Source organism: Bacillus sp. DJP31, from assembly GCF_049310945.1.
Lineage (GTDB): Bacteria > Bacillota > Bacilli > Bacillales > SA4 > Bacillus_BS.
The window spans coordinates 1-57,061 of record NZ_JBMERO010000012.1 but is presented as its reverse complement, the minus strand read 5'-3'; the positions used below and the strand labels follow the sequence as shown (position 1 = coordinate 57,061).

Below are 57,061 nucleotides of genomic sequence, written 5' to 3'. Positions count from 1 at the left end.
GGGGAGTTACAGGAGTACAATCCAGCTTGATTTACCAAAGCATTAAAGAAAGGAAACAGATTAAGCCCCAAACCAATAAAGGGTTTATAGGAAACTAGAATATATGTACTAAAATTAGATTAAATAAAAATGAGAGTGGAGGAATGATGATGAATTGGGGTCTAGTACGTCAACAATATCCCGATAGGCTAGTAGTAGTGGAAGCATTAGCCACTTCATCAAAAGATAGAATCCGTATTGTGGAAGATATGTCTATCATTTCAACTTTTGACAATAGTATAGAAGCCTGGGAGACATATAAGAGACTACATAAAGAAAATCCTGATAAAGAACTTTACGTATTTCATACATCAAAAATTAAACCAGAAGTTATCGAAAAATTCTTTATTGGTGTAAGAGGCCGAAAATGGAATTAAGAGTAGAAGAAGGGCTTTTGTTAGCCAAGGTGATTTAGTGTGAAGAAGTGATGATTGCAATTATTTCTTTTGTTGAGCCAAGTCTTTTAAAGTCTCTGCTTTATAAAAATAGAAAAAATCTATGGGTAAGTGGGCAATAGATGAGGTAGGTTCTGAGGAGAAACTATGCGGCATTTTCCCAGCGGGTCAGGGAAATCATGTACATTGGCTGTAACGAGAATGTCAGCATTGTCCTGAATAGCAGTTACCATGATGTGAAAATCATATAGATTGTTACAATTATCAATTATAATACCCTTGTTCCTTAAATATTCTTTAGATTGGTCAATTCCCATACCTAAGTGGTACTTCACTTCAATGAACAAATTATCTTTATAAGTGTCTTCGTCAGATAAATCAACATTTCTTAAGGTTTTCATGAAATTTACATCAAACAAATCACTATATATGTGTACAAAGTTCATAATAACATGATGTGGAATTTTCTTTTTTACTCTCTTCCCCTCTGACCGACTTCTAATTTTAAATCTTCCAGCTTTAAGGATTGCATAAATTTCGGCTTGTGTGGTTCTATGTAATAATACTTTAATTAACCCTTTTGATTGTAAAAAAAGCATTCTGTCTAATATATTCAATTCGTGGTTTCTAGTTTTACCATGAAAAACGTGTGGAACCACAAAATTTGTATCTAAAGCAATGACAATCATTTATATCCTCCCCAACTTTATTCATCTATCTCAATCTCCCAATCTTCGGTATAATCCTCGTTCAAGAAATCTTTCATGATAGCCTTCGTTTCTTCTTTTTGGTTCATTTTCTCTTTAAGAAACTCAAATTCTTTTTGAGGAATCATGAATTTCCCACGCGGCCCCATTTGGTGTCCAGAAATAATTTTGTCCCTAATCCAATTCCTAACTGTTTCTGAAGTTACGCCATAGTATTCTGCTACCGTTTTAGTGTCTACATACTTTTCCTTGTTATCTTGAACATCTTCAGGTAAATCTGAGATAGGTACAATTGTCTCATTAGATAGAAATGTAATTTTGTTATCACCTACTTGAATAGTTATAGCTGAATTTAAGAGTTGGATCGCCTTCTTCAACCGGATACTGTGTGAGATATCTTTTATGTCATTTAGCACGTATTCTAAATCAAGCACAATCTGTTGTATTTCAAACTCTTGTTTAATCATTGTATTACACCTCCTTTCCTGCATTATACACAAGATAAGCAAAGTAAACAAAGAAAACAAAGAAAACAAAGAAAACAAAGAAAACAAAGAAAACAAAAGTCCCTGGCACCGAAGATCTAAAATGCACAGTTGTGGTCATACGACTTTGTATAAAATTATACCCATGAAGCATAAGGAAGTGATAGGAAGTGGCCGAGCTAGTGACGAAGACGATCGAACTAAAGAAAATAGAATTCTGTAAGATTCCTGAAATTCGAAGTGAGTTAAAGGACTTTTTGGGGATTATGAGTATACAGCACTTAAGAACTAAGATTCTAAACTCTTTTATCAAAGCTGCATTACTAAAGCTAACTATTCCCGGTAAATTGACTACCCCAACTCATAGTACATTTAAAGGGAATATCTTATTGTCTCCAGCATGTACATCAATGTATAAAGGGATTTCAATTCTCAGTTTTTGTTTTTAAGGAGGTTTACATCATTTTTTGTGGAAGTAATTAACTAATGGACCTTCCTACTTAATTGAGAATCCCAGTAGTAAAGCAAGTCAATATTGAGGAGCTACCTGGGGAAGGTATATCTTATAAAATATTGAATGAGGTGATTCCTATGATAGCAGTTTTTCTTGATCGTGATGGGACAATTGGTGGAACAGGTGGGGGGATTCATCCATTTGAATTCACAATGTACGATTTTGCACCATCTTCAATTAGAAGACTTAATGGTCTGGGCGTAAAGGTATTCCTTTTTACGAACCAAACAAGAGTTGGAAGAGGTTACTTTACAGAAGAGGAACTGTTAGAAGGATTTAAAATCATGCAGGACGAACTCGAAAGGAACGGAGCTTACTTAGACGGTATATATTACTGTCCTCATAGTCCTGATGATGGCTGCACATGTCAAAAACCTAAAAATGGCTTATTGATAGCTGCTAAAGAAGAGCATGAATTGCAACTAGAAAGCTGTTATGTGGTAGGTGATACAGGTAGTTCTGATATGATTGCGGCACATAGTGTTGGAGCAAGAAAAGTACTAGTTAAAACAGGCTGGGGAGAAAGCTCCTTAAGTAAACATCGAGACAAATGGGTAGGAATTGATCCAGAATACATCGCCAACAACTTAGTTGATGCGGTTCGTTGGATTGACGTTGATGTAAAGAAGAAGGGCTTAGTTCCTTTTCTGTTGAGCCCAGAAATTAGGCTGAACATATGAAATAAGCGAATAGTCCATTTCATAGCCATCCTGAGTAGCCAACTGCACTAATATCGTGTCATCACCGTTATTGTGGTTAATATCTTTTGTGGTAATCGTAATCACCTGAACACCTTTCCTATTTGGGTTCCCTACCACTACAACTTGATTTCCCTTTGTATACACATTTGTAACCTGGGTTTGGAAAGTAACGATGTACATATCAAGTGCTTTCTCATTTTGAAACATGGGAACCGAAATCCCTAAATTATGCTCGAAGTCATACCAACCAGATATCCCGATATCATAGTTAGTAAACAATCGATGCTTTGCATAGTGAACTCTAATAGGTAGATAGCTCCAACGACCAACAGAACTGTGCCAATGCTCTTCATAAGCAGGTCTTTCGTACTTAGGTTTATTGACAATTATTTTGAAAGGTATTTTGGTTCCTGTTTTAATCACTTCGGAAATCGGAGCTTCATTGGCTGGGAGTTTTCTTTCTTCCCAAGGTGGATCTTTGATATTTATTGGATTGCTAGGTTCAAGATGTTTAAGTCGGTTCTCTAGTTTTTCTATAACTTCTTTTAATGACTTCACTTCATTTTCTAATGTCGCTTCTTCCGCTAAAGACAATGAGGGAAGTCCAATATTAGTAAAAGTTGAACAAAGTAAGATCGATATAATTATTCGAGCAATATACATACTATCACCTCAAAGATAGTATTTGATCTTCGGGTGAATATATACTAATGCTAGAAATGGCTAAGTGATGTTGGTGCGGAAATAAAGAGAAGAAACAATAAAATTTTCTATTTACGAATTCCAGAAAGAAGGTTTTTTCACTTTCTAACACTATTTAGAATCGGAGGAATAGCTTCATGTTACGCAGCTATCAAGATAAAGACTTTGAACAAGTTACTCAAATGATAAATAATGCAAGACCACTTTATAGCATGTTAGATACAGATGCAATACTAGAGAAATCAATAGAGTTCATTGTTTATGTAGAAAAGGACGAGATTCACGGTATTGCCTATGCAACAAGCGTGATTAATGATGCCAGTGAATATGAGGCGCAAATTAAGGTGTATGTAGAACCTCCTTATAGACTCCGTGATATTGGAAGATTATTAGTATCGTATATTGAAAGGGAATTGAATAAAAGAAATCTAGATCTTATTACTTCCTACATGAGAATTGACATTGATAATCCTGCTGGCTTCTGTAATAAATTAGGTTTCGAGAAGTGGTGGGGATCTCCTGAATTGTCGTATGTGGGTGTTGGATTTCCTGAAGTCGGAGAAGAATTTGTTCCTTATGAGGATAAATATTTTGACCGTTATCTAAAAGTAGTACAGGAATCATTTTATGATATTCATGTAAAGAATGATATAAAGCCTTACCTTGCTACTGAAGAAATAGTAAGGAAATACAAGTTACATGACAAAGAAAATGTGTACCTTTTAATTGAAGAAGATAGGATCCTAGGATCTGTAACAGTAGGAAAAGGTACAGTAGAAAACTTAATGGTTTCTAAAGCTGCACAAGGTAGAAGTATTGGTAAAAAAGCTCTTCAGTTTGCAATCAATAAGATGTTAAATCAAGGATATGAGGAAATTAGAATTTGTTATATGGAAGGAAATGCTTCCGCTGAGAAATTATATTTTTCATTAGGATTTACACCATTACACAGGACACATGTTTATCGAAAAGTTATAAATGGAAGTCTATAAATTATGAAGGAGAGAAACTATGAAACTTGTTTTTGTATTTGGGCCTCAAGCAGTTGGTAAGATGACAGTTGGACAAGAACTTGCTAAAAAAACTGATTTAAAGCTTTTTCATAACCATATGACAATTGATTTGGTTGGTCATTTTTTTAACTATGGTACAAAAGAAGGTAAAAGGTTAGTTAGTTTGTTTCGTCAGGAAATCTTTGAAGAGGTGTCAAAGAGTAATTTGTATGGAATGATTTTTACGTATGTCTGGGCGTTTAATCAGCAAGGTGATTGGGATTATGTTAACCAAGTTTCTCAGCTCTTTGAGTCCAGAGGGGCTACTGTTTACTATGTTGAGCTTGAGGCTGATATGGAAGAGCGACTTCATCGAAATAAGAGTTCGAATAGATTGGAACATAAGCCATCAAAAAGGGATATTGAATGGTCCGAAGGTGATTTGAGAAGATCAATGGAGAAATATAGATTGAATTCCTTGGAAGGTGAAATTCCATTTTCAAATTATATCAAAATAAACAATACCAATCTAGGTGCGGAAGAAGTGGCAAAGATAATTAAGGGAAGATTCTCCCTATAATGTAGGGGTACTTGAAAAGGAGATTGTATGAGATTATACGGGGTGTAAAAAAACGCCGGTGACCGGCGTTTCTATATTAGTGTTTCGGCATTTTGCTCTCGTCCATGTACAGTAGATTCCAGCGGTGACCGTCGAGATCGGCAAATCCTGCGCCGTACATCCAGACGTCAATTTCACTGGGCTTGCCAAAGACGCTTCCTCCGGCAAACTCTACTTTTTGAATAAAGGCATCTACTTTTTCTCTGCTGTCAGCGCCAATGGAAAATATTACTTCTGCGCTATGGGAAGTATCTGCGATTTTTGAACCTGTAAATTTCTCAAACGCTGCATCCGGGAACAGCAGAATCGTTGTTTGACCTATGGCAAGCTTGGCTCTCTCGTTACCAACGCTCACCGCATGGAATCCAATTTCATTGAAAAAGGCAGTTGACCTCTCAACATCTTTGACCGGCAAGTTTATCCAAATCTCCTGTGACATGGCTGTAGCCTCCCTAGAATATATTTTCAACTACTCCTACTATACTCAACTTCTGGCAGCAGAAGCGAATTTTTATAACAGAGGCAGATTGTATTTCTATATTGAAGCTGAATTTAAATAACATGCTAATTAAAAGCATTGATCATTTTGAAATAGGGAATATAATAATCGGATTTGAAGGGAAGTTTTTTTGAATTAACAGAGGAAATGTTAGATTGGAATACTCTCAAACTAGAATAAAAGAGATGCTCAAAAATGAAGGTTGGAAAACAGTAAAGCAATAAGGCAAGGAACCAGGTTACACCAGAACTGTTTAGAAATAAGATAATCATATATAATATAGTAAGAGGGAGGTTTGAATAATTTGGAAATGATGATAAACGAAGATTTTGTTTTACATCGCTATATGAATTCGGAATTGATAAAGGGAAGAACAAAAAATTCTAAAGACATTGAGGTGTTTCTAACTGAGATATTTGCGCTGACAATCATCAACTTACAAAAACAATATTCAAGTTTTCTGTTAAGAATTATCCCTTCCAAAGACACCGTATATAAACCTGCCAATGAAATAGATAACCATACAATCGTTAAATTGAAATCACTTATTGAGGTTCTTACAAATAAAAAATATGGAACATCTAAAGAGCTAGGGGTTATTAAATTCTACCTGGATGCTTTTTTCCTCTCAATTACAACAAAAGGGAAATTAGAATACTTATATGATGGATCCTATTTGTTGACAGTTGATGAAGTTGCCGAAAGAATTGGTATCAATCATCAAACTATTCACAGATACGGAAAGAATGGTCAGTTAGAAATTGTAGAAACAACAAATCATCGACAAATACCGTTACATGTAATAGAGATATTGAAAGATGCAGATCTCATGACAAGAATTCAACTGTTATCTAATGCCTATCTAGAAAGAGAAAATTCACTTAGTAGAAGATGCGAAAAAATTATGATTAAAATAAAGAAGTTTGAAGAAAATTACAACAATCAACCTTTTGAAAAAGTCTACAAAGATGTTATTAAGGGTAATAAGCACTGGGATGAAGTAGAAAGCGTTAGTGACTACTTTGAATGGGAAGCATTGGTGGAAGAGTTACAAGAAATAAACACTGAGCTAGGTAGTAAGTGATGGAAAAAGAATATAGTAGACGTAGAAGAATAGCTGATTTGTCGCAAGATTTCTCCAAGGTAACTAATGGATTTTTTGAAATCATCAACTATAAAGAAAAGCGAGCAAAAGACAACATGGATTTATTACTTGCCACCATACCATTTAAAGGTCATCCAACATACGGAGATACCATAATCTATGTCAGAGAGTTATACGACGAAATTCCCCAATTTAAAATCTTCTCTTACCTACATACAAATACCCATAGATAGACTACAAACAATAACGGTTTAATGATAAGTAATATTATTTTATTGCAAAACAATAAAATCCGTGTTACATTCAAATGAATAATAAATAAATGAGGTGCTTTTTATGAAACGAAGTTCAACACTCTTTTTAAAGGTGGCTGTTGTTTTTATTGGTATTCCAGTTCTTGCTTTGTGTCTATTTTTGTTGCCTCAGATAGCCAATGAAGCAAATGAAGCAGCAGAACGAGGTTCAGATGTGGCTTTTGTGGTTTATGGCCTTTTAATGGTTATGTATGTTTCTGCGATCCCGTTTTACTTTGCTTTGTATCAATCTTTTAACCTTTTAAGCTATATTGACAAGAACCAAGCTTTCTCGGAATTATCTGTAAGAGCTCTAAAGAAAATCAAAATCTGTGCAATCATAATCAGTGGCTTGTATGTGGTAGCCTTACCATTCGTCTATATCTTAGCGGAGATTGATGACGCACCGGGTCTAATACTAATCGGTATGGTCATGATTTTTGCTCCCTTGGTGATTGCTGTCTTTGCGGCTGTTCTTCAAAGACTTTTACAAGAAGCCATCGATATAAAATCAGAGAACGACTTAATAGTCTGAGGTGAAAACAATGGCAATTATAATCAATATTGATGTGATGCTGGCTAAGAGGAAAATGAGTGTAACAGAACTCTCAGAGAGGGTTGGAATAACAATGGCTAACCTTTCTATATTGAAAAATGCAAAGGCAAAAGCAATTCGACTATCCACGTTAGAAGCAATCTGTAAGGCTTTAGACTGTCAGCCGGGAGATCTTTTAGAATACAAAAGTGAAGAGTATACTCAAAAATAATAAATTGAAACTATTTCACATTTTTACCGACTAATTAATTGTACAGCAAAATTAGGAGGTAGATATTGTGATGAATTTTAGGAAAGTGACTTTAATGTTTGTTAGCATTTTGGTTATCTCCATTTTAAGTGCATGTGGAGCTAGCGTAGAACAAGATAATACAAGTGGGGAAGGGACATCAGGCAATGCAAGTGGAATAATGCTTGCAGGGCAAGACGCTCCTGAAATAGTTGGCACTTTAAAGAGTATTGAGGCGAATGTTGAGGTTATTATTACAGTAGATGGTCAAGATGTAAATTACCGTATATCGGAGGATGCAACTGCTCAAATTGAAGGAGAAGAAGTGGGAATAGGAAGTGAAGTTACTTTTACAACCTTCTCAATCGGGAATGGCAAGGATACAGTTGCTGAGTTTATTATCAAATAAGGAAGGGTGAACGTGGGGTTTTGGCATCCCTACGTTTTTTTGTTTTTACTTTTTTTTATAGGATCATGTGTCTAAATTGTTAGTAAAAGGCTTACTGTTATACTTTAATTACAAATGTTAGAAAAGATCACCTTATAATTTGAAAGATAGCCTTCAAAGTAAAAAGTCGTTATAATGGAATAGGTAACAATGATTATCTTATTCATTCATTTTTACTTTATATAAAACTCGAGGTGAAGACTATGCAAACGACAATGACAAATCCAGATTCTACAGAGGATAACAAGATCGTTGGAACACCATATTCAAGGACCAACCCATATAAAGCGAAGGTTCTCAAAAATAGTAATCTAAATAAAACAGGTTCAAGTAAAGAAACGAGGCATATTGAGTTATCCTTAAAAGGGTCAGGGCTTACTTATGATCCAGGTGATTGCCTTGGTATTATTCCTGAAAATGATCCAGAATTAGTTGCTTCTCTTATAAAAGAGATGGCGTGGGATGAGAGGGAAGCTGTTGTTATTAATAAAAATGGCGAAACACTTCCACTGAAGGAAGCCCTAATAACTTATTTTGAATTAACGTTATTAACGAAAAAAATACTACAACAAGCAGTTGCTTTTACTCAGAACGAGGAGTTACACAATCTCGTTACTGTTGAAAATGCAAGCCAGTTGAAAGAATATATCATTGGTCGTGACGTACTGGATTTGTTGCGTGACTTTGGTCCTTGGAGTGCTTCTGCTCAGGAAATTGTGTCCCTTTTAAGAAAGATGCCACCACGTCTATACTCAATTGCGAGCAGCATCACGGCAAATCCTAATGAAGTCCATCTTACAATTGGTGCGGTACGTTACATGGCTCACGGACGTGAACGAAAAGGAGTTTGTTCTGTCTTATGTTCGGAACGTATTTCAGATGGAGATGAGCTTCAAGTATTTATTCAGCAAAATAAACATTTTAACCTGCCGGAATCCCTTGATATAGATATTATCATGGTCGGACCAGGGACAGGTATAGCACCATTCCGTTCATTTATACAGGAGCGTTCTATAAATAAAGTAACGGGTAGATCTTGGCTGTTTTATGGGGATCAGCGTTCTGCGACGGACTTCCTTTATCAGAACGAGTTAGAGCAATATCAAAAAGATGGTGTATTGACTAATTTAGATGTCGCATTCTCACGTGACTCTGAGCAAAAGGTTTATGTACAGCATTTAATGCTTGAAAAGAGCAAAGAATTGTTTGAATGGTTAGAAAAGGGAGCTTTCTTCTATGTTTGTGGTGACAAGCAATATATGGCAAAAGATGTACATGAAACATTAATAAACATAATTGCAAAAGAAGGTAGTATGAACCGAGAAGAAGCCGAAGCATACCTTAATGATTTACAAAAGCAAAAACGTTACCAACGTGATGTTTATTAAGATTAATTCGATTTGATTTGGGTTTACGAGATCGATGGGGAATACTATGTTGATTATGATGTACTAAAGTCCTAAGTCAAACGTAAGAGAGCCATACTTCAATGAAGTATGGCTCTATCTAATCATTATGCAGTACCTACTTTAGTATTTGTTAAAACAGATCCTCTAAAAAAGTAACCCGGTATACACAAGGAAGATTCCAATATAAACTGACATCATGGTAGGAATTAGAAAAAGAATATGTTTGAATATAAGAGGATGTTCAAAAAGTCCGGCAAAAATAGCTTCGAATTTCTTCGTCAGCTCGTCTTTTCCGCTCCTCACGTATACAAAACATACGTGCAGGAAGCTCAAGACTTCGCTTCCTTGAACTTCTTTGCTCTTTTTGTCCTCCTTTTTGAACAGGCTCTATAAGTAAGTACACAATTAAAAACTCCCTGCATGTAATAAAGTAATCGTTACAAACTAAGCTAAAAAAGGGCGATGTACAAAATGATACAAGTGAAGCTCGATTCAAAAGTTCTTGGGGTATTAGAAGAAAAAATTCAATTGATTAAGACAGAAAAAGGGGCCATTTATCTTGTTGGACCAATTCGACTTCCTGTTAATCTATTTGGTGAAACAGTCGTCTTTAAATGGTATTGTTGGCTAAATTGCAATGAGGTGACAGAGGATTTCGAACGAATTATCGAGAAATTAGCTTCCGTTAATTTAGCTGAATTACAGCAATCCAGTGTGTTAGTATACGGTGATTTTGAATATGCGGATGAGGCAATCATCAGAATGCATTCTATTTGTCATACAGGTGATATATTTGGAAGTAAACGCTGTGATTGTGGTTTCCAGCTTAAGCAATCCATGAAGATGATTATCGATCATGGGACAGGCGCATTGTTCTATTTAGCAAACCATGAAGGTAGAGGAATTGGACTTTTTAGTAAAGCGATGGCTTATGTACTCCAAGAAAATGGATATGATACTGTTGAAGCAAATGAAAGTCTCGGTTTTGTTGACGATTCTAGAAATTATAGTGATGCGATCCAGGTATTGAAGGCTCTTCGTTCTAAGCCAGTCACACTCATGACAAACAATCCTAAGAAATTGGACGCCTTAAAAAAATCAGGTTTACAAGTTTCTGGAAGAGAATCCTTATGGGGCGATAGCTCTGAGTTCAACCAAAAGTACATCCAAACAAAAATTAAGAAGTCAGGTCACCTTGAAGAGGAAGGGACTTCTTCAAATGAGGAGTCATGAATTTTCACATGGTTTCTTGAAGAACACGGGTCCATAAAAAGACAACTCAGAATTAACAACCAACTAGAGTACCGAATGATCGGAAATTCTAAAAAAATAGTAATCTAATTCAAACGGACAAGTGGACTTTTTTAATCGTTCTATCCTTCTTTGTTATTTAAGAATACTGTGATTGTAAATAACCTTGTGAAACCGCTGAGTAAACATCTCGGCGGTTCTTTGTACATTTGTTAACAACATTCAAACAATTGTTTGAACATATTATTGATATTCTGTATACTATATTCAAATGAAACTTTGAATGTAGTAGGAGTGTTGAAATTGAAGGAACAAGACATTTGTGAAATTACATGCTTTGATGAAAATAAAGTAAACCGAGTTAAACAAGGCCTAGGAACACAGAATACACTAGAGGTCTCTAGAATTTTTAAAGCCTTATCTGATGAAACCAGAGTTAAAATAACCTATTCACTTGCTTTGGAAAAAGAGCTTTGTGTTTGTGATGTAGCCAATATTGTGGGAAGCTCAGTTGCAACAGCCTCCCATCATTTACGCCAATTAAAAAAACTGGGTCTGGCAAAGTATAGAAAAGAAGGGAAGTTAGTTTTCTATTCCCTTGATGATGATCACGTTCAGCAGCTCATGCTAATTGCACTCGCCCATCAAAAGGAGGTGGCTTTACGTGGATAATAGTTTCGAAAAGGCTGTCGATAAGAATGTTTATCGTGTTCAAGGTTTTTCCTGAGCTGGCTGTGCGGCAACGTTCGAAAAGAACGTTAAACACCTGGATGGTGTAACAGACGCAATGGTTAATTTTGGTGCGGCTAAGATAACAGTATATGGTCAAACAACTATTAAAAACTTAGAAAAAGCAGGGGCATTTGAAAATTTAAAAATTGTACCTGAAAAGGAAAGATTTGAAGTTAAGAGAAAATCTTTCTATAAACAATACTCGACAGTGATTGCTTCTATTGCTTTTCTCCTATTGGGCTGGGTTGCTGGTCAAATGAATGGCGAGGAGAGCTTAGGCTCAGCATTAGCTTATGTAACTTCCATTCTAGTCGGTGGTACACGCTTATTTAAAGCAGGATTACAAAACTTAATTAGGCTTCAATTTGATATGAAAACCTTAATGACCATTGCTATTATTGGAGCTGCCTTTATAGGAGAATGGGGTGAAGGGGCCACAGTCGTTATTCTTTTTGCCATTAGTGAGCTACTTGAAACCTATTCGATGGATAAAGCCAGAAAATCCATTCAGTCTTTGATGAATATCTCTCCAAGAGAAGCATTAATTAGGAGAAATGGCAAGGAGGAAATGGTCTCAGTCGACGATATTGAAATTGGCGATATCATGGTTGTTAAACCTGGTCAAAAAATTGCAATGGATGGAAAAGTTCTTAAAGGAGAATCCTCCGTCAATCAGTCTGCTATTACCGGAGAGTCCATTCCTGTACTAAAAATGGTGAACAATGACGTTTTTGCAGGAACCTTAAACGCGGAAGGTTTAATAGAAGTTGAAGTAACGAAGCGTGTGGAGGATACGACGATTGCAAAAATTATCCACCTTGTAGAAGAGGCACAGGCAGAAAGAGCCCCTTCACAGGCCTTCGTCGAGAAATTTGCCAAGTACTATACTCCTGCAATTATGTTGGTGGCTTTAGGGGTAGGGATCATGCCTCCGTTATTTCTAAATGGTGATTGGAGCGAGTGGATTTATCAAGGATTGGCGGTCCTTGTAGTGGGTTGTCCCTGTGCTTTAGTGATTTCGACGCCTATTTCGATTGTAACCGCCATTGGAAACGCCGCTCGAAATGGAGTTCTTATCAAAGGTGGAATTTATTTAGAAGAAGCGGGGGCATTAGAGGCTATTGCTTTTGATAAAACAGGTACGTTAACAAAAGGTATTCCTGCTGTTACTGACACTGTTTTAATGAATTCTCATACTGAAGAAGAGTTATTGCTATCCACAGCCGCACTAGAAAACTTATCACAGCATCCATTAGCATCAGCCATTATGAAAAAAGCTGAGGAAAAAGGCTTGAATTACAAGTCCGTACAGGTAACAGAGTTTTCTTCTATTACAGGCAAAGGTGTAAAAGGAATAGTTGAAGGAATTCAATACTTTGTGGGTAGTCCAGGTTTTTTCAAAGAGTTACTAGGAAATCAATTAAGTAAGGACCTTACAAACCGAATTAAGAACCTTCAATCACAAGGTAAAACCGTCATGGTAATCGGCACTAGCGATCAAGTGATTGGACTTATTGCTGTCGCTGATGAAGTCCGAGAAAACAGTCAAGAGATGATTAGAAGCCTCCATGAGTTAGGTATTAAAGAAACAATCATGTTGACAGGTGATAACCAATTAACAGCTGCTTCAATTGGCGAGTATACAGGAGTAAGTCGTGTTAAAGCAGAATTAATGCCAGAGGATAAGCTGAACTACATCAAGGAATTACGAATGAAATACAAAAAGGTTGCAATGGTGGGTGATGGTGTAAATGATGCCCCAGCCTTAGCAGCGTCGTCAGTTGGAATTGCAATGGGTGGAGCAGGCACGGATACCGCTTTGGAGACAGCTGACATTGCTTTAATGGGGGATGACCTCAGCAAGTTACCTTTTACAATCGATTTAAGTAGACGAACACTAGCCATCATTAAACAAAACATTACATTCTCGATCGGCATTAAGCTCCTTGCCTTATTGCTTGTTATTCCAGGCTGGTTAACATTATGGATTGCAATCTTTGCAGACATGGGAGCAACCCTGCTTGTTACCTTAAATAGTCTTCGTTTACTTCGAGTCAAGCCAAAGAGTGTGAGGCGGTTAGACAATGGATCAACCTAATCAAAATGAAGAATGCTGCTCTCCTGAAGAGCATGGTCGTAAAAGTCATCACTCAGACACAACCAAGAAAAACTTAATCAGTCGCTTGAACCGTATAGAAGGTCAGATTAGAGGAGTCAAGGGCTTAATTGAAAAGGACACCTATTGTGACGATGTGATCACACAAATTTCTGCTATTCAATCTGCCTTAAATGGTGTTGGAAAGCTTCTTTTGGAAGGGCATTTAAAGAGCTGTGTTGTAGAAAGAATTCAAGAAGGCGATCAAGAGGTTTTAGATGAGTTTTTAATCACAGTTCAAAAATTAATGAAAAAATAAGGAGTGCTTATAATGGAAAAAGTAACATTAACTGTAGATGGTATGTCTTGTGGTCACTGTGTTAATGCAATTGAAGGTAGTGTAGGTAAATTATCGGGTGTAAATGAAGTAAAGGTAAACTTAGAAAATGGAACGGTTGATGTTCAGTTTAACTCTACTGAAGTAACTCTAGACCAAATCAAAGAAACAATAGATGAACAAGGTTACGATCTTGCATAATAGTGCTTAATTAGCACTTTTCTTTTGATATAAAACATACCCCCTATCGGTATATTTAGAGGAAGAAGAATGATGAGTCATGCACAAAAAGAAACAACGTTACAAATTACGAGACTGCTGAAAAAGTCCCTTTTTTAAAAAAATGTGCTAAAATACCTGTTGATTTCCACTCCATGATGCAAAATTCCCCGGGGTGAAACTATTTAGTCGGACTAAAGGCTAATCGATGAGCTTTCCTTCCTCTTCAAAAATTCTCACGCTTTGAACCTTACAGTGTAAGCCTGTATACTATATTCACAAGAAGTTGAAAGGTTAGGTAGCTATGAAAAAAACATTAGTGATTTTAACAGCCTTGATTGTATTTATACTAACCGCACTAGGTACAAACCTAATTCTATTTAAGGAAGATGAAAAGACAATCAATCAGGACAAAGCCAATGCATATCTAAAGGATCCCAAATCCTATCTGGAAAAACTAAACGAAGAAGAACAACCTAAAGAGGAACATGATTCGCATGGCTTGTCACCAGAATATTATGAGAGTCTGAAAAATGAGTACCTACTATTAGATAAGCTTGTATTTACAGACGAGAACTTTACTTCGTTAATGTACGTTATTGATAGATACTATGAAAGTTTTGTGGGTGAAAAAATAGAACTTATTGGTTTTATTTATCGTGAAGAAGGCTTTTTAGAAAATCAATTTGTGGTGGGTAGACGAGGAGTAGAGGAGAGAGAGGCTATACATGGCTTACTTTCAACAGCATCTAACGCGATTGACCTGGATGAAGACCAGTGGGTAAAAGTATCGGGAACACTCAGTAAAACGGACTATCTTGGCAAAGAAGTAGCCTACTTACAAATTGACGAAGTGGTGGAAATTGAAGAACCAGCAAATCCTGATGTACATGAACCAGAGTAGAAGGAAAACGAATGAATAATTATGTAAAACAACCTACCGCATCATCCTTTGTGGTAGGTTATAAAAAGTTCATTAGAAAAAATTTTTCACTTAGAAAAGAACCTTAATCAATTCACTGTTCCCCAATAATATTGACCAATTACAAACCCTAATACATCCGCCGTTCGATAGAGCTCTTCAATCGTATTATCTACTCCCCCCACTTCAATAATCACACTACTCGGAGATAAGTCCTGGTTATAGACACCGTTTCCTTGACTTGAATCTTTTATAATGACTCCCCTAGATAATCCAGGGTATGTTTGATTAATCCTATCATTAAGCTCATTTGTAAAAGCAAGATTTTCTTTATAGTTTGGATGACCACTTCCTATAACAAATGAAATTTTAGCATAAGGTTCTCCATTAAAGTTCATGGTTGTATATTTTTTTGGTAAAGAATCTCGGTGTAGATCAAAAAAGAGCTCGAGATTTCGGTTATTTCTCTTCGCATCCACCACTAATTCCCTGGACATTTGATAGGAACTATTGAAGTTTAACTTTCTCTCATCTAGCATAGTAATGATATCAACTTCACTTACTGAACTCCAGACACCATTATGTTTTAAAGCTTTTCCTAAACGCTCACCAATTAATGAAACATTGAAGTCTGAATGGTAAGCATTTTCCGGAAGGGTCCCTTTATTAAAATACGGCAAGAATGATTCACGGTTATGAGAAAAATAAATAAATACAACCTCTCTACCAAACGTACTATGAAATTTATTTCTATCAATCGTAGGAGTCTTTATCTCGATTTCAGAGGTTGTGTCAATTTTATTTTGATCAATAATTGCATCTCTTTGAAGTGCTTCATTTTCGGGTGTTTCTTCTTCAGAGACTCTTCCCTCTACATCTAGTAAATGATCAAGTTGCTCTTCATTGTCTCCCTCGCCATCATTGCTAACTATACTAGTATTATTCTCATCTATAGCACGAGCATCTTCAATAAAATACGAACTAATTTCTTTAGCTAAAGGAAGATGGTCAACTTTAACCTTTAAGTAACTAACATAGATTAATAGAATGACAAGCAAAAATATAGACAGTGCCAATAACCTTTTTAATTTCTTTATGCTTAAACTTTTCATTCCTTCATCCCCACACATTCGTTAAAAACTAGCTAAGGTGTTTATCGGTAGATTAATCTACTTCTTAAGGTGGATGTAGTTGGAAGAATACTGTACTTAGAAAACAAGTGAAAAAAGCAAGATATAGGAAGAAAAGTATAATTCATTGCTTGTACTCATATAGTTAAGAAAAAATAAAGGAGGAGACATAGTTGAGCAATAGTTTACTGATGGTCATATTTTTTCTAACGGTTTTAGCCATAGGTATTGTATTTCTTTCCCTATTAAATCGAAGGAAGCTCACTTTAATGTCCGGGATGATGGTTGCCATGGCTTTGGGTATGGTAATGGGATTGGCTACTGGAGTCATTGCAGGTATCCTCTTTAAGGGTGACTTATTCATATCCACTGCAATAGGTGCAAGTGTTGGCATAATTGTTGGCGCACTTTCAGGTGTTTCTGTCGGGATTATGGGACTTCTTGATGGAATACTATCTGGACTTATGGGTGGAATGATGGGGGCCATGTTAGGCGAAATGATACATCCTACTTATCATGAGTTGACCACACGAATCCTATTTATATTCTGTTTGATCATTTCGTTCTTACTTATTTCAATCCTAAACAAGAATGAACATGCAGTTCGAACTCGATTTATAAAGATTACCCAAAATCCTATTGCACTCCTACTGATAATAGGCATTATAATATTTTCATCTAATCTACAAGGTCCAATTTGGGATGGACAAATGAATGATTCCACACATGAAGGACATTCTACTAATAAAGAAATGAGTGCAACCAATTCAGGGAATACCATAGCACTTGATGCCAATGAGTTTAGCTATTCACCTAATTCTTTAACAATCAATAAGGGCGAGAAGGTGACCATCCACTTTAACAATGTAGGTGAAGTCGAACATGACCTAGAAATTGAGACCGACAATGTAGAAATTTTCTCATCTTCTAACCAACATAACCATGGGAGTAAAAATATAGTTCATATACATCTAACACCAAAAACTGAAGGGAAAGTTGTTTTCACTGTTCTAGAGGCGGGAACTTTTGTATTTAGATGCACAATTCCTGGACATGATGAAGCAGGGATGAGAGGAACTATAAAAGTGGTGTAAGGATAAGGCAACTCTATTAGAGTTGCTTTTTGTTTAGTGTGGTAAGCTGGTAAAAATAAAGTGCTCTTTTGGAACTATGTTTTGCTTACTCCATATTTTCTGCACATTTACATTGTAAGATGGTATCAAATGACAAGGAGGCTATTTAAATGGTGAAAAAACGAGTGACCACGATATTGATTGCAGCTACTATTCTAGTTCTGGGTGCATGCTCCAATGACACGGATTCAAAGAGCGACAGCAAGGGTGGCATGGACCATGGAAATATGAACCATTCTAGCACGGGAGAAGTACCAGAAGGGTTGAAAATCGCTGAAAGCCCAACCTATGAAGTGGGGGAGAAAGCTACTTTAGAAGCAGATCATATGGAAGGTATGAAAGGGGCTGAAGCGACAATTGTAGGTGCTTATGATACCACCGTTTATGCGGTTTCGTATGATCCAACAACTGGTGGGAAAAGAGTAGAGAATCATGAATGGGTGATTCACGAAGAGCTTAAAGAAGCTGGAGAAGAACCATTTGCAGTTGGAGCTGAAGTGACACTAGAGACTGAACATATGAAAGGTATGAAAGGTGCAACTGCTGTTGTTGATTCAGCCGAACAGACAACAGTGTATATGATCGATTACACTCCAACTAATGATGGAGAAGAAGTGAAAAATCATAAATGGGTAACAGGAAATGAGCTATCAGCTCAGAAATAAGCAGTCTCCAACTCATCTTCTATTAAAGTGATTCGAAAACAATCAGGGAGATATCTGAATGATAAAAAGAGTATCAGGACTGATGCAAGATGAGGACCTAAGTAAGTCTGACGATAAATTAACCACCGGCATACCTAGATGGGTGAAGGTTTTTGGGGTCATTGCTGTCATCTTGGCCCTACTGGTTGTCACCATGATGTTCACAGGAGAACACGGACCTGGCCGCCATTTACCATCTGATGATCCGACAACAACCGAAGGTGGCAACTGATGGCTATGACACCCCGCCTCCGCAAGTTCGCACTCACCATCCATGTCACTTCGTCGGTCGGATGGCTAGGTGTAGTTGTTTCTTACCTTGCTCTCGTCGTCGCAGCTATGACCAGCCAAAATACACAGATGGGGCGTTCCGTCTGGATTGCGATGGAGTTGATCGGCTGGTATGTTATTGTTCCGTTGGCCATCGCATCACTCGTGACCGGACTTGTCATGTCACTTGGCACCCAATGGGGATTGTTCAGGCACTATTGGGTCCTTTTTAAACTACTACTAACGATAATTGCAACCAGCGTTTTACTACAAACTATGCCGACTGTAAGTTTCCTAGCAGGTGTAGTTGCAGAGTCGGACAGCATCAATCTAGTTGGACTGCAGAGCCAACTTCTTCATGCCGGTGGAGGTCTGTTCGTGTTGCTCGTGACCACGATACTTTCCGTGTACAAGCCTCGGGGCATGACTCTTTACGGGCAGCGTAAACATCAAATGAAGAGTACTAATAATTCAGGCTAATTTAATCGATTAATTGTACCGGTTTACACATGTAAATCGGCTTTTTGGTTGTTATATATAATTTTTAGGATAATAATAGGGGTAGATAAAGACCTCCATACAAACTCCACATCTTATTGTTATCTTTTATACATACGTATTTGTGATAAAACATATAGGAGGAAATCTATTGAGTAAATATTTATTGTTTATAGTAATAATAGTTATTTTAATGATAACAACAGCCTGTGGTAATAACGAAGGAACAACTCCTGAAGAGGATAAAGTGGATTCGGAAAATGTGGATAAATCTGCCCTTATGTCTACCGATGATTTTTATGAGCCTTTCACGGGGAAACTTGAACATGTCCATGGTTTGGGCTATGCCGGAAATAAGGATGCTATTTATTTTGCTTCTCATGACGGCTTAAAGGTTTATCAAGATGGAAAATGGTATCGTACAAAAGAAAATAATAATGACTATATGGGTTTCAATGCCGTGGATAAAGGGTTTTATACTAGTGGTCATCCCGGTGACGGAGTGAATCTCACTAACCCATTAGGAGTAAGCAGGAGCTATGATAATGGTCAAAGTATTGAAAACTTGGACTTCGAGGGAGAAAGCGATTTTCATGCAATGGGTGTTGGATATGAAAGTCATACTGTTTATATTTTAAATGAACAAAAGAACTCAAAAATGGATATTGGTTTGTACTCCTCGCAGGATGATGGGGAAACGTGGGAGAAAAAAGAAGCATCCAATTTAGGAGAACAAATCTTTAGCTTGGCTGTCCATCCAACAGACAGCAATATGGTCGCAGCTGCTAGTCAGGAAGGTATTTACCAATCAAAAGATGGAGGTCAAAGCTTTTCTTTGCTAACTAATGGTAAACAAGGGACCTCTGTGTTTTTGTCCGAGGATTCCTTGTGGTATGGAGCCTTTGGAGAAGAATCTGTTCTTGTCAAACACTCCATTTCAGACGGCAAAGAACAACAAATGGATTTACCAGAAATGAAAGAAGATGCTGTTATGTACGTAGCACAAAATCCTCTAAATGCTGAAGAATTTGTTTTCATTACGTTTAAAGGAAATGTCTATCTATCAAGTGACGGAGCTACAACATGGAATGAACTAGTAAAAGAAGGCATTCTGCAATAGTCAAAAGTAGGCTGTAAGGACATTCTTACAGTCTTTTGCTATCATTTTTAGCCTCCATAACTCCTCCATATTTTTTATCTATACTACTAAGGTAAAGGGTTGTTTTTATGAATCGAATTTCAATCAAGCTCGGAATATTATTCTTTATTGTGGTCATTACACTTGAGTCTATTTTTTCGATTTATTTATTTTTCAGTTTGCAGGATTCAAGAATTCAAGAGGAGATGGAAGAATTAAGAGCTAGAGGCAATAGTCACCGGAATGTGTTGGAAAAACATAACAATGAAGAAACTCTATTCCACGTTGCCTTAATGGAGTCTGAGGCTGAGACTGATGTAGTGATTACAGACATGTTCGGGAAAATTCTTGCTGCATCTGAGAAGGAAGGAAAGTACGATGAATATATTGAAGATGCAATACGTTTAGGAAATATACCGAGAAATGGATTGATTGTAGAGGGAGATTGGCGGAAAAGGAAATACATCGCGACTGTATCTCCTTTAATTCAAGCAAAAGAGCAGGTTAGTTTAGTTTTTATGTTTAAAGGGACCGAGTCTATTCATGAAATGACAAAAAGCTTACGAAATCATTTTCAGACAATAGGTGCAGTGACAATCCTACTCACTATTGTTTCAATCTTTATTTTTACAAGGTCAATCACCTATCCGCTCATTCGAATGAAACAAGCAACAGAAAGGCTAAGTCAGGGTGATTTTACCGTATCATTGAATGTTTCAACAAACGATGAATTAAGTGAATTAGCTCATTCAATTGAAAAGCTAGCCACTGATTTAAACCGTTTACAAAAAGAAAGAAATGAATTCTTAGCAAGTATTGCTCACGAATTAAGAACGCCACTTACTTATATAAATGGGTATGCAGATGTGGCGAGTAGATCCTCAATTAGTGATAAGGATAGAGACCAATATTTAGCGATCATAAAAGAAGAAATAACCAATTTAGCAAAATTAATACATACTTTATTTGAACTAGCAAAGGTTGATCAGCACTCTTTTCAAGTATGTAAACAAAAAGTTAACTTGCATACATTCTTAGAAAAGATTGTTCGAAAAGTTACGCCTACATACCTTCAGAAACAAATCGTGATAAAACTTGATGGAGATTCGGCTATACAAGTGGAACTAGATGCAGAAAGGTTTGAGCAAGTATTTACGAATCTTCTAGACAATTCATTGAAATATTCGGATGAACAAACACAAGTTACTATTTCATTTGAAAATGATAAGCACCATGTGATTATTAAGATTATGGACGAAGGAATCGGAATACCAGAAAGTGATGTACCGTATATATTCGAGCGGTTATATAGAGTAGATAAGTCCAGGTCCAGGTCCTCTGGGGGAACGGGCTTAGGATTGTCGATAGCCAAGGAGATTGTTGAAGCACATGGTGGAATGATTTGGGTTGAAAGTACTCTTAATGCTGGAACGATCATAACGATTAGATTGGATAGGTGCATATAAGATGAAAAGGGTATTAATTGTTGATGATGAGCAAAGAATGTTAGATTTAATTGCCCTACAATTATCAGAGTATCATTTCGAATGCCAAAGAGCCCATTCAGGTGAAGAAGCCCTAATTCTTTTGGAAAAAGAAATGGTTGACATCGTCCTTTTAGATGTGATGATGCCAGGAATGGATGGTTGGACCACTTGTAGGGCAATAAGGGAATTTTCATCGGTTCCAATCATCATGCTTACAGCTCGTGACCAAAAAAATGATATAGTAAGAGGCCTTCAATTAGGTGCTGATGATTATATGACAAAACCATTTGATGAAAAAGAGTTACTAGCAAGGATCGAGGCTGTATTAAGAAGAGTAAAAAGTCAGAGTAAGGTAGTATTCAAGGAACTTGTCTGGAACGAAGACTCCATGCAAGTTAGTTATAAAGGAAAAGGGATTTTACTGACCCCAAAGGAGTTTATCTTACTTGGCACCCTGCTTCAGAATATAAACAAAGTGTATACCAGGGAAGATCTCATTGAAACCGTTTGGGGTTTTGATGCTGAAACAGAAGGCAGAACGATAGATTCACATGTGAAAAATATCCGTGAAAAACTCCGTAAGGTTGGGTTCCCGATTGAACATCATTTACAAACGGTCTGGGGAGTAGGTTATAAATGGGTATCGGAGGAATAGAGAATGAGTGAATTTCTCATTGAATTACTCATGAATAACAAAGAAATCTCCTATCTCATCAGTATTTTACTCAATGTGTTGATTAGTATCTTTGCTTTTATTCCTAGTTTCTTTCTAACTGCGGCAAATATTTATGTTTATGGATTTTGGGAAGGGACGCTCCTATCACTAATTGGCGAAGTTATAGGCTGTTTAGTATCCTTCTGGTTATATAGAAAGGGGATAAAGATAGTTTCTCAGAAGAAGGAATTTCAATCTCCTTATATACGAAGACTTTTAGGAGTAAAGGGTAGTGAAGCTTTTCTATTACTATTATCGTTAAGACTACTTCCCTTTATGCCTTCGGGTTTAATTAATATTGGGGCAGCCTTTAGTAAAGTGTCAATCATTTTATTCGGACTGTCTACACTATTCGGCAAGATTCCAGCCTTATTTTTAGAGGGGTATACCGTAAGTTCCTACTTAGAATGGGATGGAAGAGGGAAGCTATTCATTACAATAACAGGTATCATCCTATTTGGAATATATATATGCATTCTGGTATTGAAAAGAAGGAAGAATTCGTAATGAAGTACGGTCAGAAATCAGTTTATTGCTTATTAAAGGAGTTTGGATTATGAGAAACATATATGTATTACTTGGTAATAGAAAATTCGTGTGGCTTTTATTCATTGTTAATCTGCTTGGAACGTTATATGGATATTATTGGTATAAAGAACAGCTTTTTAGTACTCCAGCAAAATTTCTGATCTTTGTTCCGGACAGTCCGACAGCTAGTTTATTCTTCTTATTCGCTATATTTGGTTTAATGATAAAGAAAAATTTTCGCTTTATTGAAGCTTTAGCAGTTGTTACTCTTTTTAAATATGGAATTTGGGCAGTAGTGATGAATTTCCTAGTTCTAATAGAGCTAGGAACGCTTCATTGGACAGGTTATATGCTGATTCTTTCTCATGGAGCAATGGCGATACAGGGACTTTTGTACACACCATATTTTAAGTATAAGATGATCCATCTTGTACTTGCTGCCGTTTGGACATTCCATAACGATGTCATTGATTATGTGTTTTTTATGGTGCCTACCTACAGTGTTCTAGATTCTTATATTCCCCAGATAGGATATTTCACTTTTTGGTTAAGTATTATTTCTATCATATTGGCATACTACTTGAAATTAAGTGGAAAGCGGCATGAACAAGTTGTTTATTAAATCGACTCTTTTTGCGGCTTACTGAAAATACAATCTTTACTATTCAGACATATTTTCAGCTTAACGCTTTAGTCTTAGTAAATGAATCATAGAGTGGTGATGAAAGGATAGAGATATGTATGAATTCTTCAGTCAAATAAGCAATATACTAAGTCAACCCTTTCTCAATGTATTTTATAAAGTTAGTGGTATTCCCATCATTGCAGCCTTTGTATTAGGGTTAGTCGGTGCATTGTCACCTTGTCAGTTTTCTGGGAATCTAGGAGCTATCACTCTATTCGGGAACCAGTCTATTCAAAAAGCAATACCATGGAAGAAAGTCTTCTTTTTTATCCTTGGAAAAATAGTGGTGTTTTCCGGATTAGGATTTTTAGTTTGGATGCTAGGGAGTGAGTTTCAACAATCCCTTACAATGTATTTTCCATGGATTAGAAGACTCACAGGGCCGCTTCTACTTCTAATAGGGATATTTATGATCGGCTTGTTTTCTACGAGATGGACTGTGACAGTAGCGAGTATACCTAAAAAGTTCCTTAGTGATGGAAAGATGGGCTCTTTTTTAATGGGAGTTAGTTTCTCGTTAGGATTCTGTCCAACCATGTTCATATTGTTCTTTGTAACCCTGATGCCTATGGTGGTTTCATCTCCAGTTGGTGTCGTATTACCTAGTTTATTCGCCATAGGAACATCCTTACCATTGTTGCTAGCTGTTGTATGTATTTGGTATTTTAATCTTGCTGAAAAAGTGATTAAACAAAAGGGTAGAAAACTGGGAAAGTATGTTCAAATATGTGCGGGTTGGGTTATGGTAGTCATCGGCATCCTTGATACTGTCACCTATTGGTAGATTATTAATTTTATAGATTAGTATACTCATCTTCGAATTTGGCTATGCTGATTTTGGAGGTGTTTTTACTATGAAAACCATTGGAATCATAATGAGTATCGTTATTTTAACCTTACATTATTTTCCGAATAGCTCAAAGAACAATCAACTAGTACAAATGGTTGAAGTCACCAAGCAACATGACATTCCAGGATGCACCATTCCCCGGGGTGGGCGGTGAGCCTCCGTGGCGAGAACGCCCCTTGCCTGAGTCTCACCTGTCCCACTGCTCTAAGCAGGTTTCCGTTCCCTTTTGGGAAGGAGAGATAGCCGTTAGTCACTATCTCGCTTGGGAAGGTAAAGGCAAAGTAAAAATTACGATGATGGTTTTTTTGATTATTCTCTTAAAGAGTCTGTTCAAAAAGGAGGACAAAAAGAGCTGACGAAGAAATTTGAAGCTATTTTTGCCGGACTTTTTGAACACCCTCTTAAAGGGAAATGGAAAAAGAGGGAGATAAACCGTGAGTAGAGGGGCTTACTCATGATTACGGTTATATCATAAGACTTTCATTTTTAATGGAAGTCTTTTTTAGTGAATGGGTTATATTTTTGTAAAATATCCAAAATTATAATAATTTAGGTATATACTGTAGGTGGTTATAGATATAATGATAATAATCTCTTGTCCTGAGATTACTATGAATAAAGAGGTGAGGATGTTGAAGAAATACATACTTGTCACATTGTGTTTATTAGGGTTTGCGGTCTTTGGATCAACGGCTTTAGCAGAAATTAATCCTGAACATCAAGAGAAATTTAGTAATTATGTTGAGAATAGAACAAAAGGTCTTGAGAATTATTATGATGAGAACTCTGTAAAAATACTCAAATCGCTACAAATGGATGGTACGGTATATAAACTCGTAACACAGGATGATCCGGCGACACCAGAAGATGAAACGGTAACTGAAGAATATCAATCTGGAATTGTAGCTGCAGTTATTGACTATCAATTAAAGCGTGATACATTGTTCAAATTTGATAAGCAAGAAATTGTGTTTTACGGAGTTGATAAAGACGAACAGCTCTCACTTTCCAACGTAGAACAAAACGAGGAATTGTCGAATTTCTACAATGAATACTCAGGAACCTTGCATACAAAAATGCAGCCATTTTCAACGGCTCTTATTTTTTTCCTTATCTTCACTTTTATCGTCGCACTTCCGGTGGGAGTTATGTTCCTTAAAGAAAAACAGTATTCTACTGGAATTCCGGAGAGATTCCTAAAGGATCGAAAGACAGCCCACTATTAAGATTGAATTTCACTTCATATTTTTAAGAAAACACTGAATAAGGTACCTTATTCAGTGTTTTTACCTGTCCACATGCGAACATCAATTTGAACATATACTCTTCTCGTGCATACTATATTTATTAAAATGAATTTTTAAATGGTAAAGTGTAAGCCATCCATCATCTTGTTGACCTTTTAAAATCCTTTCAAGACGTTTATCGAGTCCTAGGAAAGGGTAGGATTGTTATATTCACATCTTCTCCAAATCAGATGAATACGTACTGGCTAAAAGAGTATTTTCCTATAGCAATGGAGAAATCTAGCAGGCCAATGCCAGCATTGTCAACCGCAACCGATGCTTTAAAAGAAACGAGTTTTAGCATAATTGGTCATGAAACCTTTTTAATTCAACCAAGCTTACAGGATTTTTTTCTTTATAGCGGAAAATATGAACCTGCCTTATATCTGGAGGAAAAGGTTCGATCCGGAATTTCTACATTTGCTAATTTAGCCTCGGATAGAGAAGGTGAAGAAGGCTGTTGAGAAACTCAAGACAGACATTGAAACGAAGAGAATAGATGAAATACTGTCTTCATATAGTAGTGATTTAGGGGATTATGTTTTTGTAATAGCAGAGAAAAAATAATGAGCTCCAAATGGGTCATGTACCTCCGAGCATATCAAAACCATTCCGATGTAATCTGTAGTCATTTTTATGGTACTATTTATAAAAAGGAATGATTGTATTAGAGGTGCATATAGATGAAAAAAATTATGTCAAGAAGGTCAATTTTAAAGGTCCAGTTGCCTAATGATAAGGGGGGGAAAAGTTGGCTATGGATATGGACTTGCGTGAGCAAATATTAAATGATCTAAAGTCAATGATAAACGAAACCCTTACTACTGAAAAAGTAAAAGTCTATTTATTTGGTTCATGGGCAAGAAATGATGAAAAGCAAAGTTCGGATATAGATATTGCTGTAGAAGCCTACAGTGAAATTCCCTCTTTAAAATGGTTAGAACTTCAAGATAGGGTGGAGGAATCTTTGATTCCATATCGAGTAGATATAGTTAATATAGAGAATGCTAGTTTTGCTCTTATTCAGAACATAAAAAAGGAGGGAATCGTATGGAGAGACTTCAAGAACGACTGACATCTGCTTACAAAGCATTGAACTTATTACAACAGCTTGTTTCAATCCAACAACCGAATGATGTGGAAAGGGATGCTTGTATACAACGATTTGAGTTTACATATGAAGCTTGCTGGAAAGCAGCAAAACAGTACTTGTACGACATCGAAGGAATTGATGTAGGATCGCCAAAAAGTGTTATCCGAAGCTGTAGAGAAATGAACTTGTTCCAAGAAGAAGAGACCATCCTAGCTCTTAAAATGGTGAATGACAGAAACTTAACTGTACATACATATAACGAAGAGGTAGCTATTAAAATACATGCAAACTTGAAATATTATTACCCTTTGTTAGCTAGCTGGGTTCAGAGAATGGAAGGTAAAATTTAGTTGCTACCTGGTAATATCCGGGATTTGGCTAATCGATAATGTTATATCTTATTTGCTTAAATTCTTGTAAGGTAACATAGTACTTAAAAACGTCTAAAATGATTCTTGAGGTGAGCACATGCTTGTTGTATTCATGCTACTTATATCAATGATGATCATCCTGTTAACCTACAATTTATTAAATCAAAAAATAAACAAGAAGTATAATTTAGTAGCATATGTCCTAAACGCATTCTTTCTCACATTATTTATTGCCCTATTTTCACTTGAAACAAGAGCATCTTCTGATAATCAAATACTCTCAACATCTGTTGTTATGGCTCAAAAACCTACTCGAGAAAATGATTATTCATATAAAAATGTTGAAAATGACAAAGAATGGAAAGTAAATATAAAAGAACAAGTTTTACTCGATGCTCCAATTATTAAGCAGTACCCTGAATTACCTAGAGGGTGTGAAGTCACGAGTCTTGCTATGTTACTTCAACATGCAAATGTGAAAATAGATAAAATGGAATTAGCCGAATTGGTTAAAAAGGATCCTACTGTATTTAGGAAAGAGTCTGGTAAGGTTTACTTTGGTAATCCTAATGATGGATTTGTAGGTGATATGTATAACTTGAAAAAACCAGGCTATGGTGTATATCATAAGCCGATTAAAGAACTTGCCGAAAGGTTTTTACCTGGAGAAATTCAAGATATTACAGGTAGGGATTTTGAAAGCGTAAAAGCCTATTTATCCGCTGGTTACCCAGTGTGGATTATATCAAACGCAACTTATAAAGAGTTAGACCCATCTTCTTTTCAAGTCTGGGATACCCCGACAGGTCAGGTTAAAATCACTTATAGAGAACACTCAGTACTAATTACTGGTTATGATACGAACTATATTTATTTTAATGACCCCATCTCAGGTGAGAAAAATAGGAAAGCCCCCATACAAGACTTTATCCGTGCATGGGAACAAATGGGTAGTCAGGCGATAACAATTGGTCCTAAACTAAACTTAAACTAATGAAGGTGTGAACTTTCTTATATTTGATGAAGTAAATGAGTATTTGTCTTCTACAACCACTTCATACCAGACCATAAACATGAGAATCGTCCACAGCTTTCTACTTACATCTAATTTTCCAACCCGATGATCATCAAGAAGTTTGATGATCTCTTTTTTATTTAGTAAATGTTCTGTATGGCTTCGTTCTATCGTTTGGACTGCCCAATCATACAATTCATTTTTTAACCATACACGAATAGGAACTGGAAAGCCGAGTTTTCTTCTATTTAATACATGGTCTGGTACAATTCCTTTTGCTGCTTGTCTTAATATATATTTGGTTGCACCATCCTTCACTTTTAAACCAGATGGTATATGAGATGCTACCTCAAATACCTCTTTATCTAAGAAAGGTACCCTCAGTTCTAGCGAGTGTGCCATTGTCATTCGATCTGCCTTTACTAATATATCTCCACGCATCCAAGTATGAATGTCGATAAACTGCATTTTAGTGATGGGATCATAGGATTCAATGGCTTTGTACAACGGATTAGTAATGTCTGTATAGTGAACTTTGTCATTGTATAATTTATATATGGCTTCTTTTTCTTTTTCATTAAAAATCTTTGCATTTCCAATAAATCGTTGTTCAAGGGATAGAGAGCCTCTTTCAATAAAACTTTTTCCTTTTGTTCCTTCAGGTAAGAAAGAGACTAGATTGTTTAGAATCCTTTTAGCAGAACCAGGGATATGTTTAAAAATCTCTAGTGAATTAGGTTCTTGATAAATATTATATCCTCCGAACAGTTCATCAGCACCTTCACCAGAAAGGACAACCGTTACATGTTCTTTCGCTTTTTTAGCTACGAAATATAAAGGAATGGCCGCTGGATCTGCTACTGGATCATCCATATGCCATACGATTTTTGGAAGTTCGTTTATAAACTCCTCAGGAGTGATAACGTGATGGATATTCTCAAGTCCAAGTGCTTCAGCAGACTGTTTCGCTACATCAATTTCACTATATCCGTTATCTTCGAAACCTACTGAAAAGGTTTTTATTTTTGGGTTGATCTCCTTTGCAAGGGAAACAATTAAAGTGGAATCGATCCCTCCTGAAAGGAATGAACCAACGGGTACGTCACTTCTCATATGTTTTGCGACAGAATCAATTAATACATTTTTAATATCATGTGCGAACTGATCCTCGCTTTTGAAAAGTTGAGGAGAAAAACTTGGCTTCCAATAGGCTTGGATTTTCATGGACTCTCCAGGTTTAACAGTGAAAAAGTGCCCTGGGGACAATTTATTTATGCCATTTGTTAGCGTATCGGGTTCGGGAATATATTGATAAGTTAAGTAGTGTTGCAAACTCTTATAATTAAGCATTTCCTTGTTAAATGTAGCTTCAATACTCTTTTTTTCAGAGGAAAAATACAATTGACCGTCGTTCTCCATGTAATAGAGAGGCTTTATTCCAAAGTGATCTCTCGCACCAAAGAGGACAGATTCCTCTTTATCCCAAATTAGAAAGGAGAACATTCCTCTTAAACGATCTACTACTTTTTCTTTTACATGGCTGTACATGGCTAAAATAACCTCTGTATCAGAATGAGTATTGAAAATGAATCCTTCTTCTAGTAACTCCTCTCTAAGTTCTAAATAATTATAGATTTCTCCATTAAAAAGAATCCAATAACGATTGTTTTCATATGGTAATGGTTGATGACCGCTTTCAATATCAATAATACTCAATCTTCTAAACCCCATACTAATAAAGTCATCATAATAAAATCCAGAATCATCAGGACCTCTATGACTAATTAAATGAGTAATATCTTCAAACTTAATTCTTGCACTTTCGATATCTATTCCCTTATCAGAAATTGTATTTAAGCATGCAACAAATCCACACATATATCTTCACTCCATTGCTTGATTGTGTATTGGTATTCATACAATATGAGACAATTTATTGTCAGTAATATATCCATGAAAATATTATATCAGTTTACTACTAACTACACATTATAAATTATTAGCTACTGAATAAGACGAAACTATTTGGATAAATGTTTCATGCTTCGGAAAATAAAAAAATCATCACGGTACATACATAATATTGAGTATCTACCGATGCTTTCATGCATGTTATCTCTGTTGAGACCCCTCATAAAAGTTACCTTTTCCAAAATAGTTAAAATTACAATAAACAAAAATAAACGGGAGGACCTGACGAGGTCTTCCCGATTATTATATTTTAGAACGTTATATTTGAACTTACCTGAATTTGCGGATTCCATTTTCGTCTGTAACGATGTACAATACATCCTCGTCTGTTAGCAAATCATTCGGTCGCTGTGCAACATCCATATTATCTCCAACCGCAATTAGAGTCGCGCCTTGATCAAATAAGTCAATTGCAGCATCACGATAGGATTTCCAATGTGGTTTTTTACGAATTTCATAAAGGTTTTCCCCATACCTTTTTCCGAGCAATTGATTGAATATACTGCTAGACATCGGATGGAGCGTGGCTTTTGCCATTAATCTAGAGATGGACTCATTGGACAAAATAAAGTCATCTACTTTTACATGCTTAAATTTTGCAATGTTACTTTCTTTCATTATTTCAACAATGGTATGAAGATTGATAGTATGTTGTTCTGATAGCGATTCGACTGTTGTGGCAATGAGCAATGATTTCCCGTCTGCAAGTGTTGGAGAATCAATGGAGCAATCCGAAAAAATGGCGATTCTTTTTGCATGTAATATGTTTGCCTTTAACAAGGTATCTTCTTCCGAAGGATCTCCTGCAATAAAGTGAACTTGACTATGTTCATAAGGCGTCTTTTCTACCAATTCATCAATTAAGACAATATGGCATTCTGGCTCACTAGCTAGTACCTCATCAATTGCATCCTTCGTTCGTTTCGTCCAATCAATGTAGATGTAATGTCCGTTTTTCGTGTAGGCCATTTTTCCTTCCTCCCTTAATTTTTTATACTGCATGACAGAAGTTTGGATCTTTCCAATAAAAATAGTTAGAAGCAAAATTCCATAAATATAGAAAAGCATGCCGAAGCTTCGACCTAATGTAGTTGTTGGAAAATAGTCACCGTATCCGACAGTCGTTGCCGTTGTCATCGTATACCAAAAGGCTTCAAAGTAGGTCGGGAATGTTTCAGGTTCAATGATGAAAAAAACTCCAGCAGAAATGGATAATAAGAAAATAGTAATAGCTGCTACGGAAGCGAAGCTTAATTTCATTACACCCTGCCAAAACTTAGAAAAGAAAAACAAATGAATCCCTCCTTATTTATTAATCCCCACGGGTAGAAAATAGCTAAGGTTATTCGTAATTTGGTTTCCAACACGAAAACCGAAGGCACTTGGAGAACCATTTAACAAAAAGGTTCCAACCATAAAATGCCCTTCACTTTCACCTGCTTCTGTTCGGATTTTGGTTGTGGGTAGTTCGACAAATTTTTGGTAGACAGACAAATAATTTGAGTAGCTTTTATGTTGATTTTCATCCACTTTTGCACCAGTTCCATCAAAAATTTCAACCGTATCTCCTTCTCTACCAAACACAGGCTTTTGAACATATTTTTCTCCTCGATTGATGAATGGATCTGGTTCCAGATAGGTCGGAAGGAAATGTTCCTCTATCCAAACATGCTCCTCAGATGTGAAGAAAGGAGAGCCCTCTTCATGAAGGCCCCAAATGACTGACATGAGTGCTTTATTCTGCATTAAAAAGGCACTTGGAGGATTAATGATGGCAAGTTTATTCAATGCCACTAAATTTAATAACTGTTCTCCTACTTTTGCAGAAGTGTCAGGATCCACGTCGAATATCATGCTTTCGATCGGGAACGTTTGTCTATACAACACATCGATGGGTATTCCTTCAGGGTCCAACAGGGCCTCGCCTTCCATGATTCTAAGCTGATCTAAAGGGACATATTGTGATGGTAACCCAGACAGCTCTTGTAAATAGATGACTGTATTTCGATCCTCTATACTTTCATTATGGGAGGTAAACACGATATTGGGAAAATGGTTTTGTTTAAGTAAAGCAAAGGCGTCCATGATGGACTTTTTCACTGTTTTTTTTAATAGTGTTTCTTCCTGCTCGTTTGGATTCTTAAACCCAAACTCTTTACATACCATGCCATTTACTTTGAAGAGCTCATAAATGAAGGTAGGTGTGTCAGAATTAAACTCTAGAATTTTATGCAATTGATTAATAACAACTGAATCGAAACGTCCAATGACCGTGTTGAAAGGAGCTCCGCCTAGTCGAAGAAAAGGAAGTGTTTCACTTGGGTACCCCATTTGCAAGAAGGTGCTATCCGGTATTTCTTTGGACTGAAGAAGCTCTGTTGTTTTAAAAAATATATGCCCAGCTTTACGTGCGAATTTTTTTGTATCATGAGCAAATTCTTCGTCCATAACTTTTACGTCAAAAAGTCCATATTCTTGACCATACAGATCCGCCCAAAACTCTGGGATTTTTGAATAGAAATGTTGCCGTTTTTCTTTAAAGTTCATACTAAATCATCCTCTAACTAGTAGGTTGCTATTTTAAACAAAAGCTTATCGTCTTACAAACTTTTTTCATTTTTAAGGGGAAGGAAGAGTGGTATGATGGTTGTAAAAAGTTGTATATGGAGGAACTTTATATGATCCAGAAACTTGTCTATTACACAAAATCCGGTTCATCTTTTACACCCTTTTATGAGTACACAACAAATTCAATTAATCCAGATGAAATCTATGCTAGACAGCTCTGTGAGTATTTCATAAAGGACGGAAAAGAATATGAACTTTTCTCAAATGAAATGTCTGGCTTAGATGAGATGTTAATTATTGAAGAAAAAGGTTTCGCTGAAAAAAACTCGGACGAATCTGTATACAAGAAAGGCATTCATTTAGAAATCCGCCCATTTAAAAGAATAGGAGAGATGAGTTTACTTCATACATTTCCTCTAGACTCTCATTGGGAAGCGATTCGGTATTTGTTAAAGGACATTATAGAAGTCCCGGGTCTCGGACAAATGGTAAGAGATTCGGCTGAGATTGACGAGGACCGAGGATGCTATGTTATTTATGTAACTGAAATGTAAGGAAGAGCGCTCTATTTAGCTGCACAAGTGAGCTTGCACTAGCAAACCAGCTTTGGTGATTATTTGATGTCACCAAAGCTTGCTGATAGGCGTTCTATTAATAAGTCAAGCAAGAGGCGATAATCCAACCAACAGATAGAGATAACAAAAGCAATAGAATTCCGACTGCTTTGTTGTCTTTTTCGATGGCTTCTGAAATACTAAAACGGATCGTTATGAGTTCTGATAAGTAGAAAAAGAGAAGCTGAGCCAACATTCCAATGAAGCCCCAAATAACCATATCAAGCAATGATACTGAATTTGTAATGGCAGAACCTAGCACTAGAGCAACTCCTAAAAGCTTACCTCCAAATGATAGGGCAGCAGCTTGATTCCCTTTTCCAATTAACTCAAATTCTTTATGACGTGTAGCGAGCATAATGACAAGCATCGCAATGACAAAGACACCAAACGCAGATAAAGCATAAATTGAAAAATTCCCCAAAAGATCTAACATAGGTATGAGTTCCTCCATTCTAATTTAAAAAATTACCCACCAAAAGTGCTTGTTCCACTTCCAAATCCACTACTCGTGCTACTATCACTTTCATAATCAGAACTACTGGAAACGGTAGATTGACTGTTGCTACTAGTGGAGCTGGAATTCGTACTCTTTGAAGTTCCGCCATTGTTAGTAGTGGTATTTTTATTTGTTATCGTCCCGGTGTTGTTAGAAGTGGAATTCTTATTTGTAGCTGTTCCACTGTTACTAGTAGTACCACTTTTGCTCCCACTAGTGGTGCCGATGCTTGGTGAGCTTTTCTTGTTATAAAAAATATCACTTCGATCACGGTGATACGTTCCTTTATGAAAATAATACCCGTAGTAGTCGGAATCCGAATCCTCACACTCATAAATTCCAGAAACATCATATTCCCACTCATTGCAGTATGGATCATCAGGACCAGTTGTTGAACTATTTGTTGATTCTGTCGAAGTCCCACTGTTATTCCCCGTGCTACTGCTTATTGGTACTGCATTCGTAGAACAACCGGTCATTCCGGATAATAAGGCTACAGCCGATATACTAGCCATCATTTTCTTCGTTTTTCTCAAAGCACATTTCCCCCTTTAGAGACCTTAAGCCTGGTTGATGAATTCAACCGTAGGAAGGCAGTTCCTGACTCTATCCCCCATAAGAGCTCTGCCCGCTTCCAAACCCTTTGCCACCTTGGAAACTTGAACTACTCTTATAATTTTTGTAAGAAGAGCTACCAAGCAACGCTGATTTACTTCGATAATACGATCCCCCATAAAAATAGTGGCCATAATAACCTGAGGAGGTGTCCTCACATTCATACACACCGTCGTCATCATCCCATTCCCACTCATTACAATCTGGGTCATTCGGTTGTTCAGGGATATCAGCTCCCTGGCATCCAACTAAACTACCTGCAACAACAGCAGCGGTAATTCCACCTAACATTCTCTTTGTTTTACTTTCCACGTTCATCCTCCTTCGCCAATACATTAACTACTACGATTGCTAAGTACTTTAGTTTCATTTTTGCTCGATAGAAAGAAATGTTTAAGAACGATCTCCTGAACAGCTTAGAAAAAATGGGAAAAAGGGGATATTCATTATATACAAAATGTACCATACATTTTGTGCAATGAACATGTGAAATTAGAGTAGATGAGGAAGATTATTTTTAGTTTAGTAAGACAATAAAGTGCTGGCATTTAGTAAATGCCAGCACTTTTGACCAATACATTAATGTGAATCCTATTGAATAAGCAATGTGTTTCTAAAGTTTTATTTTAAGTAGGATGGAAATTAATCCTTCGTGTAATTCAAATCCCCAGTTACCCCGAATGCATCCTTGACTTTACCAAATCTTGCACCCAAAAATGTATCCTGAAGCTCCATGTAAAACTCTAGTGCTTCTCTAGCATTTCCACTGAACGAAAGATAAGGGGTTGATTGGTGTTACATCATCATTGCTCCAATTTTTTTTATCATGCATGGCCAAGAAGGCTGGAAGATCCTTCAACATTCTTACATTAATTCCATTATAAAATAACCACTTTTCAAATAAAAGAACAAATGTTTGCTCTAATATAAGGTTCTGAAAAAGGAGTTCATACAAAAAGTAATCCAAAAACAAAGTATCTTCGTTTGCTTTATAGAGAGAGTATAAAGTAGGTAGCATCAAAAGCCATTACTCGAAAAAGGAGTAGGTATGCATGAAAATTTTATTTATTGGGGATCCAATAGAGGCTGAAGTCTTGGATAAATGTAAATGGATATCTGTATTAGTAGTCTTTGAATCTATTAATGATATTAACTATTTAGAACATATAGCTATCGATATCGTACTCATTTATAGTGACGGGTCGGACACCTTGGCCCTGGAGTTGATTTCTAGACTGAAAAGTTCAGAAAAAAACCAAGATTTATTACTGAAGGTTGGGAAGATGACGTTAAACCGAAATCCAGAAAACTTCTTTGCAGAGGTAGAGCAATCGGCCTTCTCACCAGGTGTGTTCGTTCCAGGAATCGAGGCATCAGAGGATAAATTGCTGCAAGGACGATTGTTTTCGTATCCAGACACGCAAAGGCATCGCTTAGGATCAAATTACTTACAAATTCCAGTAAACTGTCCATATGCTACTGTTTTAAATAATCAGCGGGATGGGTTTATGCAAACAAAGCAACAGGCCTCATCTGTCAATTATGAACCGAATCGATTTGCACATGAACCAAAAGAATCGACTCATTCTAGCCATCAAGAAAGTGAAGTAGCACTTAGCGGAAATACGGTCCGAAGAGGCTATGAAAAAACAAATGATTTTAAACAAGCAGGGGAGCTATACCGACGATTTTCGAAAGAGGAGCAAGAAAATTTAATCAAAAATCTAGCAACTGATTTACAAAATGTCAATGACCACACTAAGTTATTGGCAATCTGTAATTTCATCCGTGCGGACATGGAATACGGTATAAGACTTGCAGAAGCTCTTAATATTGATTTATCAAGTTTCCTCAACCAAACTAAATAAAAAAATGCCCTGTAGCTGAATCTCAACTACAGGGGGGATTTTCTATTAAGCTTTAGCCGCTTCAATTTGAATGGAAACTTTGATTTGGTCGCCGATTAATACGCCACCTGTTTCTAATGCTGCATTGTATGTTAAACCGTAGTCACTACGGTTGATCTTACCTTCTGCGCTAAATCCAACTTTTTCGTTACCCCATGGATCTTTTCCTTGACCTTCAAACGTTACTTTAAATGTTTCAGGACGAGTTACACCATGTAATGATAGATTACCAGTAACATTGTATTCATTTTCGTCTGATACTTCGATTGATGTTGAATGGAATGTCATGTTTGGGTTGTTTTCTACATCAAAGAAGTCTGCAGCACGTAAATGATTGTCACGGTCAGCATTTCGTGTATCAATGCTCGCAATGTCTATATTAAAATTGATGCTTGCTGTTGTTAAATCTTCTGGATTTGCTTCAATTTCTGCACTAAAGTTGTGGAATGTTCCTTTAACAGATGCAATCATCATATGTCTTACTGAAAAATCAACGCTACTGTGTGATACGTCTACTGCCCATTTTGATAAAGTCATTTTAAAATCCCCCGTTAAAATAGTTTTAGTTAGTATATCTCAAGTTAAAGATATATGAATATGAGATAATTATATGTTACCCAAATCAAAACGTCAACTTAAAAGTTTTGTAGATGGATTCCTTTTAGGTTATATTCATAAACAGATAAATTAGAATGCTTTTTTAGTGTTCCTATCTAAATAATGTAAATTCAATGGAGGAAGGTAATGAATGTACTGTTTTCCCAACCCTATTTAAGAATCGAACGAAAAATACAGGCTTGTCAGCAATTGCACATTGAGAATATTGAATACATCAACCTTTATGCTGATCGGATTATTACACCCTCACATACATTCCAATTAAATGACGTTCACGATGTTTCGTATAAACCCTTCTCAACAGAAAATGGGTTGTTATATCTTCATACGAATCAGGGAGTGTTTACCTATTATATTGAAATGACTCCCTCACTTTTTATTGATTTATATCAGTCATTAAAATAGAAATAATTCAAAAATTCAATCCCGGTTTGTGATTCAATTTGTTTTTCACATTTTTTCCTTGAAATAAAAATATGTATAAGGAAGACGAGACAACTAAAAAAGCCCGCTTTTTAAAAAGTATGTGTTAAATATACCTGTCGATTTCCTCTCCAGGATGCTCGCACCTTCCGTTCCAATCAACATATACTCTAAACTAGCTCGATTTTTTAGAATGGCTCCTTTTTTAGCTGTCTCAGTATTACAAGCATGTTTTTTACATAGGGAGGTTAAAATTTGAATAGAGACATAAAAGCACTGATCTCACAAATGACACTAGAAGAGAAGTCTAGCCTTTGTTCTGGATTGGACTTTTGGCATACAAAGGAAATTGGACGATTAGGTATTCCTTCCATTATGGTAGCTGATGGCCCACACGGTTTACGAAAGCAACGCGATCGTACAGGGAATACAGGAATGTTTGACAGTATACCTGCAACTTGTTTTCCATCTGCTGTTGGCTTGGCAAGCACTTGGAACCGGAAATTAATTGAAAGAGTGGGGAGTGCCTTAGGGGAAGAATGTCAGGCAGAGGACGTATCTATTCTTTTAGGACCAGGGGCAAATATTAAAAGGTCACCACTTTGCGGACGTAATTTTGAATACTTTTCAGAGGATCCTTATCTTTCATCCGAAATGGCAGCAAATCATATATCGGGAGTACAAAGTCAGGGAGTAGGCACATCTCTTAAACATTTTGCCGTTAATAATCAGGAGCACCGAAGAATGTCTATCGATGCCATCGTGGATGAACGGACGCTTCGAGAAATTTATCTGGCTAGCTTTGAAGAAGCGATTAAGAAAGCCAAGCCATGGACCGTGATGTGTTCCTACAATAAAGTAAATGGTGACTATGCTTCAGAACACGACTACTTATTATCACACATTTTGAGGAATGAATGGGGTTTTGATGGGTTTGTCGTATCTGATTGGGGTGCGGTCAACGAGCGGGTGAAGGGTCTGAGTGCTGGATTAGAGCTTGAAATGCCGTCTAGTAGTGGAGAACGAGACCAAATGATTAAAGAAGCTGTTTTGGATGGGACTCTTCTAGTAGAAACCTTGGATAGGGCAGTTGAGAGATTGTTACGCGTGATTTTTAAAGCAGTTGATCATAAAAAAGAGAATGCTAGCTATTTAATAGCAGAGCACCATCAGCTTGCTAGAGAGGCTGCAAGAGAAAGCATGGTGCTTTTAAAGAATGAGGATGATGTTCTTCCATTGAAAAAAGAAGGTACACTTACAATCATTGGAGGATTTGTTGAAAATCCGAGGTACCAAGGTGGTGGAAGCTCTCATATCATTCCAACATTAATAGATAGTACTTTTGAAGAGATCAAGAAGATGGCTGGAAGGAATACCAACGTTTTATATGCAAAAGGGTATCAGCTTGAAAAAAATGATATAAATGAACAACTAGTACTTGAAGCCATAGAGGTAGCGGGCAGGTCCGACGTTACGGTTCTATTTGTTGGTCTTCCTGACAGGTATGAGTCAGAAGGTTATGACCGAGAACATATGAGAATACCTGAAAATCAGTTCGAGTTAATTGAGAAAGTTGCAGATGTGCAAAAAAATCTCGTTGTTGTCTTAAGCAACGGTGCACCCATTGAGATGCCTTGGATCAACAAAGTGAAAGGGCTACTTGAAGGCTATCTAGGTGGTCAGGCAACTGGAGGAGCAATTGCTGACTTATTGTTTGGTGAAACGAATCCAAGTGGAAAACTAGCCGAAACATTCCCAAAGGCGCTACAAGATAATCCCTCCTATTTATTTTTCCCTGGAGAAGAAGATCGAGTCGAATACAGAGAAGGAATTTTCGTTGGATATCGCTATTATGACACGAAAAACGTAGAGCCCTTATTTCCATTTGGCTTTGGACTTAGCTATACAAACTTCGAGTATGAGAATCTATGGATCAATCGAAAAGATATATTTGATGATGAAACAGTGAATGTAACTGTCGATGTCATAAATACGGGTAGCTTAGTAGGAAAAGAGATTGTCCAGCTATATGTTAGAGATGTAAGTAGCAGTGTCATTCGACCTAACAAAGAATTAAAAGGCTTTGAAAAATTGGAGCTGCAGCCAGGGGAGAAAAAGACAGTTACATTTACATTAGATAAGCGGGCATTTGCCTACTATAATGTGCAGATAAAGGATTGGCACGTTGAAACGGGCGATTTTGAAATACTAGTTGCAAAGTCTTCGAGAGAGATCGTGTTGAAGGAAACCTTACGAGTAAACTCAACTGTACCGATAAGAAAGCCCATTCATCGAAACACAACAGTAGGGGACTTACTTATAGATCCTATTCTTGGATCCGTTGCTCAAGAGATTCTGGCTAGAGTGAACGAGAATAATCCTTTAGCAAGGGCAGCCCTAGAAGATAATGATGGTTCAGATATGATGGGAGCTATGATGAAATATATGCCGCTGCGCGGACTCGTCAGCTTTAGTCAAGGAACGTTCACCGAAGAATTTTTGGATGATGTCATCCAACTGTTAAATGGTGAAGTAGAAAAGAAGCACAAACCTAAGTCTTAATTCATTGAACCGGTGGAAAGAATAATAGAATCGACCCACCAAGAAAATACTTTTGGTGGCTTTTTTGGATTGGGTAAACGAACAGAAAAATAGGTTTGTATATATTCTGTAAGTAAGCACATTCATTATTGTCGAAATAAAGGAAATCACAGATACACTTACATCTCTTGCTGAGGACTTAAATCTTCTTGTTGGAAGTACGATTTCAATGAACATACGTCAAACAGACACCTTATAACTCCTCTTTTTCTTTTGGTACTTTGCCCTTTAAACGGTACAAGTGCCTTTTTTGGTGGTATCATCATATATATATATATATTATAATCTCTGAACGCTTGGAGGGGAGCAAATGAAATCATATGCTGAACTTGCTGCTAGCGTAATCATTTCGCAAAAGGGTAATGATACTGTGTTACTTCATCAAGATTCTTCATTAAGCTTGGTTGGAACAGGAAGAAGTGCATTTGTATTCCGTATCCAATCAACAAATTATGCACTAAAAGTTTTCTTTCCTTCATTTAAACATATTGCCCTAGAAGAGGCGGAGATTTATAGAGGATTAAAGGGGATATCCTATTTTCCTGAATTATATGGTGTAGGTGAAAATTTTATTGTGATTGATTTTATCCAGGGAGATACCTTGTTCGAGTGTTTACGTAAGGGGATTCGGGTATCAAAGCATCATATTGAGGAAATTGATCTCGCCTTACAATTAGCTAGAGAAAGAGGCTTCAACCCCTCGGATATACATTTGAGAAATCTACTTGTGACCACACAAAATGAAATCATGATCATAGATGTAGCCAGGTTCAGGCAAACAAAGAACTGTCAGCAGTGGTCAGATATTAAAACGGTCTATCATAAATTCTATCTCTCACCATTTTTTCCGAAAAAGATTCCTTCGTTTATTCTAAATAAAATGGCAAGCTTATATAAAAAGCATTTACTCCAAAGATGGTTTAATCAGGTCAATTTAGCAGGAAAATGAGGGTAGCTTAACCTCATTTTTTATTTTGGATTCATTTACCAGTTTGTTTTTTCCTTTTTATACAAAAAATGAAAGTGTTAGAGAACACGTAAGGAGGAAGAAAAGTAAATGAAAAAGCTAGTTTCTTCTATTATACTAATATTTCTATCACTAGGATTCCTACTCTCGCCCGTCCAAGCCGAACCAACACCCGAGCAGAATGTCCTAAAGGTCGAATTAACAGAGAAGCAAAAGAAGGAAATTAAAAAGCTTCATAAAGAAATGTTTGAAACCAAAAAGGAGCTTATTGAGAAGTACATAGAGTATGGTGTTCTCTCTAAAGAAAAGGGCGAAATGATCCTCAAGAAAATGGAGGATCATTTCAAAGAGATGGAGAAAAACGGCTATATCCCAAATTGGGAAGGGCATCACCGTCACCATCATCGAGAATAACTAGTAAGCTGCCGATCATAAATCGGGAGCTTTTTTTGTTTAGATTCCACATTATATAAGTGAATGAATTTGGTTGATAATGAAGAAAAACTTGGTTATTTATGATTGTTTTTGATTTAAAATGATTGAAAAATGTAAGGGCTTACGTTATGATACTACTAGTTAGAAACCATATATAAAAGAATCATAAGACGATTCTAATATAGGAGGTGGCCTGAGTGCTGACACCTGAAAGACATCGAATTATCGTTGAGTTAGTCGAAACAAGAAAAATAGTCAAAATCCAAGAACTAGTTGATGCAACTGACTCTTCTGAATCCACCATACGCCGAGATTTAAGTCAGCTTGAACATAAAAACAAATTAAAAAGAGTACATGGAGGTGCTTCACTTTTACGCCAAAAAAGTGAAGAACTAAGTATTACTGTAAAGGCAACGAAGTATCTTGAGGAAAAAAAGACCATTGCCAAATATGCAGCAAGCCTTATTCGAAATGGTGACTGTATTTTTTTAGATGCTGGAACTACCGTTTTTCAAATGATTCAGTTCATTGAGGCAAAAGAAATAAAAGTTGTAACAAATGGGTTAACTCATTTAGATTCCTTACTACAACAAAACATTGATACGTACCTGATCGGTGGATATATTAAACAGAAAACAAAAGCCCTAATAGGTCCAGGGGCTGTGGAAGGAATGTCTCAATATCGCTTTGATAAGAGCTTTATCGGAGTGAATGGAATTCACCTTCAGCATGGATTCACAACACCTGATCACGAGGAAGCCAAAATTAAGAGTCTAGCTATACATTTAGCACAAGAAACATTCGTACTTGCCGATGATTCAAAGTTTCACGAGGTCACTTTTGCAAATGTTGCAAGCTTAGATCAAGCTTTGATCATTACAAATGGAATAGATCATGAGATTATCGCAGAATTTAAAGAAAAAACAACAATAGAGGTTGTGACAACATGATATACACATGTACATTAAACCCTTCAATTGACTACCTTGTTGAACTTGAAAATTTGGAAATCGGTACTCTAAACCGTGCAAAGCACACTTCTTTCTACCCGGGTGGAAAAGGAATTAATGTATCGAGAGTCTTAAAAAGACTAGGTATACGAAATAAAGCATTTGGGTTCGTTGGGGGATTTACAGGAGAATTTATTAAAGAGTACCTAACAAAGGAAGGCATTTCCCATGAATTCATTGAACATGATGGACCTACCAGAATTAACGTCAAGGTTAGCGCTGACCGAGAAACCGAAATTAACGGTAATGGGGCAATCATTATCGATCAAATGCAACAAGCGTTATCTGACTTAATTGGAACGTTAAGCAAAGAAGATCTGTTTGTACTCGCTGGAAGCTATCCAACCTCTATATCTCTTGATTACTATGAATCCTTGGCCGAACTTTGCTCCAAAAAAGAAATTCCTTTTGTTATTGATGTTTCAGGTCCTTCCTTGAAAGATGTTTTAAAGTATAAGCCTTTTTTAATTAAGCCCAATCAGCATGAATTAGCTGAACTTGTAGGAGTAGATATTTCATCCAAAGAAGAGGCCATTTTTCATGCGAAAAAGATAGTTGAAAATGGCCCTGTGAATGTAATCGTTTCCATGGGAGGGGACGGAGCAGTCTTGGTTAATAAAAATCTAACAGCAGTTGCGACGGTCCCAAAAGGACAAGTGAAAAACTCAGTTGGTGCAGGGGATTCTACTGTAGCGGGATTTTTAGCATCCTATGTCTTGCATAAGGACCTACTTCAAGCCTTTCAATACGGAGTAGCGGCTGGAACGGCAACGGCCTTTTCAATAGATCTTTGTCAGCAGACGGATGTAGATAGAATATATCCACAGATCAAAGTGGTTCAACAATAAGGGGGAAAGAAAATGAAGATTACAGAGTTATTAAAAGCGGATACGATTATCCTAGATTTAAAATCTCAAACAAAGAACGATGTTATTCATGAACTAGCTGAGAAGCTAAGCTCATCTGGTAGACTTCAGGACAAGGGGAAATTCATAGAAGCTATCCTAACAAGAGAGGCACAAAGTACAACCGGAATTGGAGAAGGAATTGCCATTCCTCACGCGAAGATAAAAGCCGTTAAAGTTCCTGCTATAGCTTTTGGTCGTTCTAAGGAAGGAATTGACTATGACGCACTAGATGGTCAGCCAAGTCACTTGTTTTTCATGATTGCAGCAAGTGAAGGCACCAATAACGAGCATTTAGAGACGTTGTCTAGACTATCATCCTACTTAATGGATTCGAAATTTAGATTGAAAATTGAATCAGCTTTTTCAGTAGATGATGTGTTACGTGCAATCGATGAATAGGAATTATCAGAAGTAGGAGACGAAGATCCTATATCTCAAGGTGCAAAGTTAATCTTGGCTGTAACAGCTTGCCCAACAGGAATTGCGCATACGTATATCGCTGCAGATTCTTTAAAGGCAAAAGCAAAGGAATTAGGGATAAACATAAAGGTTCAAACAAACGGTTCAAGTGGAATAAAGAACAAATTGCAGCTTCTGAGATTGAAGAAGCGAGCGCTATTATTATTGCGGCAGATACTCACGTTGATTTAACACCTTTCCATGGAAAACCGGTTATACAAGTACCAGTTGCCCAAGCCATTAGAAAGCCAAAGGAATTAATTGATCAAGCACTTAGTGGGGATGCACCAATTTATCAAGGCTCAGGCTCTGGGAATAAAGACGAGACAATTGAGAGATCAGGTAAATCAGGATTTTATAAACACTTAATGAATGGTGTTTCAAACATGCTGCCTTTTGTTGTTGGTGGAGGAATTCTAATTGCTCTCTCCTTCTTGTTCGGAATTAATGCATCTGACCCAAATGATCCATCCTATAGCCCAATCGCTGGAGCATTGATGACAATCGGTGGAGGAAATGCCTTTGGACTCATGATTCCAGTTCTAGCAGGATTCATTGCGATGAGTATAGCAGACCGACCAGGTTTTGCACCGGGGATGATTGGAGGTTTCATGGCATCAACTGGTGAAGCAGGCTTCCTTGGAGGTCTAATTGCAGGATTCCTAGCAGGTTATTTAGTTCTTCTTTTAAAGAAAGCTTTTGCAGGATTGCCACATTCACTAGAAGGTATTAAGCCAGTTCTGCTATATCCAGTTTTCGGTATATTGTTAACGGGCTTACTTATGATGTTCGTCATTATTAAACCTGTTAGTGCACTAAATGATGCGTTGACACTCTGGCTTGCAGGGTTTGGAACGGGCAATCTGGTTCTACTTGGTCTCCTATTAGGTGGGATGATGGCAGTAGATATGGGAGGTCCCATTAATAAAGCAGCTTTTACGTTTGGAATTGCCATGATTGATGCTGGTAACTTTGCACCACATGCTGCGATTATGGCAGGAGGAATGGTTCCTCCATTAGGCTTAGCCCTGGCAACGACACTATTTAAAAAGAAATTCACCCCATCAGAACGAGATGCGGGTAAGACGAACTATATTATGGGAGCGTCCTTTATTACAGAAGGAGCCATTCCTTTTGCAGCTGCTGATCCGGGTCGTGTGATTCCTTCTATTATTGTAGGTTCTGCTGTAGCAGGCGCATTAACGATGATGTTTGGTATTGGTTTACCGGCACCTCATGGAGGGTTATTCGTAATTCCGATTGTTAACGGAAACCCACTTTTATACGTATTAGCAATTGCTATTGGCGCAGTTATTACAGCTTTAATGGTTGGATTTTGGAAGAAAGAAGTGAAAAGATAGCTTTCATAGGTGCAAAATGCATAGCATTTGTACCTTTGCGTTAAACTTTGCATATACTCGTCATCATCTTTAATAAAAGGAGAATGTGGAATTATGGCTGAAAAAATATTTACAATTACTAGCGAATCAGGGCTTCATGCAAGACCTGCAACTGTACTGGTGCAAACAGTAAGTAAATTTGATAGTGAGATTACTTTAGAATATAACGGACGATCTGTTAATTTGAAATCCATTATGGGTGTGATGTCCTTAGGAGTGCCAAGTGGTTCACAAATTAAAGTCACAGCAACCGGTTCGGATGAAGAGGCTTCTATTAAAGCAGTAACAGAAGCATTGAATAAGGAAGGTTTAGGAGAATAGAGAATGACTCAACTTTTAAAAGGAATTGCTGCATCTGACGGGATTGCCATAGCAAAAGCATATAAACTTGTTTATCCGGATCTAACCGTAGTAAAGACAGAGATTGCCGACAGCAAGATTGAGATCACCAGATTTGTTGCAGCACTTCAAGAAGCAGCTAAAGAACTTGAAAAAATTAAAGAACAAGCAAATACAGAATTAGGCGAGGATAAGGCAGCCATTTTTTCTGCCCACTTATTAGTTTTAAGTGACCCAGAACTACTCAATCCCGTAAAAGATAAAATCACTAATGAACAGGTAAATGCAGAGTTTGCTCTTAACGAATCGGCAAATCTTTTTATTCAAATGTTTGAGCAAATGGATAATGAATATATGAGAGAGCGTGCTGCTGACATTCGGGATGTAACCAAAAGAATACTTTCCCACCTTTTGGGAGTCCGTATACCAAACCCGAGTCTTCTATCTGATGAAGTGATCATTGTTACAGAAGATTTAACACCATCAGACACAGCTCAGTTAAACCGAAAGTTTGTTTTAGGCTTTACAACGGATGTTGGAGGAAGAACCTCTCACTCTGCTATTATGGCACGTTCAATGGAAATCCCTGCTGTTGTAGGAACAAAAGTAGTAACAAGTGAAGTTCAAAATGGGGATATCATTATTATTGATGGATTAAGTGGACAGGTACTTATTAACCCATCAGCTGAGCTTGTTGAAGAATATAAGCAGAAGTTAAAAAACTATCAACAGCAAAAGGTAGAGTGGGCTAAACTTAAAAATGAGCCGACCCTTACTTTAGATGGGCATCATGTAGAGCTAGCAGCTAATATCGGTACACCTGAGGATGTTCAAGGAGTACTTGATAATGGCGGTGAAGGGATTGGCCTTTATCGGACAGAGTTCTTATATATGGGGCGAGACAATCTACCGTCAGAAGATGAACAATACGATGCGTATAAAAAAGTGTTGCAACGAATGGAAGGCAAGCCAGTGGTCGTTCGAACACTTGATATTGGTGGAGATAAAGAGCTACCTTACTTGGATTTGCCCAAAGAAATGAATCCTTTTTTAGGCTATCGTGCTATTCGTTTATGCTTGGATGAACAAACAATCTTTAGAACCCAGTTGAGAGCTTTACTTAGAGCCAGTCAATTTGGGGATTTAAAAATTATGTTTCCGATGATTGCGACTCTAGAGGAATTCAGACAGGCAAAACAAATGCTACTAGAAGAAAAAGAGAAGCTAGTACAAGAAAAAATTCTTGTATCAGATAAAATTGAGATTGGTATTATGGTTGAGATTCCTTCAACCGCCATTATTGCGGATCAATTTGCAAGTGAAGTCGATTTCTTTAGTATTGGAACGAATGATTTAATTCAGTACACATTGGCAGCAGATCGGATGAATGAGAGGGTTTCTTACCTTTATCAGCCTTTTCACCCGGCTATTTTACGTCTGATTAATATGGTTGTTGAAGCAGCACATAAAGAAGGTAAATGGGTAGGTATGTGTGGTGAGATGGCTGGTGAGAAGATGGCTACGCCGGTATTATTAGCTTTAGGTTTAGATGAGCTTTCAATGAGTGCATCCTCCATCTTACCGATTCGTTCCATCATAAACCGAGAATCTAAGAGTAGATTGAATTCTTTAAAGGAAAGAATACTATCTATGTCATCAGCAGAAGAGGTTATTGAGTTAGTAAAAAAAGAATATAGTTTCAATTAAATACCAATGATTTAAAACGCATTCCAAAGAAGGGATGCGTTTTTTTTTGAAAGATAAAAAGTATCATTTTTTTTACTCAGGGTATTGGTCTAGCTCCAGGCCCAGACCCTAGAGGTCAAATAACCCTAAAAGAGGATGTTCAAAAAGTCCGGCAAAAACAGCTTCGAATTTCTTCGTCAGCTCGTCTTTCCGCTCCTCACGTATACAAAACATACGCTCCGGTGCTCAAGACTTCGCTTCCTTGAACTTCTTTGCTCTTTTTGTCCTCCTTTTTGAACAGGCTCTAAAAGAATAAAAGAGAAGACCACCCTTTTTTTCTTTTAGGAACATTTGCTATGCCTGGTCTAAACGGTGCGCTTTCGCTTTTCTTAGAGAAATGTCAACCATATTTGGCATGAAACTCTTCGTCAGATTTTACTAAATAAAGAATTCCTTCAATTAAACCAATGATCCCAGGAATTCCGGTCCAAGAGAAAATTAAATATAGTAGTCCCATGCCAATTTTTCCAAGATAAAATTTGTGAGCTCCCAAGCTTCCTAACAAAATACCAAGTATCCCTGCTACAATTTTGCTTTTCACTAAAATCCCCCTTAGACCTTCGTTGTCTTTATTCTGTTCAAATTTTCTAGTAGTTATTTATTTCTCAAGTTATTGAACACCATTACTTAATGGAGGAAATGGAAGGTAAAAAAATAAGAAGCCAGAGGATAACCCCTAGCTTCTTAGGTTTAAAACAGTTACTCAAAGAAATACTTCTCTAAATCATCAACCAGTAGTTCGGCTGCAATAGCTCCACCAGCTGTATTCCAAATCGTGTCGTCCACCTTGAATACTTTTTCTGCCTTAGAAACTTCTAGGTTTTTGAATAAAGGATCGTTTATCCAGGATTCTTCATTCGTAGAAGCCGCACCGTCACCTGTTTCATAGGTGAAGTAGAAGAGTATATCCCCTTCCATAGCAGGAATACGTTCCTTTGTTGCTTTTTCCATAAAGTCATCTACATTTTGAGACTCAGGACGCTTGAAGCCAATTTGCTCCAAAATCACACCAGAGAATGAATCTTTGTGGTAGATACGTGCATGATCAGCCATGAAACGAACAATGGATACTTCCTTGTTTAGTTGATCTCCAGCTTTATTGGCAAACTCAGCTAATCGTGCATCATAATCTGAAAGAATTTTTTTACCTTCTTCTTCCTTATTTAAAGCTTTAGCATATAGCTCAAAGTTTGATTTCCAATTTCCACGTAAGTCTTCAGCGAAGACGGTTGGAGCAAAGGATGATAGCTGTTCATAGACAGCTTCTTGACGCATTTTGTTACCAATAATTAAATCGGGCTCTAGTGCTAAAATAGCTTCTACATTTACTTCGCTTTCTGTTCCAACTGGCTCTACACCTTCCATTTGGTCAGTTATATGTGGGTACCAAGGGTCACCAGTCCAAGAATTCACTGCACCGACTGGAGTTACTCCCATAGTCAGTAAAGCTTCAGTTCCTTCGTTTGTTAAAATGACAACACGCAATGGATTTGCAGGAACCTCTGTCGTTCCCATCGCATGCTCAACTGTAATGGTTTCATTTACCTTTTCAGCCGTATCACTATCCGTCTGTGTTTCTTCTTTAGCCGTTTCTTTCTCCGTTCCACAACCAGCCAAAAGTAGTGTAAAGCTTAAGAGTAAACTGAATAGAATCGTTATGGTTTTCTTGTTAAAAGTAGAATTCATCTTGTAGTCCCCCAATATGTAGTTTGTTGATAATGATTTTCATTTACAAGTACGATCATAAAACGTTTTGTAAAACATGTCAACCAGTAAGTGAAAATGATTTTCATCATCATTGACAGCATGTCGAAACTAAAATAGACTATAAAATAAAGAGAGGATAACAATCATTCTCATTAAAGCTACTATGGGGAGTTCTTTGAAATGTTGTTAAAATCAAATTCGGCAAGAACAATAGGTTTAGTTATCGGAATCCTTTTATTTTTACTTTCAATGTGTGCCAGTATTCTTCTCGGCTATACAGATACAACGTGGAAGATGGCCATTGATTCATATATGAACTTTGATGGAAGTAATGAACATATTATTATCCAAACTGTGAGAGTACCTAGGGCTTTGATAGCCGCAGCAGTTGGAGCTAGTTTGGCCATTGCAGGTGCGATTATGCAAGCATTAACTAAAAATCCGCTTGCGTCTCCAGGGATCTTTGGTGTCAATGCTGGAGCAAGTTTTTTTGTTGTATTATCGATAACTTTTTTCTCGGCAGCTTCACTTAGCCAGTTAACATGGAGTGCCTTTTTGGGTGCGGCCGTTGCAGCCGTGACAGTGTATTTTCTAGGTTCATTAGGAAAAGAAGGCTTATCACCGATGAAGTTAACGCTAGCTGGTGCAGCCATGGCAGCCTTTTTTTCCTCCTTTACCCAAGGCTTACTTGTTGTAAATGAGAAGGCCTTAGAGGAAGTTCTGTTTTGGTTAGCAGGCTCAGTGCAAGGTAGAAGCTTGGATGTTTTATTCTCTGTACTTCCTTACTTAGCCATTGCATGGATTGGTTCTTTTCTGATCGCCAATCAAATTAATGTTTTATCAATGGGGGAAGATGTAGCCAAAGGGCTAGGTCAAAAAACCATATTAATAAAAGCAGTATCAGGTTTAGTCATTGTTTTATTAGCAGGTGGAGCTGTAGCTATTGCTGGTCCAATTGGTTTTATTGGGGTTGTCGTGCCTCACTTAGCACGCTCTATTGTAGGAATCGACCACCGGTGGATTATCCCTTTTTGCGGACTATTAGGTGGAATTCTATTAATGGTGGCAGATGTTGGCGCAAGGTATGTCATTATGCCAGAGGAAGTTCCTGTTGGCGTAATGACAGCTGTGATTGGAACTCCATTTTTCATTTATATCGCCCGCAGGAGGATGACATAATGAAAAAGTATCGCACCATACGCCTCCCTAAAGGAACTATTTCACTTTTACTAGACAGAAAAGCATCAACCATAATAGGACTTTTATTTATAGGACTCCTTTTAGTCATGACCATCAGTACGGGTATGGGAGAAATGAAGCTTTCGCCCCTTCAAGTAATTAACGCCTTATTTGGCAATGGAACAAAGATTGAAACATTAGTCGTTACGTCTTTTCGCCTACCGCGTATCTTAATCGCCTTATTCGTCGGGGTTTCCTTGGCGGTAGCAGGAGCTATTCTTCAAGGGTTAATTCGGAATCCGTTAGCATCCCCTGATATTATCGGGTTAACAGGAGGGGCATCTGTAGCAGTCGTGGCCTTTTTAGCGATTTACTCAGACAAAAGCAATTCCTTAACCATAAGCATTCAATGGCTTCCTGTTGGTGCCTTTGTTGGAGCAACGGTTGTGGCCTTACTAGTCTATTTACTCTCATGGAAAAATGGCGTGTCACCGATGCGTCTTGTCCTTGTAGGTATCGGGATATCCGCATTAGCACAAGCCATAACGACCTTATTTATGATAATGGGGCCGATTTATCAAGCAAGTCAGGCTAACATTTGGCTAACAGGCTCGGTTTATGGATCGACTTGGGAAAATGTAAGAATTTTAGCTCCGTGGACATTTTTATTACTCATCATAACCTTCGTCCTGTCAAGGATATTAAACATACAAGAGCTTGGAGAGGAGCTAGCTACGAGCGTTGGAAGTAGAGTTCAACGAGAGCGTCTTTTTTTACTACTAGTTGCAACCGGTTTAACAGGTGGTGCAGTTGCGTTTGGTGGGGCGATTGGATTTGTCGGATTAATGGCACCACATATTGCGCGTAAGTTGGTCGGATCAGCCTTTGGAGCATTATTACCTGTTTCTGCTCTCATTGGTGGAATGCTAGTCGTTGTAGCAGATTTGATTGGACGTATAATTTTTGCGCCGATTGAAGTACCAGCAGGCGTATTCACTGCGGCAATTGGAGCCCCGTATTTTGTTTACCTTCTATATAAGAGCAGAAATTCTTAGTGATGTATTTTTTAAAAGAGCAAAAAAGGAGTGGGAAAGTATGAGTGCAATTCGGACTGAAAGCTTAACCCTATCATATGGTGATAACATCATTATAAATGAACTAGATTTACAGATCCCAAAGGGTGAAATTACTGTATTTATTGGGGGAAACGGTTGCGGTAAATCAACGCTTCTTCGTTCGTTAGCACGCCTACTAAAACCACAGAAAGGATCTATTCTTTTAGAAGGAAATTCGATTGCAAAGCTGCCAACAAAAGAAGTAGCCAAGCAGCTTGCCATACTTCCCCAGGGGCCCGTTGCTCCAGAGGGGTTAACGGTGTTACAGCTAGTGAAGCAAGGGCGGTATCCTTACCAAAATTGGTTAAAGCAATGGTCCGAGGAAGATGAAAAAGCAGTAAGAACAGCTCTAGAATCAACGAGGATGACTGAACTAGCTGAGAGACCAGTCGATTCATTATCGGGTGGGCAGCGTCAGCGGGCTTGGATCGCAATGACCTTAGCACAAGATACTGATATCATATTATTAGATGAACCAACGACCTACTTAGATATGACTCACCAGATTGAAATTTTAGATTTATTATTTGAATTGAACGAGAAGGGAAAACGCACAGTTGTCATGGTTCTTCATGATTTAAATTTAGCTTGCCGGTATGCCCATCATATTGTGGCTATTAAGAATCAAACGATCTATGCTCAAGGCAAACCAGAGGATGTTATTAGCTGTGAGTTAGTAAGAGATGTTTTTGATGTGATATGTGAAGTCACTCAAGATCCGCTCTTTGGAACACCATTGTGTATTCCCCATGGAAAAGGTAGATGTATTCTACCAAGGTTAGGTGAGTCTCTTGACAAAACAAACATTACAAACTGATGAACTAGAGTTTCTTGTTCAACATTATCGTTTATCTGTAGAAAATGTTGAAGATCCTCTTTCTTTTCCATGCAAGAACCTCAGAAATGCGGACTTCGTGGATGACTTACTGGTACGCTTAAATCAAATTTACAAGATTTCGGAGCCGTACGTTATTGCTTCACAGTTTATGAAACGGTATAGCTATATGTTAACAGTCCCATATCTGTATGCTATGAGTGTCTGGGATAAACAAATAGACTTTGCACCAGATAAAGTTTCTTTTCAATCCTTTGAACAAGATGGTGTTTGGCTTCCTAAATTACACTTGTCTTCGATTGAGGTTACTACACCTTATGGAGGTAGTCGCACGGAATGGAGAGAATGTTCATTAAAGAAGTTATTTAAAGAGCATTTAAGCCCGATTATCGAAATTCTAGCCAGGCAAGGTAGGGTTTCACGTCAAATCTTATGGGAAAATACAGCAACATATATTTTTTGGATCTATGAGAGTATGGTAGTAAAGTATCCGAATAATCGTGTCATTCTGGATGATTTCAATGCTATTTTGAACGCAGATGGAGTTCTTTTCGGAAACTATTCGTTCAACCCGATTAGGAAGTTTTATACAGAAAAAAGAGTTGTACCGGTAATGGACACAGAGCTGAGAGTGCGAAAAACCTGCTGTTTCTATAACCGACTCCCAGGAGTTCAAGTTTCTTGCACAACCTGCCCTAAAACATGTACTATTGGACAAAAAAGGGGAGAAGTAGTCAATGGATGAAAAGCTAGCCTCTCAATTTGATGGTTTGTTAGAAAAATATACAGAATTACTCTTAGGTGAAAAAAGTGATGAGTTAAAACAAAAGGTTCAAGTTTGGGCCCTGTATACACATATTGCAAAATCAATGCCACCTTTAGCTAAGCATTGGAATGAAACCTATCCAGATGCTAAAGTTGGCATGAAGCAACTGATTGGAGAAATCAAAGAGTTGAACGAAGAACACCGTGCAAAAAAATAAGAAATGTATGAGAAGTGTATGAAAGCTGATACACTTTTTTTTGTTTAATGGATTACAAAGTACCATGCATTTTTGTTAAGATAGAAAAAAATACAAATTAAGGTGATGTAAAAATGAGCTATCAAGTGGTACTTTATTATAAATATGGACAAATAGATGATCCCGAAGTATTTGTACAGGAGCACCGTGCCCTTTGCGAAGAGATTGGAGTAAAAGGAAGAATACATGTTGCGCATGAGGGTGTAAACGGAACAGTATCTGGAACAACCGAACAGACTTCGCAATATATGATGGCAATGCGACAGGACCCAAGGTTTGTAGATGTTGTGTTTAAAATTGAAGAGTCCGATAATCATGCTTTCAAGAAGCTAAAGGTTAAGGTGAAGCCTGAAATTGTTCATCTTAGTCTAGAAGATGATGTTGATCCGAACGCTCTAACAGGGAAGCATCTATCTCCTAAGGAATTTTTTGAAGCCATGCAGGATGATGATGTGATTATTCTGGATGCAAGAAACACGTACGAGTATGATTTAGGTCATTTTAAAAAGGCAATTCGACCTGATATTGAAACGTTTCGAGAGCTTCCAAAGTGGGTACGGGAAAATTTGAGTGAACATAAGGACAAGAAGATTCTTACCTACTGTACAGGTGGAATACGTTGTGAAAAATTCTCTGGGTTCTTAGTCAAAGAGGGTTTTCAGGATGTTTCCCAGCTTGAAGGTGGTATTATCTCTTATGGATATGATCAGGAAGTACAAGGCAAGCTTTGGGACGGGAAATGCTATGTGTTTGATGAGAGAATTTCTGTGCCTGTAAATCGAACAGAGGAAGCAACAGTTGTTGGGAAGTGCTATTACTGCGAGCAACCAGAAGAACGATATGTGAAATGTGGAAATCCAGATTGTAACAAGCACTTGTTATTGTGTGAGGAATGCGAGCACGAGCATATACGTTCATGTACTACAGAATGTAAGGAACACCCTGCGAATCGGTATGTGAAGGAACATTCGGTGGGATAGAGTGGGTTTTAGATAAGTACCTATTTTTCGCATTGTAAGTTACAAAAAGGCTTGAGTAGATTCTAACCAAATAACTCACAAAGAAGTAGTCCAATTCTCATATGAATTTGGACTACTTCTTTTTATTTATATGAAAGGGATCTTGGACACAAGATGGAGGTGATATAGTATTAAATTAGCACATTAGATCGCAGAGTGATAGAAGATATAGTCACCCTGCGATATCAAATTTCAAAACGAACGCCAAGTTATATTTATTAAATAGGATTATTGGATATTTATGTTAAAGTTAAGAAAACTATATTACAACTAACGAAGCAGGATAATGCAATGAGGAATTTGTGAAATTGGATAATAAAGTGGTTTTCTCCTTTACAAAGTGAGAATATACATTATTCAAAGTTAAGGGGGTTAACATGAAGAAACCAATTCTAATTTTTATTTGGATATCTACATTCAGTCTTATATTGACAGGTTGTAATTTTAAAGTAAATAAATGTACTGAAAGAACAGAATTATAAATTAACAGACTTTGAAATTCTAGGTATTGAGTATGAAGACGAGCACTCATTTTGGCACCTTATCAAACTTGAAGTAGAACATTATGGACAGAAATTTGAATGGAATGAAGTTGCAGATATCTATGAAGGGAAAATGTTAAATGAAAAAGTTGACCCGTATGCGAAGTATAAGGGACGGGAAGATGAACTTTGAAATTAAAAATTGAAGAAAAAAATAATGAGTATTTCGGAGACTGCTGAAAAAGTCCTTTTTAAAAAAAATGTGCTAAAATACCTGTTGATTGTAACGAGAGGATGCACCATTCCGCGGGGTGGGCGGTGAGCCTCCTCGGCGTAAACGCCATGCGTGAGTCTCACCTGTCCCACGCATCCCAGCAGGTGCCCTAGCACATCCGTTCCAATCAACATATACTCCCTAAAATAGCTCGTTTTTCGATAGTAACTACTTTTTCAGTGGCCTCGTATTTCAAAGGGATTTTTGCAGAGGTAGGGAAAAAAATTGCAAGGATGATTACTTTTGGGATCATAGCGTTTATATTTACTTTTGCAACTATTCTTATAATGTAAAGAAAAACAGCCTTTTGCCTATATTTCGTCCAAAATGACATTTGACAAATTGAATTAGATTCGTTCCAAGCAGTAACTGAGGGAACACATTTTTAATAAATATTAAATAAGGTTAATGGTACCAAGGGCTAGGGATTTTTGTCCGTTAGCTCTAATAATAAAAAATATCAGATTAATACTGGTGTTCATATAGAGGTGCTAAAAATAGAGAAATAGTTTATGAGCAAGCAAAACAGAAGCCTCCAGAACGATGGTCACGAGGAACCAGAAATTGGAGCGCAAACAAAATCGGTGATACTTAATCCAATGAAAGATAACCTGTGCAAATAGAATGGAGTACACTCTGTTCTATTTGCACAGGCAACCAAGCGAAGCGCGGTAGCTGATACAAAAAAAATAATCGTTAGATGCGACAAATATCTTAACAAACACCGAGAATCATAGCTCCTAAATCAATTCATCAATAATTATAACTTGGGCTATGCTTGTATCATTTAAAAAAGGAGGGGTAGCCTCTGCTCCCTCTCCTCTTTACGAAACTATTATTCTATTTATCAAATCAGCTAACTGAACCAACTGTATTACAATAAAATTCTACAGGAATGTTGTGAGAAGATGTAAGACTATTGATTGTATACTTTCCACCAACCGTAATCGCATATGTACGGCCACCGTCAATTAATCTAGGAGTATATCCTGTTTGAGTCCAACTTCCACCTGATGTTGTCTTAGACGTTAAAGAGTTAATTGAAGAAGAAAACAACTGTCTATTACTAGCAGAATTATAATAGGTGTTAAAAGAATCTGTAATACTAATAGAGGCATCTGCTCCATTAGAATTAATCGTTTTGGTCTTCGTGGCTGAAACAGCAAAAGTACCAAATTCATTGTCTACTACTTCATTAAACATTAGTTTAGCTCTTGCTACAGCTAATTGTCTAAATGCTTCAGGCTCAATCCAATCTTCATCAGCGAATTTTTTAAAAGGCACAACTTCCATTTCCGTACCCTCATGCTCTGCAACGACCTCTTTAACAATTTCAACATACTGCTGGTGTAATGCCTCTTTTTCTTTTTTTGATAATTCTTTTGGTGAAGCTGATGCCAATCCAGTACCTATCGCAAATACGATGGCTAAAGTGAATAGTACTGTTAAGAATTTCGACATTGAACCAACCAGTTTCATAGTATCACTCCTATTTATTTACCAACAACTAAATAATAGTATAGTTCAAATAGAATAACAACTAAAATGTGGTAAACATTCTTTAAAATGGAATAATTAAGAGGATATACCCAATTGTTCGATTTATATTTCTAGATTATTGTCTAATAATGTTGGTGAATGGGATTAATTCACAATAAGTACTTAAGTTTCGCACCCCTAAAAATACAGTTTACAAGCTACACATTCCATCGATATCCTTTGCTACGATAAGGTTCTTACATCATTCCATTTTGGCCAATTAAGCCGCTTTATCGTCCTCAAATAATTGATTCTCCAAAAAGGAGCTCTCGAATAGCTCCTTTATATGTACATATTCAGGTGATGTCTTAAAGGCTTGAATGTCAACTGCTCCCGATTCTGTAATCGCGGCAATGACAACATCCAAAAGCTCCTCAAACAGGTTCCATAGTCGTTCAGCTATATTCTTTTCCACCATCTGATCCTTGATGACCTCAAACAACCCGCCCAATGTTTCATAGTCGTTCATCCTGCGATAATAGGCTAAAAAGGAATACAATATATACGTTGTTGTTACATGGGCAATTTGGGCATCAAAGTTCTGAGACTGGCATTTACCTAATCGAAGAAGTTGTTTGGTCTCTTTGAAAAAAACCTCAATCGTCCAGCGCACTGAATAGACTTCCAACATTTCGAGGAAGGTCAAAGATTCGTCTT

At 37.2% G+C, this 57,061-nt stretch carries 64 protein-coding genes and 1 pseudogene; 48 read left to right on the top strand and 17 right to left on the bottom strand.

What is annotated here, in order from left to right; translation table 11 throughout:
• The first annotated feature begins 149 nt into the window (after positions 1-149).
• Positions 150-416 carry a hypothetical protein gene (locus ACOI1C_RS12695; protein ID WP_422510902.1) on the top strand — a complete coding sequence of 89 codons (267 nt, stop codon included), beginning with the start codon at positions 150-152 and terminating at the stop codon, positions 414-416.
• Between the two features lie 119 nt (positions 417-535).
• Here ACOI1C_RS12695 and ACOI1C_RS12690 read toward each other — a convergent pair whose 3' ends face one another.
• Complete coding sequence (locus tag ACOI1C_RS12690) at positions 536-1,123, bottom strand: hypothetical protein (RefSeq protein WP_422510901.1); 588 nt, start codon at positions 1,121-1,123, stop codon at positions 536-538.
• Positions 1,124-1,140: 17 nt separating this feature from the next.
• Positions 1,141-1,608 carry a helix-turn-helix domain-containing protein gene (locus tag ACOI1C_RS12685; protein ID WP_422510900.1) on the bottom strand — a complete coding sequence of 156 codons (468 nt, stop codon included), beginning with the start codon at positions 1,606-1,608 and terminating at the stop codon, positions 1,141-1,143.
• A gap of 609 nt (positions 1,609-2,217) precedes the next feature.
• Between ACOI1C_RS12685 and ACOI1C_RS12680 the strand changes: the two genes are divergently transcribed.
• Positions 2,218-2,820: an HAD-IIIA family hydrolase gene (locus ACOI1C_RS12680; RefSeq protein WP_422510899.1), complete on the top strand. Its 603-nt coding sequence runs from the start codon at positions 2,218-2,220 to the stop codon at positions 2,818-2,820.
• Here the strand turns inward: ACOI1C_RS12680 and ACOI1C_RS12675 are convergent.
• On the bottom strand, positions 2,776-3,504 hold the full coding sequence (locus ACOI1C_RS12675; RefSeq protein ID WP_422510898.1) for a hypothetical protein: 729 nt from the start codon (positions 3,502-3,504) through the stop codon (positions 2,776-2,778). The genes ACOI1C_RS12680 and ACOI1C_RS12675 overlap by 45 nt on opposite strands.
• Before the next feature lie 176 nt (positions 3,505-3,680).
• Here ACOI1C_RS12675 and ACOI1C_RS12670 point away from each other — a divergent pair, with 176 nt between their 5' ends.
• Both ACOI1C_RS12670 and ACOI1C_RS12665 read left to right on the top strand, forming a co-directional pair.
• Positions 3,681-4,535: a GNAT family N-acetyltransferase gene (locus ACOI1C_RS12670; protein ID WP_422510897.1), complete on the top strand. Its 855-nt coding sequence runs from the start codon at positions 3,681-3,683 to the stop codon at positions 4,533-4,535.
• 19 nt (positions 4,536-4,554) lie between these two features.
• Positions 4,555-5,115 carry an AAA family ATPase gene (locus ACOI1C_RS12665; protein ID WP_422510896.1) on the top strand — a complete coding sequence of 187 codons (561 nt, stop codon included), beginning with the start codon at positions 4,555-4,557 and terminating at the stop codon, positions 5,113-5,115.
• A 76-nt stretch (positions 5,116-5,191) separates the two neighbouring features.
• On the opposite strand, the gene ACOI1C_RS12660 is transcribed toward ACOI1C_RS12665, so the two are convergent.
• The gene (locus ACOI1C_RS12660) at positions 5,192-5,593 is read right to left on the bottom strand and encodes a VOC family protein (protein ID WP_422510895.1); all 402 of its coding nucleotides are present in this window, start codon (positions 5,591-5,593) and stop codon (positions 5,192-5,194) included.
• Between the two features lie 364 nt (positions 5,594-5,957).
• Between ACOI1C_RS12660 and ACOI1C_RS12655 the strand changes: the two genes are divergently transcribed.
• The 6 genes from ACOI1C_RS12655 (at position 5,958) to ACOI1C_RS12630 (ending at position 9,672) form a co-directional block, all read left to right on the top strand.
• Positions 5,958-6,737: a hypothetical protein gene (locus tag ACOI1C_RS12655; protein WP_422510894.1), complete on the top strand. Its 780-nt coding sequence runs from the start codon at positions 5,958-5,960 to the stop codon at positions 6,735-6,737.
• Complete coding sequence (locus tag ACOI1C_RS12650; RefSeq protein WP_422510893.1) at positions 6,737-6,991, top strand: hypothetical protein; 255 nt, start codon at positions 6,737-6,739, stop codon at positions 6,989-6,991. Before ACOI1C_RS12655 ends, ACOI1C_RS12650 begins: the two co-directional genes overlap by 1 nt.
• Positions 6,992-7,094: 103 nt before the next feature.
• Positions 7,095-7,586, top strand: coding sequence for a DUF2975 domain-containing protein (locus ACOI1C_RS12645; RefSeq protein ID WP_422510892.1), 492 nt, complete (start codon positions 7,095-7,097; stop codon positions 7,584-7,586).
• Positions 7,587-7,596: 10 nt separating this feature from the next.
• Entirely contained in the window at positions 7,597-7,818 is a 222-nt protein-coding gene (locus tag ACOI1C_RS12640) for a helix-turn-helix domain-containing protein (RefSeq protein WP_422510891.1), read from the top strand.
• 67 nt (positions 7,819-7,885) lie between these two features.
• Positions 7,886-8,245, top strand: a complete 360-nt coding sequence (locus ACOI1C_RS12635; protein ID WP_422510890.1) for a hypothetical protein — start codon at positions 7,886-7,888, stop codon at positions 8,243-8,245.
• A 242-nt stretch (positions 8,246-8,487) separates the two neighbouring features.
• On the top strand, positions 8,488-9,672 hold the full coding sequence (locus tag ACOI1C_RS12630) for a sulfite reductase subunit alpha (RefSeq protein WP_422510889.1): 1,185 nt from the start codon (positions 8,488-8,490) through the stop codon (positions 9,670-9,672).
• A 262-nt stretch (positions 9,673-9,934) separates the two neighbouring features.
• Here the strand turns inward: ACOI1C_RS12630 and ACOI1C_RS12625 are convergent, their stop codons facing one another.
• Complete coding sequence (locus ACOI1C_RS12625; RefSeq protein WP_422510888.1) at positions 9,935-10,096, bottom strand: hypothetical protein; 162 nt, start codon at positions 10,094-10,096, stop codon at positions 9,935-9,937.
• A gap of 68 nt (positions 10,097-10,164) precedes the next feature.
• Here ACOI1C_RS12625 and ACOI1C_RS12620 point away from each other — a divergent pair, with 68 nt between their 5' ends.
• The 6 genes from ACOI1C_RS12620 to ACOI1C_RS12595 all read left to right on the top strand — a co-directional run bounded on the left by ACOI1C_RS12620 (position 10,165) and on the right by ACOI1C_RS12595 (position 15,231).
• Positions 10,165-10,926, top strand: coding sequence for a GTP cyclohydrolase II (locus ACOI1C_RS12620; RefSeq protein ID WP_422510887.1), 762 nt, complete (start codon positions 10,165-10,167; stop codon positions 10,924-10,926).
• Between the two features lie 321 nt (positions 10,927-11,247).
• Positions 11,248-11,616, top strand: a complete 369-nt coding sequence (locus ACOI1C_RS12615) for an ArsR/SmtB family transcription factor (RefSeq protein WP_422510886.1) — start codon at positions 11,248-11,250, stop codon at positions 11,614-11,616.
• Positions 11,609-13,774, top strand: a complete 2,166-nt coding sequence (locus ACOI1C_RS12610; protein WP_422510885.1) for a heavy metal translocating P-type ATPase — start codon at positions 11,609-11,611, stop codon at positions 13,772-13,774. Before ACOI1C_RS12615 ends, ACOI1C_RS12610 begins: the two co-directional genes overlap by 8 nt.
• The gene (locus ACOI1C_RS12605; RefSeq protein WP_422510884.1) at positions 13,761-14,090 is read left to right on the top strand and encodes a metal-sensitive transcriptional regulator; all 330 of its coding nucleotides are present in this window, start codon (positions 13,761-13,763) and stop codon (positions 14,088-14,090) included. Before ACOI1C_RS12610 ends, ACOI1C_RS12605 begins: the two co-directional genes overlap by 14 nt.
• 12 nt (positions 14,091-14,102) lie before the next feature.
• On the top strand, positions 14,103-14,309 hold the full coding sequence (gene copZ, locus ACOI1C_RS12600; RefSeq protein ID WP_422510883.1) for a copper chaperone CopZ: 207 nt from the start codon (positions 14,103-14,105) through the stop codon (positions 14,307-14,309).
• A gap of 322 nt (positions 14,310-14,631) precedes the next feature.
• The gene (locus ACOI1C_RS12595) at positions 14,632-15,231 is read left to right on the top strand and encodes a hypothetical protein (protein WP_422510882.1); all 600 of its coding nucleotides are present in this window, start codon (positions 14,632-14,634) and stop codon (positions 15,229-15,231) included.
• Between the two features lie 107 nt (positions 15,232-15,338).
• On the opposite strand, the gene ACOI1C_RS12590 is transcribed toward ACOI1C_RS12595, so the two are convergent.
• Complete coding sequence (locus ACOI1C_RS12590; protein WP_422510881.1) at positions 15,339-16,361, bottom strand: stage II sporulation protein P; 1,023 nt, start codon at positions 16,359-16,361, stop codon at positions 15,339-15,341.
• A 191-nt stretch (positions 16,362-16,552) separates the two neighbouring features.
• Here ACOI1C_RS12590 and ACOI1C_RS12585 point away from each other — a divergent pair, with 191 nt between their 5' ends.
• The 15 genes from ACOI1C_RS12585 (at position 16,553) to ACOI1C_RS12515 (ending at position 28,131) form a co-directional block, all read left to right on the top strand.
• Positions 16,553-17,473 (top strand): plastocyanin/azurin family copper-binding protein, encoded by a 921-nt coding sequence (locus ACOI1C_RS12585; protein WP_422510880.1) that lies wholly within the window; start codon positions 16,553-16,555, stop codon positions 17,471-17,473.
• Between the two features lie 149 nt (positions 17,474-17,622).
• Positions 17,623-18,177: a YdhK family protein gene (locus ACOI1C_RS12580; protein WP_422510879.1), complete on the top strand. Its 555-nt coding sequence runs from the start codon at positions 17,623-17,625 to the stop codon at positions 18,175-18,177.
• 58 nt (positions 18,178-18,235) lie between these two features.
• Complete coding sequence (locus tag ACOI1C_RS12575) at positions 18,236-18,448, top strand: hypothetical protein (RefSeq protein ID WP_422510878.1); 213 nt, start codon at positions 18,236-18,238, stop codon at positions 18,446-18,448.
• Complete coding sequence (locus ACOI1C_RS12570) at positions 18,448-18,966, top strand: DUF2269 domain-containing protein (RefSeq protein ID WP_422510877.1); 519 nt, start codon at positions 18,448-18,450, stop codon at positions 18,964-18,966. Before ACOI1C_RS12575 ends, ACOI1C_RS12570 begins: the two co-directional genes overlap by 1 nt.
• Before the next feature lie 169 nt (positions 18,967-19,135).
• Positions 19,136-20,104, top strand: coding sequence for a F510_1955 family glycosylhydrolase (locus ACOI1C_RS12565; protein WP_422510876.1), 969 nt, complete (start codon positions 19,136-19,138; stop codon positions 20,102-20,104).
• A gap of 107 nt (positions 20,105-20,211) precedes the next feature.
• Positions 20,212-21,588, top strand: coding sequence for a sensor histidine kinase (locus ACOI1C_RS12560; RefSeq protein ID WP_422510875.1), 1,377 nt, complete (start codon positions 20,212-20,214; stop codon positions 21,586-21,588).
• Between the two features lies 1 nt (position 21,589).
• A complete protein-coding gene (locus ACOI1C_RS12555) occupies positions 21,590-22,264 on the top strand; it encodes a response regulator transcription factor (RefSeq protein WP_422510874.1) in 675 nt (224 codons plus the stop codon).
• Between the two features lie 3 nt (positions 22,265-22,267).
• Positions 22,268-22,831 carry a TVP38/TMEM64 family protein gene (locus ACOI1C_RS12550; protein WP_422510873.1) on the top strand — a complete coding sequence of 188 codons (564 nt, stop codon included), beginning with the start codon at positions 22,268-22,270 and terminating at the stop codon, positions 22,829-22,831.
• A gap of 49 nt (positions 22,832-22,880) precedes the next feature.
• Positions 22,881-23,474 carry a DUF1405 domain-containing protein gene (locus ACOI1C_RS12545; RefSeq protein ID WP_422510872.1) on the top strand — a complete coding sequence of 198 codons (594 nt, stop codon included), beginning with the start codon at positions 22,881-22,883 and terminating at the stop codon, positions 23,472-23,474.
• Positions 23,475-23,589: 115 nt separating this feature from the next.
• Entirely contained in the window at positions 23,590-24,321 is a 732-nt protein-coding gene (locus ACOI1C_RS12540) for a sulfite exporter TauE/SafE family protein (protein ID WP_422510871.1), read from the top strand.
• Between the two features lie 698 nt (positions 24,322-25,019).
• Positions 25,020-25,613, top strand: a complete 594-nt coding sequence (locus ACOI1C_RS12535) for a hypothetical protein (RefSeq protein WP_422510870.1) — start codon at positions 25,020-25,022, stop codon at positions 25,611-25,613.
• Between the two features lie 290 nt (positions 25,614-25,903).
• Complete coding sequence (locus ACOI1C_RS12530; RefSeq protein WP_422510869.1) at positions 25,904-26,137, top strand: hypothetical protein; 234 nt, start codon at positions 25,904-25,906, stop codon at positions 26,135-26,137.
• A gap of 293 nt (positions 26,138-26,430) precedes the next feature.
• The gene (locus ACOI1C_RS12525; protein WP_422510981.1) at positions 26,431-26,748 is read left to right on the top strand and encodes a nucleotidyltransferase family protein; all 318 of its coding nucleotides are present in this window, start codon (positions 26,431-26,433) and stop codon (positions 26,746-26,748) included.
• Positions 26,724-27,116, top strand: a complete 393-nt coding sequence (locus ACOI1C_RS12520) for an HI0074 family nucleotidyltransferase substrate-binding subunit (protein WP_422510868.1) — start codon at positions 26,724-26,726, stop codon at positions 27,114-27,116. Before ACOI1C_RS12525 ends, ACOI1C_RS12520 begins: the two co-directional genes overlap by 25 nt.
• Positions 27,117-27,234: 118 nt before the next feature.
• On the top strand, positions 27,235-28,131 hold the full coding sequence (locus tag ACOI1C_RS12515; RefSeq protein WP_422510867.1) for a C39 family peptidase: 897 nt from the start codon (positions 27,235-27,237) through the stop codon (positions 28,129-28,131).
• Here the strand turns inward: ACOI1C_RS12515 and asnB are convergent.
• The 3 genes from asnB to ACOI1C_RS12500 form a co-directional block, all read right to left on the bottom strand.
• Complete coding sequence (gene asnB / locus ACOI1C_RS12510; protein ID WP_422510866.1) at positions 28,123-30,030, bottom strand: asparagine synthase (glutamine-hydrolyzing); 1,908 nt, start codon at positions 30,028-30,030, stop codon at positions 28,123-28,125. The genes ACOI1C_RS12515 and asnB overlap by 9 nt on opposite strands.
• 363 nt (positions 30,031-30,393) lie before the next feature.
• Positions 30,394-31,416: an ion channel gene (locus ACOI1C_RS12505; protein WP_422510865.1), complete on the bottom strand. Its 1,023-nt coding sequence runs from the start codon at positions 31,414-31,416 to the stop codon at positions 30,394-30,396.
• Positions 31,417-31,428: 12 nt separating this feature from the next.
• Positions 31,429-32,670, bottom strand: a complete 1,242-nt coding sequence (locus ACOI1C_RS12500) for a glutathionylspermidine synthase family protein (protein WP_422510864.1) — start codon at positions 32,668-32,670, stop codon at positions 31,429-31,431.
• 131 nt (positions 32,671-32,801) lie between these two features.
• Here ACOI1C_RS12500 and ACOI1C_RS12495 point away from each other — a divergent pair, with 131 nt between their 5' ends.
• On the top strand, positions 32,802-33,245 hold the full coding sequence (locus ACOI1C_RS12495) for an RNA helicase (protein WP_422510863.1): 444 nt from the start codon (positions 32,802-32,804) through the stop codon (positions 33,243-33,245).
• A 97-nt stretch (positions 33,246-33,342) separates the two neighbouring features.
• On the opposite strand, the gene ACOI1C_RS12490 is transcribed toward ACOI1C_RS12495, so the two are convergent.
• The 3 genes from ACOI1C_RS12490 to ACOI1C_RS12480 form a co-directional block, all read right to left on the bottom strand.
• Positions 33,343-33,741 (bottom strand): DUF350 domain-containing protein, encoded by a 399-nt coding sequence (locus ACOI1C_RS12490; protein WP_422510862.1) that lies wholly within the window; start codon positions 33,739-33,741, stop codon positions 33,343-33,345.
• Between the two features lie 32 nt (positions 33,742-33,773).
• A complete protein-coding gene (locus tag ACOI1C_RS12485; RefSeq protein ID WP_422510861.1) occupies positions 33,774-34,340 on the bottom strand; it encodes a hypothetical protein in 567 nt (188 codons plus the stop codon).
• Between the two features lie 70 nt (positions 34,341-34,410).
• Positions 34,411-34,710, bottom strand: coding sequence for a hypothetical protein (locus ACOI1C_RS12480; RefSeq protein ID WP_422510980.1), 300 nt, complete (start codon positions 34,708-34,710; stop codon positions 34,411-34,413).
• A gap of 761 nt (positions 34,711-35,471) precedes the next feature.
• Here ACOI1C_RS12480 and ACOI1C_RS12475 point away from each other — a divergent pair.
• Positions 35,472-36,287 carry a catalase gene (locus ACOI1C_RS12475; RefSeq protein ID WP_422510860.1) on the top strand — a complete coding sequence of 272 codons (816 nt, stop codon included), beginning with the start codon at positions 35,472-35,474 and terminating at the stop codon, positions 36,285-36,287.
• 45 nt (positions 36,288-36,332) lie between these two features.
• On the opposite strand, the gene ACOI1C_RS12470 is transcribed toward ACOI1C_RS12475, so the two are convergent.
• Positions 36,333-36,863, bottom strand: a complete 531-nt coding sequence (locus ACOI1C_RS12470; RefSeq protein WP_422510859.1) for a YceI family protein — start codon at positions 36,861-36,863, stop codon at positions 36,333-36,335.
• Positions 36,864-37,070: 207 nt separating this feature from the next.
• Here ACOI1C_RS12470 and ACOI1C_RS12465 point away from each other — a divergent pair, with 207 nt between their 5' ends.
• The 9 genes and pseudogenes from ACOI1C_RS12465 to ptsP all read left to right on the top strand — a co-directional run bounded on the left by ACOI1C_RS12465 (position 37,071) and on the right by ptsP (position 47,193).
• A complete protein-coding gene (locus ACOI1C_RS12465; protein WP_422510858.1) occupies positions 37,071-37,349 on the top strand; it encodes a 3-isopropylmalate dehydratase in 279 nt (92 codons plus the stop codon).
• A gap of 273 nt (positions 37,350-37,622) precedes the next feature.
• Positions 37,623-39,929: a glycoside hydrolase family 3 C-terminal domain-containing protein gene (locus ACOI1C_RS12460; protein ID WP_422510857.1), complete on the top strand. Its 2,307-nt coding sequence runs from the start codon at positions 37,623-37,625 to the stop codon at positions 39,927-39,929.
• Positions 39,930-40,278: 349 nt separating this feature from the next.
• Positions 40,279-40,917 (top strand): protein kinase family protein, encoded by a 639-nt coding sequence (locus ACOI1C_RS12455; RefSeq protein WP_422510856.1) that lies wholly within the window; start codon positions 40,279-40,281, stop codon positions 40,915-40,917.
• 108 nt (positions 40,918-41,025) lie between these two features.
• Positions 41,026-41,349, top strand: coding sequence for a DUF2680 domain-containing protein (locus ACOI1C_RS12450; protein WP_422510855.1), 324 nt, complete (start codon positions 41,026-41,028; stop codon positions 41,347-41,349).
• 218 nt (positions 41,350-41,567) lie between these two features.
• Positions 41,568-42,320: a DeoR/GlpR family DNA-binding transcription regulator gene (locus ACOI1C_RS12445; protein WP_422510854.1), complete on the top strand. Its 753-nt coding sequence runs from the start codon at positions 41,568-41,570 to the stop codon at positions 42,318-42,320.
• Entirely contained in the window at positions 42,317-43,228 is a 912-nt protein-coding gene (pfkB, locus tag ACOI1C_RS12440; RefSeq protein WP_422510853.1) for a 1-phosphofructokinase, read from the top strand. The genes ACOI1C_RS12445 and pfkB overlap by 4 nt, the downstream gene beginning before the upstream one ends.
• 12 nt (positions 43,229-43,240) lie before the next feature.
• Positions 43,241-45,108, top strand: a pseudogene (locus tag ACOI1C_RS12435) (PTS fructose transporter subunit IIABC).
• 93 nt (positions 45,109-45,201) lie between these two features.
• Positions 45,202-45,468, top strand: coding sequence for a phosphocarrier protein HPr (locus ACOI1C_RS12430; protein WP_422510852.1), 267 nt, complete (start codon positions 45,202-45,204; stop codon positions 45,466-45,468).
• Between the two features lie 3 nt (positions 45,469-45,471).
• Positions 45,472-47,193, top strand: coding sequence for a phosphoenolpyruvate--protein phosphotransferase (ptsP, locus tag ACOI1C_RS12425; RefSeq protein WP_422510851.1), 1,722 nt, complete (start codon positions 45,472-45,474; stop codon positions 47,191-47,193).
• Between the two features lie 379 nt (positions 47,194-47,572).
• On the opposite strand, the gene ACOI1C_RS12420 is transcribed toward ptsP, so the two are convergent.
• A complete protein-coding gene (locus tag ACOI1C_RS12420) occupies positions 47,573-47,773 on the bottom strand; it encodes a TM2 domain-containing protein (protein WP_422510850.1) in 201 nt (66 codons plus the stop codon).
• A gap of 158 nt (positions 47,774-47,931) precedes the next feature.
• Positions 47,932-48,918 (bottom strand): ABC transporter substrate-binding protein, encoded by a 987-nt coding sequence (locus ACOI1C_RS12415; RefSeq protein ID WP_422510849.1) that lies wholly within the window; start codon positions 48,916-48,918, stop codon positions 47,932-47,934.
• A 201-nt stretch (positions 48,919-49,119) separates the two neighbouring features.
• Here ACOI1C_RS12415 and ACOI1C_RS12410 point away from each other — a divergent pair, with 201 nt between their 5' ends.
• The 6 genes from ACOI1C_RS12410 to ACOI1C_RS12385 all read left to right on the top strand — a co-directional run bounded on the left by ACOI1C_RS12410 (position 49,120) and on the right by ACOI1C_RS12385 (position 54,070).
• Positions 49,120-50,118 (top strand): FecCD family ABC transporter permease, encoded by a 999-nt coding sequence (locus ACOI1C_RS12410; RefSeq protein ID WP_422510848.1) that lies wholly within the window; start codon positions 49,120-49,122, stop codon positions 50,116-50,118.
• Complete coding sequence (locus tag ACOI1C_RS12405; RefSeq protein ID WP_422510847.1) at positions 50,118-51,173, top strand: FecCD family ABC transporter permease; 1,056 nt, start codon at positions 50,118-50,120, stop codon at positions 51,171-51,173. Before ACOI1C_RS12410 ends, ACOI1C_RS12405 begins: the two co-directional genes overlap by 1 nt.
• 40 nt (positions 51,174-51,213) lie before the next feature.
• Entirely contained in the window at positions 51,214-52,050 is an 837-nt protein-coding gene (locus ACOI1C_RS12400; RefSeq protein WP_422510846.1) for an ABC transporter ATP-binding protein, read from the top strand.
• Positions 52,025-52,813, top strand: coding sequence for a siderophore-iron reductase FhuF (fhuF, locus tag ACOI1C_RS12395; protein WP_422510845.1), 789 nt, complete (start codon positions 52,025-52,027; stop codon positions 52,811-52,813). Before ACOI1C_RS12400 ends, fhuF begins: the two co-directional genes overlap by 26 nt.
• Entirely contained in the window at positions 52,806-53,051 is a 246-nt protein-coding gene (locus ACOI1C_RS12390) for a YusU family protein (RefSeq protein ID WP_422510844.1), read from the top strand. Before fhuF ends, ACOI1C_RS12390 begins: the two co-directional genes overlap by 8 nt.
• A gap of 113 nt (positions 53,052-53,164) precedes the next feature.
• Positions 53,165-54,070: a rhodanese-related sulfurtransferase gene (locus ACOI1C_RS12385; protein WP_422510843.1), complete on the top strand. Its 906-nt coding sequence runs from the start codon at positions 53,165-53,167 to the stop codon at positions 54,068-54,070.
• A 1,647-nt stretch (positions 54,071-55,717) separates the two neighbouring features.
• On the opposite strand, the gene ACOI1C_RS12380 is transcribed toward ACOI1C_RS12385, so the two are convergent.
• Both ACOI1C_RS12380 and ACOI1C_RS12375 read right to left on the bottom strand, forming a co-directional pair.
• The gene (locus ACOI1C_RS12380) at positions 55,718-56,344 is read right to left on the bottom strand and encodes a hypothetical protein (protein WP_422510842.1); all 627 of its coding nucleotides are present in this window, start codon (positions 56,342-56,344) and stop codon (positions 55,718-55,720) included.
• A gap of 280 nt (positions 56,345-56,624) precedes the next feature.
• Positions 56,625-57,061: transposase (locus ACOI1C_RS12375; RefSeq protein ID WP_422510841.1), on the bottom strand; the 437-nt coding region annotated here is incomplete at its 5' end.

Bases quoted from the DNA above. Each gene is read 5' to 3' on its own strand.
- ACOI1C_RS12695 (WP_422510902.1), top strand. From the start codon at position 150: ATGAATTGGGGTCTAGTACGTCAACAATATCCCGATAGGCTAGTAGTA.
- ACOI1C_RS12690 (WP_422510901.1), bottom strand. From the start codon at position 1,123: ATGATTGTCATTGCTTTAGATACAAATTTTGTGGTTCCACACGTTTTT.
- ACOI1C_RS12685 (WP_422510900.1), bottom strand. From the start codon at position 1,608: ATGATTAAACAAGAGTTTGAAATACAACAGATTGTGCTTGATTTAGAA.
- ACOI1C_RS12680 (WP_422510899.1), top strand. From the start codon at position 2,218: ATGATAGCAGTTTTTCTTGATCGTGATGGGACAATTGGTGGAACAGGT.
- ACOI1C_RS12675 (WP_422510898.1), bottom strand. From the start codon at position 3,504: ATGTATATTGCTCGAATAATTATATCGATCTTACTTTGTTCAACTTTT.
- ACOI1C_RS12670 (WP_422510897.1), top strand. From the start codon at position 3,681: ATGTTACGCAGCTATCAAGATAAAGACTTTGAACAAGTTACTCAAATG.
- ACOI1C_RS12665 (WP_422510896.1), top strand. From the start codon at position 4,555: ATGAAACTTGTTTTTGTATTTGGGCCTCAAGCAGTTGGTAAGATGACA.
- ACOI1C_RS12660 (WP_422510895.1), bottom strand. From the start codon at position 5,593: ATGTCACAGGAGATTTGGATAAACTTGCCGGTCAAAGATGTTGAGAGG.
- ACOI1C_RS12650 (WP_422510893.1), top strand. From the start codon at position 6,737: ATGGAAAAAGAATATAGTAGACGTAGAAGAATAGCTGATTTGTCGCAA.
- ACOI1C_RS12645 (WP_422510892.1), top strand. From the start codon at position 7,095: ATGAAACGAAGTTCAACACTCTTTTTAAAGGTGGCTGTTGTTTTTATT.
- ACOI1C_RS12640 (WP_422510891.1), top strand. From the start codon at position 7,597: ATGGCAATTATAATCAATATTGATGTGATGCTGGCTAAGAGGAAAATG.
- ACOI1C_RS12630 (WP_422510889.1), top strand. From the start codon at position 8,488: ATGCAAACGACAATGACAAATCCAGATTCTACAGAGGATAACAAGATC.
- ACOI1C_RS12620 (WP_422510887.1), top strand. From the start codon at position 10,165: ATGATACAAGTGAAGCTCGATTCAAAAGTTCTTGGGGTATTAGAAGAA.
- ACOI1C_RS12605 (WP_422510884.1), top strand. From the start codon at position 13,761: ATGGATCAACCTAATCAAAATGAAGAATGCTGCTCTCCTGAAGAGCAT.
- copZ (WP_422510883.1), top strand. From the start codon at position 14,103: ATGGAAAAAGTAACATTAACTGTAGATGGTATGTCTTGTGGTCACTGT.
- ACOI1C_RS12595 (WP_422510882.1), top strand. From the start codon at position 14,632: ATGAAAAAAACATTAGTGATTTTAACAGCCTTGATTGTATTTATACTA.
- ACOI1C_RS12590 (WP_422510881.1), bottom strand. From the start codon at position 16,361: ATGAAAAGTTTAAGCATAAAGAAATTAAAAAGGTTATTGGCACTGTCT.
- ACOI1C_RS12580 (WP_422510879.1), top strand. From the start codon at position 17,623: ATGGTGAAAAAACGAGTGACCACGATATTGATTGCAGCTACTATTCTA.
- ACOI1C_RS12575 (WP_422510878.1), top strand. From the start codon at position 18,236: ATGATAAAAAGAGTATCAGGACTGATGCAAGATGAGGACCTAAGTAAG.
- ACOI1C_RS12570 (WP_422510877.1), top strand. From the start codon at position 18,448: ATGGCTATGACACCCCGCCTCCGCAAGTTCGCACTCACCATCCATGTC.
- ACOI1C_RS12560 (WP_422510875.1), top strand. From the start codon at position 20,212: ATGAATCGAATTTCAATCAAGCTCGGAATATTATTCTTTATTGTGGTC.
- ACOI1C_RS12555 (WP_422510874.1), top strand. From the start codon at position 21,590: ATGAAAAGGGTATTAATTGTTGATGATGAGCAAAGAATGTTAGATTTA.
- ACOI1C_RS12550 (WP_422510873.1), top strand. From the start codon at position 22,268: ATGAGTGAATTTCTCATTGAATTACTCATGAATAACAAAGAAATCTCC.
- ACOI1C_RS12545 (WP_422510872.1), top strand. From the start codon at position 22,881: ATGAGAAACATATATGTATTACTTGGTAATAGAAAATTCGTGTGGCTT.
- ACOI1C_RS12540 (WP_422510871.1), top strand. From the start codon at position 23,590: ATGTATGAATTCTTCAGTCAAATAAGCAATATACTAAGTCAACCCTTT.
- ACOI1C_RS12530 (WP_422510869.1), top strand. From the start codon at position 25,904: ATGGAGAAATCTAGCAGGCCAATGCCAGCATTGTCAACCGCAACCGAT.
- ACOI1C_RS12525 (WP_422510981.1), top strand. From the start codon at position 26,431: ATGGATATGGACTTGCGTGAGCAAATATTAAATGATCTAAAGTCAATG.
- ACOI1C_RS12520 (WP_422510868.1), top strand. From the start codon at position 26,724: ATGGAGAGACTTCAAGAACGACTGACATCTGCTTACAAAGCATTGAAC.
- ACOI1C_RS12515 (WP_422510867.1), top strand. From the start codon at position 27,235: ATGCTTGTTGTATTCATGCTACTTATATCAATGATGATCATCCTGTTA.
- asnB (WP_422510866.1), bottom strand. From the start codon at position 30,030: ATGTGTGGATTTGTTGCATGCTTAAATACAATTTCTGATAAGGGAATA.
- ACOI1C_RS12500 (WP_422510864.1), bottom strand. From the start codon at position 32,670: ATGAACTTTAAAGAAAAACGGCAACATTTCTATTCAAAAATCCCAGAG.
- ACOI1C_RS12495 (WP_422510863.1), top strand. From the start codon at position 32,802: ATGATCCAGAAACTTGTCTATTACACAAAATCCGGTTCATCTTTTACA.
- ACOI1C_RS12490 (WP_422510862.1), bottom strand. From the start codon at position 33,741: ATGTTAGATCTTTTGGGGAATTTTTCAATTTATGCTTTATCTGCGTTT.
- ACOI1C_RS12480 (WP_422510980.1), bottom strand. From the start codon at position 34,710: ATGTTAGGTGGAATTACCGCTGCTGTTGTTGCAGGTAGTTTAGTTGGA.
- ACOI1C_RS12475 (WP_422510860.1), top strand. From the start codon at position 35,472: ATGAAAATTTTATTTATTGGGGATCCAATAGAGGCTGAAGTCTTGGAT.
- ACOI1C_RS12470 (WP_422510859.1), bottom strand. From the start codon at position 36,863: ATGACTTTATCAAAATGGGCAGTAGACGTATCACACAGTAGCGTTGAT.
- ACOI1C_RS12465 (WP_422510858.1), top strand. From the start codon at position 37,071: ATGAATGTACTGTTTTCCCAACCCTATTTAAGAATCGAACGAAAAATA.
- ACOI1C_RS12455 (WP_422510856.1), top strand. From the start codon at position 40,279: ATGAAATCATATGCTGAACTTGCTGCTAGCGTAATCATTTCGCAAAAG.
- ACOI1C_RS12450 (WP_422510855.1), top strand. From the start codon at position 41,026: ATGAAAAAGCTAGTTTCTTCTATTATACTAATATTTCTATCACTAGGA.
- pfkB (WP_422510853.1), top strand. From the start codon at position 42,317: ATGATATACACATGTACATTAAACCCTTCAATTGACTACCTTGTTGAA.
- ACOI1C_RS12430 (WP_422510852.1), top strand. From the start codon at position 45,202: ATGGCTGAAAAAATATTTACAATTACTAGCGAATCAGGGCTTCATGCA.
- ptsP (WP_422510851.1), top strand. From the start codon at position 45,472: ATGACTCAACTTTTAAAAGGAATTGCTGCATCTGACGGGATTGCCATA.
- ACOI1C_RS12415 (WP_422510849.1), bottom strand. From the start codon at position 48,918: ATGAATTCTACTTTTAACAAGAAAACCATAACGATTCTATTCAGTTTA.
- ACOI1C_RS12410 (WP_422510848.1), top strand. From the start codon at position 49,120: ATGTTGTTAAAATCAAATTCGGCAAGAACAATAGGTTTAGTTATCGGA.
- ACOI1C_RS12405 (WP_422510847.1), top strand. From the start codon at position 50,118: ATGAAAAAGTATCGCACCATACGCCTCCCTAAAGGAACTATTTCACTT.
- ACOI1C_RS12400 (WP_422510846.1), top strand. From the start codon at position 51,214: ATGAGTGCAATTCGGACTGAAAGCTTAACCCTATCATATGGTGATAAC.
- ACOI1C_RS12390 (WP_422510844.1), top strand. From the start codon at position 52,806: ATGGATGAAAAGCTAGCCTCTCAATTTGATGGTTTGTTAGAAAAATAT.
- ACOI1C_RS12385 (WP_422510843.1), top strand. From the start codon at position 53,165: ATGAGCTATCAAGTGGTACTTTATTATAAATATGGACAAATAGATGAT.
- ACOI1C_RS12380 (WP_422510842.1), bottom strand. From the start codon at position 56,344: ATGAAACTGGTTGGTTCAATGTCGAAATTCTTAACAGTACTATTCACT.